This window comes from Streptomyces sp. NPDC050287, from assembly GCF_044459385.1.
In the GTDB taxonomy this organism is placed as follows: Bacteria; Actinomycetota; Actinomycetes; order Streptomycetales; family Streptomycetaceae; genus Streptomyces.
Genome location: NZ_JBITIY010000015.1, coordinates 1 through 57,671, shown reverse-complemented (window position 1 = coordinate 57,671; position 57,671 = coordinate 1). Strand labels below are relative to the sequence as shown.

Annotated in this window: 45 protein-coding genes and 1 rRNA gene (1 of these 46 running past the window's edge); 19 read left to right on the top strand and 27 right to left on the bottom strand. The window is 71.5% G+C overall.

Annotated features, from left to right (window positions below):
- The 4 genes from ACIBK3_RS37985 to ACIBK3_RS37970 all read left to right on the top strand — a co-directional run.
- Positions 1–557, top strand: partial view of a HEAT repeat domain-containing protein gene (locus tag ACIBK3_RS37985; protein WP_399372430.1) — the final stretch only. It extends 862 nt beyond the left edge of the window; the window shows 557 of its 1,419 coding nt (coding positions 863–1,419); the start codon falls outside the window, past its left edge; it ends in the stop codon at positions 555–557.
- A 233-nt stretch (positions 558–790) separates the two neighbouring features.
- Positions 791–1,924 (top strand): glycosyltransferase family 4 protein, encoded by a 1,134-nt coding sequence (locus tag ACIBK3_RS37980; protein ID WP_399372428.1) that lies wholly within the window; start codon positions 791–793, stop codon positions 1,922–1,924.
- On the top strand, positions 1,921–3,099 hold the full coding sequence (locus ACIBK3_RS37975; RefSeq protein WP_399372427.1) for a glycosyltransferase: 1,179 nt from the start codon (positions 1,921–1,923) through the stop codon (positions 3,097–3,099). Before ACIBK3_RS37980 ends, ACIBK3_RS37975 begins: the two co-directional genes overlap by 4 nt.
- Positions 3,096–3,947, top strand: coding sequence for an SGNH/GDSL hydrolase family protein (locus tag ACIBK3_RS37970; protein WP_399372425.1), 852 nt, complete (start codon positions 3,096–3,098; stop codon positions 3,945–3,947). Before ACIBK3_RS37975 ends, ACIBK3_RS37970 begins: the two co-directional genes overlap by 4 nt.
- 4 nt (positions 3,948–3,951) lie before the next feature.
- Here the strand turns inward: ACIBK3_RS37970 and ACIBK3_RS37965 are convergent, their stop codons facing one another.
- Genes ACIBK3_RS37965 through ACIBK3_RS37945 form a run of 5 tightly spaced genes read right to left on the bottom strand, consistent with a single transcriptional unit; the run spans position 3,952 to position 8,341 of the window.
- A complete protein-coding gene (locus ACIBK3_RS37965; protein ID WP_399372423.1) occupies positions 3,952–4,821 on the bottom strand; it encodes a biotin-dependent carboxyltransferase family protein in 870 nt (289 codons plus the stop codon).
- Positions 4,818–5,435, bottom strand: coding sequence for a 5-oxoprolinase subunit PxpB (pxpB, locus tag ACIBK3_RS37960; RefSeq protein WP_399372422.1), 618 nt, complete (start codon positions 5,433–5,435; stop codon positions 4,818–4,820). Before pxpB ends, ACIBK3_RS37965 begins: the two co-directional genes overlap by 4 nt.
- Positions 5,432–6,190, bottom strand: a complete 759-nt coding sequence (locus ACIBK3_RS37955; protein ID WP_399372421.1) for a LamB/YcsF family protein — start codon at positions 6,188–6,190, stop codon at positions 5,432–5,434. The genes pxpB and ACIBK3_RS37955 overlap by 4 nt, the downstream gene beginning before the upstream one ends.
- 16 nt (positions 6,191–6,206) lie before the next feature.
- Positions 6,207–7,043 carry a putative hydro-lyase gene (locus ACIBK3_RS37950; RefSeq protein WP_399372419.1) on the bottom strand — a complete coding sequence of 279 codons (837 nt, stop codon included), beginning with the start codon at positions 7,041–7,043 and terminating at the stop codon, positions 6,207–6,209.
- The gene (locus tag ACIBK3_RS37945; protein WP_399372418.1) at positions 7,040–8,341 is read right to left on the bottom strand and encodes an MFS transporter; all 1,302 of its coding nucleotides are present in this window, start codon (positions 8,339–8,341) and stop codon (positions 7,040–7,042) included. The genes ACIBK3_RS37950 and ACIBK3_RS37945 overlap by 4 nt, the downstream gene beginning before the upstream one ends.
- A gap of 171 nt (positions 8,342–8,512) precedes the next feature.
- On the opposite strand from ACIBK3_RS37945, the gene ACIBK3_RS37940 reads away from it, so the two are divergent.
- From ACIBK3_RS37940 to ACIBK3_RS37925, 4 genes are all read left to right on the top strand, one after another.
- Complete coding sequence (locus tag ACIBK3_RS37940; protein WP_399372416.1) at positions 8,513–9,214, top strand: GntR family transcriptional regulator; 702 nt, start codon at positions 8,513–8,515, stop codon at positions 9,212–9,214.
- A 228-nt stretch (positions 9,215–9,442) separates the two neighbouring features.
- Complete coding sequence (locus tag ACIBK3_RS37935) at positions 9,443–10,972, top strand: hypothetical protein (protein ID WP_399372414.1); 1,530 nt, start codon at positions 9,443–9,445, stop codon at positions 10,970–10,972.
- 127 nt (positions 10,973–11,099) lie between these two features.
- Positions 11,100–11,990 (top strand): hypothetical protein, encoded by an 891-nt coding sequence (locus ACIBK3_RS37930; RefSeq protein ID WP_399372411.1) that lies wholly within the window; start codon positions 11,100–11,102, stop codon positions 11,988–11,990.
- Positions 11,991–12,137: 147 nt separating this feature from the next.
- Complete coding sequence (locus tag ACIBK3_RS37925; protein WP_399372409.1) at positions 12,138–16,766, top strand: hypothetical protein; 4,629 nt, start codon at positions 12,138–12,140, stop codon at positions 16,764–16,766.
- A gap of 3 nt (positions 16,767–16,769) precedes the next feature.
- On the opposite strand, the gene ACIBK3_RS37920 is transcribed toward ACIBK3_RS37925, so the two are convergent.
- From ACIBK3_RS37920 to ACIBK3_RS37880, 9 genes are all read right to left on the bottom strand, one after another.
- On the bottom strand, positions 16,770–18,329 hold the full coding sequence (locus ACIBK3_RS37920) for a GMC family oxidoreductase (protein WP_399372407.1): 1,560 nt from the start codon (positions 18,327–18,329) through the stop codon (positions 16,770–16,772).
- Between the two features lie 16 nt (positions 18,330–18,345).
- Positions 18,346–19,911 carry an APC family permease gene (locus ACIBK3_RS37915; RefSeq protein WP_399372406.1) on the bottom strand — a complete coding sequence of 522 codons (1,566 nt, stop codon included), beginning with the start codon at positions 19,909–19,911 and terminating at the stop codon, positions 18,346–18,348.
- A 133-nt stretch (positions 19,912–20,044) separates the two neighbouring features.
- A complete protein-coding gene (locus tag ACIBK3_RS37910) occupies positions 20,045–21,511 on the bottom strand; it encodes an aldehyde dehydrogenase family protein (RefSeq protein WP_399372405.1) in 1,467 nt (488 codons plus the stop codon).
- Positions 21,492–22,667 (bottom strand): aromatic ring-hydroxylating dioxygenase subunit alpha, encoded by a 1,176-nt coding sequence (locus tag ACIBK3_RS37905; RefSeq protein WP_399372645.1) that lies wholly within the window; start codon positions 22,665–22,667, stop codon positions 21,492–21,494. Before ACIBK3_RS37905 ends, ACIBK3_RS37910 begins: the two co-directional genes overlap by 20 nt.
- A gap of 56 nt (positions 22,668–22,723) precedes the next feature.
- Positions 22,724–23,878 carry an N-methyl-L-tryptophan oxidase gene (gene solA, locus ACIBK3_RS37900; protein WP_399372404.1) on the bottom strand — a complete coding sequence of 385 codons (1,155 nt, stop codon included), beginning with the start codon at positions 23,876–23,878 and terminating at the stop codon, positions 22,724–22,726.
- 32 nt (positions 23,879–23,910) lie between these two features.
- Complete coding sequence (locus tag ACIBK3_RS37895) at positions 23,911–26,457, bottom strand: FAD-dependent oxidoreductase (protein WP_399372403.1); 2,547 nt, start codon at positions 26,455–26,457, stop codon at positions 23,911–23,913.
- A 65-nt stretch (positions 26,458–26,522) separates the two neighbouring features.
- Complete coding sequence (locus tag ACIBK3_RS37890; protein ID WP_399372402.1) at positions 26,523–27,143, bottom strand: MBL fold metallo-hydrolase; 621 nt, start codon at positions 27,141–27,143, stop codon at positions 26,523–26,525.
- Positions 27,140–28,225, bottom strand: a complete 1,086-nt coding sequence (locus ACIBK3_RS37885) for an S-(hydroxymethyl)mycothiol dehydrogenase (protein WP_399372400.1) — start codon at positions 28,223–28,225, stop codon at positions 27,140–27,142. The genes ACIBK3_RS37890 and ACIBK3_RS37885 overlap by 4 nt, the downstream gene beginning before the upstream one ends.
- Positions 28,226–28,450: 225 nt before the next feature.
- Positions 28,451–29,278 (bottom strand): IclR family transcriptional regulator, encoded by an 828-nt coding sequence (locus ACIBK3_RS37880; protein ID WP_399372398.1) that lies wholly within the window; start codon positions 29,276–29,278, stop codon positions 28,451–28,453.
- 317 nt (positions 29,279–29,595) lie between these two features.
- Here ACIBK3_RS37880 and ACIBK3_RS37875 point away from each other — a divergent pair, with 317 nt between their 5' ends.
- Positions 29,596–29,919 (top strand): bifunctional 3-phenylpropionate/cinnamic acid dioxygenase ferredoxin subunit, encoded by a 324-nt coding sequence (locus ACIBK3_RS37875; protein ID WP_399372397.1) that lies wholly within the window; start codon positions 29,596–29,598, stop codon positions 29,917–29,919.
- A 91-nt stretch (positions 29,920–30,010) separates the two neighbouring features.
- The gene (locus ACIBK3_RS37870; protein WP_399372396.1) at positions 30,011–31,195 is read left to right on the top strand and encodes an NAD(P)/FAD-dependent oxidoreductase; all 1,185 of its coding nucleotides are present in this window, start codon (positions 30,011–30,013) and stop codon (positions 31,193–31,195) included.
- 1 nt (position 31,196) lies between these two features.
- On the opposite strand, the gene ACIBK3_RS37865 is transcribed toward ACIBK3_RS37870, so the two are convergent.
- Positions 31,197–31,754 (bottom strand): hypothetical protein, encoded by a 558-nt coding sequence (locus ACIBK3_RS37865; RefSeq protein ID WP_399372395.1) that lies wholly within the window; start codon positions 31,752–31,754, stop codon positions 31,197–31,199.
- Positions 31,755–32,337: 583 nt separating this feature from the next.
- On the opposite strand from ACIBK3_RS37865, the gene ACIBK3_RS37860 reads away from it, so the two are divergent.
- Genes ACIBK3_RS37860 through ACIBK3_RS37850 form a run of 3 tightly spaced genes read left to right on the top strand, consistent with a single transcriptional unit; the run spans position 32,338 to position 36,302 of the window.
- Complete coding sequence (locus ACIBK3_RS37860; protein WP_399372394.1) at positions 32,338–35,451, top strand: nitrate- and nitrite sensing domain-containing protein; 3,114 nt, start codon at positions 32,338–32,340, stop codon at positions 35,449–35,451.
- Positions 35,448–35,885, top strand: a complete 438-nt coding sequence (locus ACIBK3_RS37855) for a roadblock/LC7 domain-containing protein (RefSeq protein ID WP_399372393.1) — start codon at positions 35,448–35,450, stop codon at positions 35,883–35,885. Before ACIBK3_RS37860 ends, ACIBK3_RS37855 begins: the two co-directional genes overlap by 4 nt.
- A gap of 9 nt (positions 35,886–35,894) precedes the next feature.
- Positions 35,895–36,302, top strand: a complete 408-nt coding sequence (locus tag ACIBK3_RS37850) for a DUF742 domain-containing protein (RefSeq protein ID WP_030677747.1) — start codon at positions 35,895–35,897, stop codon at positions 36,300–36,302.
- Here ACIBK3_RS37850 and ACIBK3_RS37845 read toward each other — a convergent pair.
- From ACIBK3_RS37845 to ACIBK3_RS37830, 4 genes are all read right to left on the bottom strand, one after another.
- Complete coding sequence (locus ACIBK3_RS37845) at positions 36,289–36,780, bottom strand: thioesterase family protein (RefSeq protein ID WP_399372392.1); 492 nt, start codon at positions 36,778–36,780, stop codon at positions 36,289–36,291. The genes ACIBK3_RS37850 and ACIBK3_RS37845 overlap by 14 nt on opposite strands.
- Positions 36,777–37,751: a 3-hydroxyacyl-CoA dehydrogenase NAD-binding domain-containing protein gene (locus ACIBK3_RS37840; RefSeq protein WP_399372390.1), complete on the bottom strand. Its 975-nt coding sequence runs from the start codon at positions 37,749–37,751 to the stop codon at positions 36,777–36,779. Before ACIBK3_RS37840 ends, ACIBK3_RS37845 begins: the two co-directional genes overlap by 4 nt.
- Positions 37,752–37,790: 39 nt before the next feature.
- Positions 37,791–38,678, bottom strand: coding sequence for a 3-keto-5-aminohexanoate cleavage protein (locus ACIBK3_RS37835; RefSeq protein ID WP_399372388.1), 888 nt, complete (start codon positions 38,676–38,678; stop codon positions 37,791–37,793).
- A 168-nt stretch (positions 38,679–38,846) separates the two neighbouring features.
- Positions 38,847–39,659: an IclR family transcriptional regulator gene (locus ACIBK3_RS37830; RefSeq protein WP_399372386.1), complete on the bottom strand. Its 813-nt coding sequence runs from the start codon at positions 39,657–39,659 to the stop codon at positions 38,847–38,849.
- Between the two features lie 317 nt (positions 39,660–39,976).
- On the opposite strand from ACIBK3_RS37830, the gene ACIBK3_RS37825 reads away from it, so the two are divergent.
- The gene (locus ACIBK3_RS37825; RefSeq protein ID WP_399372384.1) at positions 39,977–40,582 is read left to right on the top strand and encodes a GTP-binding protein; all 606 of its coding nucleotides are present in this window, start codon (positions 39,977–39,979) and stop codon (positions 40,580–40,582) included.
- Positions 40,583–40,658: 76 nt separating this feature from the next.
- Here the strand turns inward: ACIBK3_RS37825 and glpK are convergent, their stop codons facing one another.
- From glpK to ACIBK3_RS37800, 5 genes are all read right to left on the bottom strand, one after another.
- Positions 40,659–42,179, bottom strand: coding sequence for a glycerol kinase GlpK (glpK, locus tag ACIBK3_RS37820; RefSeq protein ID WP_399372383.1), 1,521 nt, complete (start codon positions 42,177–42,179; stop codon positions 40,659–40,661).
- A gap of 96 nt (positions 42,180–42,275) precedes the next feature.
- Entirely contained in the window at positions 42,276–43,025 is a 750-nt protein-coding gene (locus tag ACIBK3_RS37815; protein ID WP_399372382.1) for an MIP/aquaporin family protein, read from the bottom strand.
- A gap of 656 nt (positions 43,026–43,681) precedes the next feature.
- Positions 43,682–45,310, bottom strand: coding sequence for a GGDEF domain-containing protein (locus tag ACIBK3_RS37810; RefSeq protein WP_399372380.1), 1,629 nt, complete (start codon positions 45,308–45,310; stop codon positions 43,682–43,684).
- Between the two features lie 255 nt (positions 45,311–45,565).
- The gene (locus ACIBK3_RS37805) at positions 45,566–46,756 is read right to left on the bottom strand and encodes a lipid-transfer protein (protein WP_399372378.1); all 1,191 of its coding nucleotides are present in this window, start codon (positions 46,754–46,756) and stop codon (positions 45,566–45,568) included.
- Positions 46,753–47,178, bottom strand: coding sequence for a Zn-ribbon domain-containing OB-fold protein (locus ACIBK3_RS37800; protein WP_399372644.1), 426 nt, complete (start codon positions 47,176–47,178; stop codon positions 46,753–46,755). Before ACIBK3_RS37800 ends, ACIBK3_RS37805 begins: the two co-directional genes overlap by 4 nt.
- Positions 47,179–47,406: 228 nt before the next feature.
- On the opposite strand from ACIBK3_RS37800, the gene ACIBK3_RS37795 reads away from it, so the two are divergent.
- Together ACIBK3_RS37795 and ACIBK3_RS37790 are read left to right on the top strand one after the other, a co-directional pair.
- The gene (locus ACIBK3_RS37795; RefSeq protein WP_399372377.1) at positions 47,407–48,216 is read left to right on the top strand and encodes a M15 family metallopeptidase; all 810 of its coding nucleotides are present in this window, start codon (positions 47,407–47,409) and stop codon (positions 48,214–48,216) included.
- Between the two features lie 47 nt (positions 48,217–48,263).
- Positions 48,264–48,800 (top strand): NUDIX domain-containing protein, encoded by a 537-nt coding sequence (locus ACIBK3_RS37790; RefSeq protein ID WP_399372375.1) that lies wholly within the window; start codon positions 48,264–48,266, stop codon positions 48,798–48,800.
- Positions 48,801–48,802: 2 nt separating this feature from the next.
- Here the strand turns inward: ACIBK3_RS37790 and ACIBK3_RS37785 are convergent, their stop codons facing one another.
- On the bottom strand, positions 48,803–51,169 hold the full coding sequence (locus ACIBK3_RS37785) for a TIM-barrel domain-containing protein (protein WP_399372373.1): 2,367 nt from the start codon (positions 51,167–51,169) through the stop codon (positions 48,803–48,805).
- Between the two features lie 213 nt (positions 51,170–51,382).
- Between ACIBK3_RS37785 and ACIBK3_RS37780 the strand changes: the two genes are divergently transcribed.
- Both ACIBK3_RS37780 and ACIBK3_RS37775 read left to right on the top strand, forming a co-directional pair.
- The gene (locus ACIBK3_RS37780; RefSeq protein ID WP_399372372.1) at positions 51,383–53,350 is read left to right on the top strand and encodes an acetoacetate--CoA ligase; all 1,968 of its coding nucleotides are present in this window, start codon (positions 51,383–51,385) and stop codon (positions 53,348–53,350) included.
- Positions 53,351–53,657: 307 nt separating this feature from the next.
- Positions 53,658–54,551 (top strand): hypothetical protein, encoded by an 894-nt coding sequence (locus ACIBK3_RS37775; protein WP_399372370.1) that lies wholly within the window; start codon positions 53,658–53,660, stop codon positions 54,549–54,551.
- 66 nt (positions 54,552–54,617) lie between these two features.
- Here ACIBK3_RS37775 and ptsP read toward each other — a convergent pair whose 3' ends face one another.
- Both ptsP and ACIBK3_RS37765 read right to left on the bottom strand, forming a co-directional pair.
- Complete coding sequence (ptsP, locus tag ACIBK3_RS37770) at positions 54,618–56,288, bottom strand: phosphoenolpyruvate--protein phosphotransferase (protein ID WP_399372368.1); 1,671 nt, start codon at positions 56,286–56,288, stop codon at positions 54,618–54,620.
- 79 nt (positions 56,289–56,367) lie between these two features.
- Entirely contained in the window at positions 56,368–56,817 is a 450-nt protein-coding gene (locus tag ACIBK3_RS37765; protein ID WP_399372365.1) for a PTS glucose transporter subunit IIA, read from the bottom strand.
- A gap of 564 nt (positions 56,818–57,381) precedes the next feature.
- On the opposite strand from ACIBK3_RS37765, the gene ACIBK3_RS37760 reads away from it, so the two are divergent.
- A 16S ribosomal RNA gene (locus ACIBK3_RS37760) occupies positions 57,382–57,671 on the top strand; the annotation flags it as partial.

Below are 57,671 nucleotides of genomic sequence, written 5' to 3'. Positions count from 1 at the left end.
TGATCACCGGTACCGCGGTCGTCGTGGACGCCGCCGTGGACGCTTTCGAACGCATGCGCAGTGTCGCGGCCGTCGAGCGGGCGCGCGGCTGGGCCCGCCGACCCGATCCCCTGGGCGCCGCGGCCGGCCGGATGCTCTCCTGCCGGGGCGGCGCCCAGGACAGCGAACTCGTCCTCGCGGCCCTCCGGGAGGCCGTACGGGGCGAAGGACCCGACGCGCCGACCCTGTGGACCCTCGTCGACGGCACCGGACGGCTCGGCATCGCCTGCGCCGCCCCTGTGCTGCGCCATGTCTACCGCGAGACCGCCTCGTCCCATCTGCGCGGCCGGGCCGCCCGTGCCCTCGCCGCCACCGACCCCTCCTTCGCCACCGGCTTCGCCGTCGAGTGCCTCTGGGACTGCGAGGAGACCACCCGGGAGATCGCCGCCCGGCACGCCGAGACCGGTGACGCCCGGGTCGTCGAGCGTCTGCGACGGCTCGCCGCGGATCCAGCCGAGGAGGCCGAGGTCCAGACCGCCGTCCGCAGCCGGATCGGACCGGACGCGACCGCCATGTGAACGTCGCCCTTTCGGAGACGTCCGACTGTGATCGCATCTGGCTCAGGTGTGCCCTCCCGTGAACGGTCCGGGTACCGGCGCACCCGCTGGGTGAACGCGGGATGACGCGCGGACCGGTCGGGCATGGACGGGGCCTGACCTGCTCGGGTGTGCCGCGCAACGCTCATGGACCGTTCCTCGTCCGGACAGATCCACGTTGACGCGGCCACGTCCAGCTCGGAGACAACACGGGTATGCGTGTCGTCATCGTGACCGAATCCTTTCCCCCCGATGTGAACGGCGTGGCCCACTGCGCGCTCCAGACCGCCCGGCACCTCGTAGATCGCGGTCACTCTCCGCTCGTCGTCGCGCCGGCCACCGCGGCCGGTTCCGGGCCCGGGGCCGACGCCCTGGCGCCCTGCCCTGTCATCCGTGTCCCCTCCCTCCCGCTCCCGGGCTACCCCCAGGTCCGCGTCGCCCTCCCCAGCCGACGCGTGGCCGCGGCGATCGCCGAGCACCGTGCCGACGTCGTCCACCTGGCCAGCCCCTTCATCCTCGGCGTCCGCGGCATGGCCGCCGCCGCCCGGCTCGGCATCCCCGCCGTCGCCGTCTACCAGACCGACCTCGCCGGATACGCCCGCACCTACGTCCACGCGGGCGAGGCGGCCGCCTGGCGCCGTATCCGCTCCGTCCATGCCGCCGCCGATCTCACCCTCGCCCCGTCCGGGCCGGCCCTGCACGACCTGGAGGCGCACGGAGTGCCCCGGGTGAAGCTGTGGGCGCGCGGCGTCGACACCGCCCGTTTCCACCCCGGACTGCGGGACGCGGAGCTGCGCCGCGAACTCGCCCCGAACGGCGAGCTGATCGTCGGCTACGTCGGCCGGCTCGCCCCCGAGAAGCAGGTCGAGCTGCTGTCCGGTGTCTGCGGCCTGGCCGGTGTCCGGGTCGTGGTGGTGGGTGACGGGCCCAGCCGGCCCTCGCTCACCGAAGCCCTGCCGGGCGCCGTCTTCCTCGGCCGCCGCACCGGCGACGAACTGGCCCGGATCTTCGCCTCCCTGGACGTCTTCGTGCACACCGGCCCCTTCGAGACCTTCTGCCAGACCGTGCAGGAGGCCATGGCGAGCGGCGTGCCCGTCGTCGCCCCCGCCGCCGGCGGTCCGCTGGACCTGGTCGCCCACGGGCGCACCGGCCTGCTGGTCCCGCCGCGCGACGCGGACGCCGTACGTGACGCCGTGGGCACCCTCGCGGCCACTCCCGGCCTGCGCACCGAGTTCGGCGCCACCGCGCGCAGGACCGTCGAGGGACGCACCTGGGCGGCCGTCGGCGACCAGCTGATCGGGCACTACGAGAACGTCCTCGCCGCGCGCAGGACGGTGGTGGCCGCATGAGCGCCCTGCGCATAGTGCGGCTGGCCAACTTCGTCGCGCCGGCGTCCGGCGGTCTGCGCACCGCGCTGCGCGAGCTCGGCAAGGGCTTCAAGGCCGCTGGGCACGAGCCGGTGCTGATCGTGCCCGGCGAGCGCGCGAGCGACCGTGAGACCGAGCAGGGGCGGGTGATCACCCTTCCCGGGCCGCTGCTGCCCGGCACCGGCGGCTACCGCGTCCTCACCGACAAGCGGCGCGTGGCCGGCCTGCTGGAGGACCTGGCCCCCGACCGCCTGGAGGTCTCCGACCGTACGACCCTGCGGTGGACCGGCAAGTGGGCGCGACGCGCCCGGGTTCCCGCCGTGATGGTCTCCCACGAGACCGCCGACGGCGTGCTGCGCACCTGGGGCCTGCCGGAGGGCGCGGCCCGGCGTGCCGCCGACGCGCTCAACGTCCGCACGGCGCACACCTACGCGCGCGTGGTGTGCACCACGGAGTTCGCCGAGCGGGAGTTCGTACGGATCGGGGCACGGAACATCGTCCGGGCGCCCCTCGGCGTCGACCTGGTGCAGCGGCACCCCGCGCTGCGCGACCCGGGGCTGCGCGCCCGGCACGCGCGCGGGGACGAGGTGTTGCTGGTGACGTGCACCCGGCTGTCCGTGGAGAAGCGGCCCGGCACCGCGCTGGACGCCCTGGAGGCGCTGCTACGGCGCGGTCGGCGGGCGGTGCTCGTGGTGGCCGGGGACGGACCGCTGCGACCACGGCTCGAACAGCGGGCGAGGGAACGCGGGTTGCCGGTGACCTTCCTCGGACACGTCTCCGACCGCGGGGTGCTGGGCGCGCTCCAGGCGTCCGCCGACGTGTGCCTGGCGCCGGGGCCCGCCGAGACATTCGGGCTCGCGGCGCTGGAGGCGATGGCCTGCGGCACGCCTGTGGTCGTCAGCGCCTCGTCCGCGCTGCCCGAGGTGATCGGCTCCGCCGGAGCCGTCGCGGTGGACCACGGGGGCGCTTTCGCGGACGCCGTGGAACTGCTGCTCGCCCGGCCCGTCGAGGAGCGCCGGGAGACCGCACGCGCGCGTGCGGAGTGCTTCGGCTGGGACACCGCGGTGGCGGCCTTCCTGCACGCGCACGACGCGGTGACCTCCGTGCGGCCTCCCGCGCCCGGGCGCAGGCCCTTCGTGCCCGGGGGCGTGACATGAGACCGCTGCGTCTCGTGGCGCTCGGAGACTCGCTCACCGAAGGGGTGGGCGATCCCGTCGGGGAGGGGTGGCGCGGCTGGGCCGCGCTGCTCGCCGGCGGGATCGCCGAGGGGGACGTGGAGTTCACCAACCTCGCGGTGAGCGGCGCGCAGACGTGTGACGTGCTGGAACGGCAGTTGCCCGGTGCGCTGGCCCGGCGGCCCGACATCGCCTCCGTCGTCATCGGCGTCAACGACACCCTGCGCTGCACCTTCGACATCCAGGCCGTGGCCGCCCGCCTGGACACCGTCTACGCGGCCTTCACCGAGCAGGGCGCCGTCCTGCTCACGGCCTGTCTGCCCGACCCGGGCGCGATGCTGGGGCTGCCGGGTGCCCTGGCGCGTCCGCTGGCCCGGCGGCAGCGGGCGGTCAACGCCGTCGTCCACGCGCTGTCCGGGCGGTACGGGGCCGTGCATCTGCACGCCTGCGAGGATGAGTGGCTCACCGACCGCGCGATGTGGAGCGCGGACCGGCTGCACCCCGGCGAGCGGGGCCACCGGCAGCTGGCGGCACGCTTCCACGCGCTGCTCGCCGAACGGGGCCTCGCGACGGGAGCGGCGCCCTCTCCCGAGCCCGAGTTCCCCGCCCCCACCCGGTCGGCGAGCCTGTGGTGGCTGGCCACCGCCGGCACCGGCTGGGTGGTCCGGCGCTGCACCGATCTGCTGCCGCAGCTCCTGACGCTCGCCGCCGACGAACTGCGGCACCGCGCGCGCGGGACGAGCGCCCGGCTCGACCTGCGGACCTCCGCGGCGGTGTCCGCGGCGCTCGCCGCGCTCTCGGTGGGGGAGCAGCAGCCGGACGCCGCCTGAGGGCTCAGTGGCGGCGTACGGCCACGAACCGTACCGGCGTGCCGGGCACCGCCTGCGCGGCGGCCGGCAGGTCGGCCGCGCGGACGACCGCGATCACCGGGTACCCCCCGGTGGTCGGGTGGTCGGCGAGGAAGACCAGAGGCCTGCCGTCGGGCGGGACCTGGATGGCGCCCAGCACCATGCCCTCGCTGGGGAGTTCGCCGGTCAGGGCCCGCTCCAGGGCGGGTCCTTCGGTGCGCAGCCCGATGCGGTTGCTCGCGGAGGAAACCCGGTAGGTGCGGGCGGTGAAGGCCCGTACGGCGTCCGGCGTGAACCAGTCGTCGCGCGGGCCCAGGGTCACGCGCAGGACGAGTTCGGCCGGGGGCGCCGGTTGGGGCGCGACGTCCACGCGCGCGTGGAGCCTCCCCGGGGTCCCCAGGGGCAGTACCGCGCCGTCCGTGAGCGGGGGCGGCCCGAGGCCCGACAGCAGGTCCGTGGAGCGGCTGCCGAGCACCGCCTCGACGGCGAGCCCGCCGGACACGCCCACGTAGCTGCGTACTCCCGAGACGGCCGTTCCGACGTCCAGGAGAGCGCCGGCGGACACCCGCACCGGGGCACCCCAGGCGACCGGCCTGCCGTCCAGGGTCACCGGGCAGGGCGCGCCCGCCACGGCCACGGTGACCTCCGAGCGGGGCCGGAGCGTGCAGCCGTTGAGGGTGGTCTCCAGGACGGCGGCCTCGGGGCGGTTGCCGACCAGACGGTTGACGAGCGCCGCCGCCGGTGCGTCCAGCGCGCCGGAGCGGGGCACGCCGAGGTGGGCGTGGCCGGGGCGGCCCCGGTCCTGGACGGTCGTGAGGGCTCCGGCGCGGACGACGGCGAGCGCGCGGTCCGTCATGACCGCCCCACCGGAACGAACCGCACGCGCGTACCCGGGGACAGCAGCGCGGCCGGTACGCGCGCGTGGTCCCACAGCACGGCGTCCGTGGTGGCGATCAGCTGCCAGCCGCCGGGCGACGAGCGGGGGTAGACGCCCGTGTACGGGCCCGCCAGCCCGACCGAACCCGCCGGGACGGCCGTGCGCGGAGTGGCCCGGCGCGGGACGTGGTAGCGGGCCGGCAGGCCGGTGAGATAGCCGAAGCCGGGGGCGAATCCGCAGAAGGCGACGGTGAATTCGGTGGCCGCGTGGATCCGGGCCACCTCCTGCTCGGCGACGCCCCAGTGGGCGGCGACGTCGGCGAGGTCGGGGCCGTCGTAGCGCACCGGGAGTTCGATCGCGTCCCGCGCGCGTGGGGGAGCGGGTGGGACCTCGGCGGCGGACAGCTCGGTGGCGAGGCGGGCCGGGTCGTCGAGGCCGTCGAGGAGGACCGTGCGGGCCGCGGGGACGATCTCGCGGACCGCGAGCGAGCCCTCAGCGCGGCGCCGCACCAGCTCGGCGTGCAGGGCCTGGGCCTCCTCGCCCGAGGTCACCTCCACGAGCAGGGCGTCGTCGCCGACGGGCAGGGTTTTCATACGAAGGCCTCCACGCGGACGCCCGAGGTCTCCAGCCGTTCCCGGACCCGGCGGGCCAGGTCCACCGCGCCGGGTGTGTCCCCGTGCAGGCACAGGGACCGTGCGCGTACCGCGATGCGTGCCCCGGAGCGCGCGGTGACCTCGCCGGAGCGGGCCAGGTCCAGCGACCGTTCCACGACGGCCTCGGGGTCGGACACCACGGCGCCGCTCTGGCCGCGCGGCACGAGCGTGCCCTGGTCCGTGTACGCGCGGTCCGCGAACGCTTCCGTGACGGGCGGCAGGCCCGCCTTGTCGGCCAGGTGCAGCAGGCGCGAGCCGGGCAGGCCGAGCACGGGCAGCGTGGCGTCCGCGAGGAGCACACCGTCCACGACCGCGGCGGCCTGCACCTCGTCGTGCACCACCCGGTTGTAGAGCGCGCCGTGCGGCTTGACGTACGACACGCGGGAGCCCGCCGCGCGTGCGAACACCTCCAGGGCGCCGATCTGGTAGGCCACCTCGGCCGCCAGTTCGGCGGGCGGCACGTCCATCGCGCGCCGCCCGAACCCCGCCAGGTCCCGGTAGGAGACCTGCGCGCCGATCCGTACCCCGCGCTCGGCCGCCAGCGCGCACACGCGCCGCATGGTGGCCGGGTCCCCGGCGTGGAAGCCGCAGGCCACGTTGGCGCTGGTGACGACGGTCAGCAGCTGCTCGTCGTCGGTCAGCCGCCAGCGGCCGAAGCCCTCGCCGAGGTCGGCGTTGAGATCGATCGAGGTCATCCTTGGTCTCTCCTGCTCAGGCCACGCGGTACTGCTCGTCGCGGGCGTCGGTGAGGAACATCTGGCCCGGTGCGTGGGTGATGGCGAACGGCGGGCGGGAGGCCATCACCGCGGCCTGAGGGGTCACTCCGCAGGCCCAGAACACCGGGATGTCGTCCGGTCCGGCGTCCACCGGATCCCCGAAGTCGGGCCGGCCGAGGTCGGCGATGCCGAGCCCCGAGGGCTCGCCGCAGTGCACGGGGCTGCCGTGCACCGCCGGGAGCAGACTGCTCTCCCGGATGGCGGCCGCCAGATGCCGCGGCGGCACCGGACGCATGGACACCACGAGCGGACCGTGCAGCCGCCCCGCCGGACGGCACGCGCGACTGGTCACATACATGGGAACGTTGCGGCCCTGCTCGATATGCCGGATCGGGACGCCCGCCTCGGCCAGCGCCCACTCGAAGGTGAAGCTGCAGCCGATCAGGAACGACACCAGGTCGTCGCGCCAGTGCGCGCGCACGTCCGTCGGCTCGTCCACCAGTTCGCCGTCCTGCCACACGCGGTAGCGCGGCAGGTCGGTGCGCAGATCGGCGCCGTCCGCGAGCACCGTCGACCAGGAGCCGGCGTCCGTGACGTCGAGCACCGGGCACGGCTTGGGGTTGCGCTGGCAGAACAGCAGCATGTCGTACGCCCAGTCGGCGGGCACCGAGATCAGGTTGACCTGGGTGTGGCCGGCCGCCACTCCGGCGGTGGGGCCCGTGAGCCCCGCCCGGAAGCGGGTCCGGGCCTCTTTCGGGCTCCACGCGTGCGCGTGCTCGTCGACGAGGGTGAGCGGGCGGTCGATCACAGGGTGGCCTTCCGTGCGGTTCACGCGAGCTCCTTTCCACGCGTCTCCGGCAGCCCCAGCAGGGCCAGGGCGGCGATGCCGTACCCGATCGCGCCGAAGATCAGCGCACCGCCCACACCCCAACTGTCCGCCAGGAAGCCCACCGTGGTGGGGAAGACGGCACCGACGGCGCGGCCGGCGTTGTACGTGAAACCCTGCCCGGCGCCGCGCACCGCCGTCGGGTACAGCTCGCTCAGGTAGGACCCGAAGCCGCTGAAGATCGCCGACATGCAGAACCCGAGGGGGAATCCGAGCACCAGCAGCAGGGTGTTGGAACCGCTGGGGATGTTCCCGTACGCCACGATGCTGACGGCCGACAGGAGGGCGAAGAGCCAGATGTTGCGGCGCCGGCCGAGCTTGTCGGTGAGGTAGCCGCCGGTCAGGTAGCCGAGGAAGGCACCCGAGATCAGGAACGTCAGGTAGCCACCGGTGTTGACGACCGACAGACCGCGATCGCTCTTGAGGTACGTCGGCACCCAGGTGGCGAGCGTGTAGTAGCCGCCCTGGACGCCGGTGGAGAGCAGACCCGCGAAGATCGTCGTACGCCGCAGGCCGGGCTTGAAGATCGCCTTGAAGGAGCCCTTCCCGGCGTTCTTCTCCCGCACCGCGACCGCCTCGGGCGCGTCCTGCACGCGGCGCCGCATCCAGATGACGAGCAGCGCGGGCAGTGCGCCGGTCCAGAACATGATGCGCCAGGCCAGGCCGTCGTCGAAGAACGAGAACACCGCCGTGTACACGATCGCGGCCATCGCCCAGCCCACGGCCCAGGAGCTCTGGATCGCGCCCAGGGTGCGGCCCCGGTGTTTGGTACTGGCGTACTCGGCGACCAGGATCGCGCCGACCGCCCACTCGCCGCCGAATCCGAGGCCCTGGAGGGCGCGGAAGACCAGCAGCGACTCGAAGTTCGGCGCGAAGCCGCAGGCGACGGTGAAGACCGCGTACATGATCACCGTGATCATCAGCGCCTTGACCCGGCCGACGCGGTCGGCCAGCACGCCCGCGAGGGCGCCGCCGATGCCGGACGCCGCCAGCGTGACGGTCGTGAACAGGCCGGTCTGACCGCTGTCCAGGCCGAAGTACGCGGCCAGCGCGACCATGCTCAGCGGCAGCGTGAAGTAGTCGTACGAGTCCAGGGCATAGCCGCCGAAGGCGCCGGCGAAGGCGCGGCGGCCGCGCGGACCGAGCGCCCGCAGCCAGGCGAAGGCCCCGTCGTCGGCGGGCAGTTCGTGCGCCGCGGTGTGGGTGTCGGTGGTCAGTTCCTGAGGCGGAGGGGTCGTGCTCATGAGCACCTCGCAGAGGGAGGACGGAGGGTGCGTGCAAAGCGAGCGGGCCGTGCGGAAGCCGGTGCGCCGTCGTGAGCGGGACAGCGCCGTTCCCAGCAAGGTAGAGGATCGTTGAACGATTCTTCAATACCCACGTTGTTTCGTCCTTGTATCTGCGGTTGAATTCCCGGCATGGCAGAGCAGATGGCCCCACTGGCCGACGACCGCGCCCTCCTGGGCCGTACCAGCACCGCCGAACGGGTCTCGGACATCCTCAGGAGCCGTATCGCCGAGGGATACTTCCCGCCCGGAACCCGGCTGTCGGAGGACAGCATCGGCGGCGCGCTCGGGGTCTCCCGCAACACGCTGCGCGAGGCGTTCCGGCTGCTCACCCATGAGCGCCTGCTCGTCCACGAGTTGAACCGGGGCGTCTTCGTCCGGGTGCTGACCGTCGAGGACGTCGAGGACATCTACCGCACCCGCGCTCTGGTCGAGTGTGCGGTCGTACGAGGACTCGGTGAGCCGCCGTACGGTCTGGACGGCCTCGCGGAAGCCGTGGCGGAAGGACAGCGGGCGGCGCGGGAAGGCGACTGGAAGACGCTGGGCACGGCCAACATCCACTTCCACCGGGAGCTGGTCGCGCTCGCCGGCAGCGACCGCACCGCCGAGCTGATGCGCAGCGTCTTCGCGGAACTGCGCCTCGCCTTCCACGTGGTGGACGAGCCGCGCCGACTGCACGAGCCGTACCTCGCCCGCAACCAGCAGATCCTTCAGGCGCTCCAGGCAGGGGACAAGCGCGAGGCGGAGAAACTGCTCGCGGTGTACCTGGACGACTCGCTGGAGAGGGTGGTCGAGGTGTACCGGCGGCGGGTGGGCGAGGAGGGCGGATCGTAGGGGCGCGGGCTGTATCGACATGCGGCTCCGCCGCGATCGATGTGTGGCTCCGTCCCCTCTCCCGGTCTCCCGGTCTCCCGGCTTGGCTCGAGCGGGGGACCCCAGCACGGGCGCGACAAATCCCCACCGGACCGCACCCGGAGAACGGCCGGTGGTCGTCCGGCCGGCCGCCGGAGGCGATCCGCGCCGTTTGGGTCGTTGTCAGACCGAGGACCTAGTCTGTGCAGCGTGACTTCGCCTGCATCGACGGACAGTGTTCCGCCCCAGCTCAGCGCGGGGCCGCGCCCCGCACCGGGCCCGGCCGCCGACGAGGGACTGGCGCGGCGGCTGCGCGCGCTCGCCTGCACCGCGCCGCTGCACGACCTCGACGCCCGCAAGGCCAACCTCGCCGGCGAGTACTCGGTGTACGGCATGGCGGAGGTGGCCCTGGCGGCCATCGACCTGGTCACCCTGAACATGGACTTCGACACGGGCGCCGACCACGACCAGATCGTCGCCCGGCTCATCCCCCGCATCGCCGCCCAGGCCCCGCGGCGGCCCGTCGCCGAGCACGAACGCGTGGCCCGCTGGGTCCTGGAGAACCTGATCAACGTCGGCAGCGTCGACCGGGGGTTCCGGGCGGTCTACGGCACCTTCGCGCCGGACGGCACCTATGTCCGCCGCGACTACGACTTCAAGCTGATCGAGGAAGTGCCCGGTCCCGGCGGGTCCGTGTACCTCCGTACGACGGACGAGGCGGTCAACGTCCTCGTCGGCGCCCTCGACACGGATGTCACCAGCGCGCAGATCGCCGCCGAGGTCAAGCTGGAGGTACTGATCAGCCGGGGCCGCCTCGCCGACGCCCAACTTGCCGCCGAACAGGCTCGCTACCGCACGGTCCAGTACTCGGAGACCCTGCGCCGGGCCCTGGACGCGACCCGGCGCAACGTCCGCGCGGTGGACTGGCTCACCACCGTGCCCGACATGATCGCCGAGGCCCTCGACCACGTGGCCGACCGCTACCGCCACGAGAACGCGATCCTCACCAACATCCGCAAGGCGCGTGACGAGTCCGAGGACCCCGAACAGAAGAGGCGCGCCGCCGAGTTGGTGGACATCGTGAAGGACTGCATCCGGCGGCACACCCAGTTGCAGTCGCGACTGCTGGAGGCCGGTCCGCTGTTCCGGGCGGAACAGGACCGGCAGGCCTTCGCCACGCCGATGACGACGTCGGGGATCGATCTGTACGGGCATCTGGTGGCGCCGGTTCTGCCGTTGCCGGTGGAACAGGCGGCCCGGGTCACGGACGCGTTCTTCTCGCACGGGACCGGATTGCGTACGCCGGTGTCGGTGCGGGTGGGTGACCTCGTCGACATACTGCTGACGCCGCCGATGGAGCGCGAGCACCTGGGGGCGGAGATGCCGGAACCGGATCTCATCGCGACGCCGGACGACAGCCGGTTCAGTGAGGAGCAGCTCGGCGCGGCGATGGAGTTGCTCGATCTGCCGGCGGATGCGCCGCGGCGGCTTTCGGGGCTGCTGGCGGAGGCCCGGCGGACCGGCGATCCCGATCTTGCCTACCTTGTCGCGTTGTTGGCCGTGCATGCCGCCAGTCCGCCGGTCGGCACGGCTTATCGGCAGGGGGAGGAAAAGCTGTTGTTCGCGGTGGATGACGGGACGGAGCTTGATGATCCCGAGTTCGGTGGAGCCGATCTGATAGTGGGGATGGCGTTGTTGGATTCGGCCGGAATGGCGGCGGACAGGACGGAGGCGGCTTGATGTCGTATGCCGACCGCGGGCCGGTTGTGGCCGGTCGCGCCCACGCGGCAGAGCCGCACAGGGCACAGCCCCGCGCCCCTGAGGGTGTTGCCCGCACTGTCGTTTTCAACGTTGAGGAGTTCTGGCCGTGACCGAGTACGTCGACCGGAGTGAGCCGGAAGCCGGGCCTGCGCCGGCGACCGCCGCCGTCACCCCCGCCGACGCCGCCGACGCGGCGCGGCTCGTCGCTTTCGGCCTGCAGCCCAAGGTGCAGCCCGCGCGGGACCAGGAGTACACGGACCTGCTGCGGCGCTACCGCGAGGATCCGCCCTTCGCGCGGCTCGCCGACGCCGTGGCCGCCGGGCTGGGGCTGGTCGTGCTGGAGGTGTCCCCGCGCGCGGGAATGGCGGTGACGGCCGCCGAGGACTCGGTGTTCGCGGTGCGGATGGGGGACTACGCGCGCCGGACGTCCGCCGACGGAGGGGACCGGTTCCTGCACGGGCTGGCGCATCTCGCGGTCGCCGCCATGGCGTTTCCGCGGCCGGAGGACCTGGCCGACGACGGGTACATCGGGCGGGTCTCGGTCAACGGCGTCGACGCGTTCGTACGGCAGGCGTGCCGGCGTCTGGAGGAGCGCGCCGAGGTGCGGGGCGAGAACACCGACCCGGCGACCGACGCGCCAGGACTGGAGGCCGCGTGGCGGATCTGGGCGAGACGAAGCGCGGCCGGTGCGACCAAGGACGCGCGCCGGCTCGCCGGTTCGACGACCGGCATCGTCGGCAAGGCCGTCGCGTTCCTGACCGACTCCGGGTTCCTGCAGCGGACCGGGGACGACAACGGCGGCACGTACCGCACCACGGCCCGCTACCAGCTCCAGGTGCGGGACATGGCGGGCAGTGCCGCGATGGCCGAGCTTCTCGAGCTGGGTGTCGTGCCGGTGACCGACGGGACGCCGACACTGCTGCCGCCCGAGGACACCGACGACCTGGAGCTGGTGGCCGATGCCGGGTTGCCGTTCCACGCGCCTTCCCGGTCCTGAGCCGTGCATCAGTCCTGGGCCTGCATCAGTCCTGGGCCTGCACCGGTCCTGGGCCTGCACCGGTCCTGGGTCCTCCACCAGTCCTAGGTCCTGCACCGGTCCTGAGTCCTGAACTTCCCTTCTGACGAAGCCTTACGAGAGTCCGCCATGTACGAGCTGTCCCGGGTCCGCCTCTACTCCATCGGGCCCGCCGGTGCGCGCTATGCCGACACCGTGCTTGACCTGCGGGGCGTGGGCGAGCCCGTGCCCGACCCCGCGCCCACCCAGGCGGAGTTCTTCGAGGACGAACCGGTCGGCCCGCCGCGCCGGCCGGCGCCCGCCGGAGTGCTCTTCCTGGAGAACGGCGGCGGCAAGTCCGTCCTGCTGAAGCTGATCTTCTCGGTGATGCTGCCCGGCCACCGCAACACCCTCGGCGGCGCGAGCTCCGGTGTGCTGCGGAAGTTCCTGCTCGCGGACGACTGCGGGCACGTGGCGCTGGAGTGGCAGCACGTGCTGACCGGTGAGTGCGTGGTGGTCGGCAAGGTGAGCGAGTGGCGGGGGCGTCAGGTCTCCAACGACCCGCGGAAGTTCGCCGAGGCCTGGTACTCGTTCCGCCCCGGGCCCGGCCTGAGCCTCGACAGCCTGCCCGTCGCCGAGTCCACCGCCGTACGCCAGTCCGCCGAGGGGCAGTCGGGGGCGCAGGGGCGGCGGCGGACCATGAAGGGCTTCCGGGACGCCATCACCGAGGCCGACAAGGCGTATCCGCATCTCGAGGTGCACTGGGAGGACATCCACGACCGGTGGATCGAGCACCTCGGCGACCTCGGTCTCGACCCCGAACTCTTCCGCTACCAGCGGGAGATGAACGCCGACGAGGGCGAGGCCGCCGGCCTGTTCGCGGTCAAGAAGGACTCCGACTTCACCGACCTGCTGCTGCGCGCCGTCACCGACACCCGCGACACCGACGGCCTCGCCGACCTGGTCAGCGGCTTCGGCAACAAGCTGGGGCGGCGGTCCGAGCTGATCGCCGAACGGGACTTCACCGCCGGGTCCGTCGACCTGCTCGGCCGGATCGTCGAGGCCGCCGAGGCCCGCTCCCGCGCGCGCGACATCCACACCGGCGCCGAGCGCCGTACCCGTACCCTGGCGCGGCGGCTGTCCGCGCGCGGCGCCCAGGAGCGGGTGCGCGCCGCCGACCTCGCCCAGCGGGTCACCGCCGCCGCGTACGCCGTCACGCAGGCCGAGGCGGCCCGCGAGCGCAGTGCGCTGATCGCCGCCGAACTGGCCTACCGGCACGCCTCCTTGGCGCTCGCCGCCGCGGAGAAGACGGCCGCCGCGCAGAAGCGCGAACTCGCCGACGCGCGCACCCTGCACTCCGCATGGCAGGCCGCCGAGCAGGTGCTGCGGCACCGTGCCGCCGCAGACCGGGTCGCCCGCGTGGCCGCCGCGATCCAGGAGGCCGAGCGGGACGCGGCCCCCGCCCTGGCCGCCCGCGCCAAGGCCGCCGTCGACCTCGTACGGGCGCTGCACGCGGCGGCTCAGAGCGCCGAGACCCTCGCCAACGAGGAGGAGGAGCGGTCCGCCGCGCTCCAGGAGGTCAGCGAGTCCGCGCACCGGGACTCCACCTCCGCCGCCACCGAGGCGCAGCGCGCCCGCAGCGAGATCGGGCACCTGCGGCAGCGCCTGTCCGAGGTCGAGCAGGAGACCGCCGAGGCGGTGCGCGCGGGCTGGCTCGACGACAGCGCGCCCGACGCCGACCCGGCCCGCGCGGCCCTCGCCGCCAGCGACGCCGAGAAGACGGCCGTCGCCGCCTGGGACACCGCCCGTGAGGCCTCGCGCCGGGCCACCGAACACGCACGTGAGGCGGCCGCCGCCGAGTCCCGCGCCGAGCTGACGGCGGCCCGTGCTGAGGACGCGGCCACGGCGGCGGAACGGTCCTACGAGGCCGAGCGCCGCCTCGCCGAGGCGCTGGCCCGGGAGGAGCGGCTCGCCGAGCTGCTCAGCCTGACCGGCCGCGACGCGCGCGCCTCCTTGGTGCCGCAGCCCCGCCAGGGCGCCGACGAGAGCGACGACCGGGCCGGACTCACTCCCGAGGACCTGGACCGGTTCGCCGACGAGCTGCGCGAACTCCTCGACGACGCCGTCTCCTCGGCCGAGCGGCAGCTCTTCGAGCTGCGGACGGCCGCCGCCGACGACTCCCGGATCCTCGGCGCCCTCGGTGACGGCGGACTGCTGCCGCCCGGCCCGGACGTCCTGGCCACCGTGGAGTTCCTCGGCGAGCAGGGCATCCCCGCACTGCCCGGCTGGCGCTACCTCGCCCAGGCCGTGGACCCCGTCGACCACGCGCGCGTACTGGCCGCCCGGCCGGAACTGGTCGACGGCGTGATCATCACCGACCCGGCCACGCACGCCCGGGCCCGCGAGGCGCTGCACGACGCGGCGCTGCTGCCCAGGTCCGCGGTCGCCGTCGGAACGGCCGCCGCCCTCCTCGCCCCCACTCCCGCGCCCGACGCGGACAGCGACGGCCGTACCGACGTCTTCCTCGTGCCGCCCAACCCCGCCATGCACGACGAGCACGCCGCCGACGAGGAGCGGCAGGCGCTGCGCGCGCGGGCGACCGAGCGGGACGAGGAGATCCGTTCCCTGGCCGCACGGCTCGGCAAGGACCGCGAGCTGGCGGCGCGGCTCGCCTCCTGGCGTACGGGCTGCCCGGCCGGCCGGCTCGTCGAGCTGGCCCGATCGGCCCACGACACGCGGGTGTTCGCCGAGGAGTCCGAGGCGGAACTGGCCGAGGCACGGGCGGTACGGGCCGAGGCCGACGAAGCCGCAGCCGAAGCCGGTCAGGTCCGTGACGAGCGGCAGGAGGCCGCCCAGAAGGCCCGGCGCGCCGCCGACGCCCTCGCCGGGCTCGCGTTCCGGCTGCGCGAGCGGGCCGGCTGGCAGGCCAAGCTGCGCGAACTCGCCGACGAGGCGACCGAGTCGGAGGCCCGCGCCCAGACCTGCCTGGAGCGTGCCCGCGCCGCCGACGAGGACCGGCGCGCCGCCCAGCGCGCCGCCGACGACGCCCGCCGCACGGCCCGTGCGCTGCGCGCCGAGCGGTCCGAGATCGCCGGCGCCCCCGACGACGTACCGGAGAACGACGCGGACGCCTCGAAGGCGTCCCTGCCCGCCCTCCGCGAGGCCTACCGGGCCGCCTCCCAGCTGTACGAGAAGGTCGGCGTCGGCGCCGACCTGCGGGCCGAGCAGGCGCGGGCGGAGAGCGACGAGAGTGCCGCGCGGGCCGAGCTGGACCGGCTGAGCAACAAGGTCCGCACGCGCGCGGAGCAGCTGCTCCAGTCACCCGACGGCTCCGACGGACCCTCCCGGCAGGCCGCCGTCGCCCGCGCCGAGGAGCTGGTGCAGCTCCTGGAGACCCGGATGTCCAGCGCGAGCGAGCAGCTCGGGCGGTTGCGGGGCGAGGCCGAGCGGCACGCGCCCGAGGACGGCGAGGCCCACACCGAGCTGCCCGAGGAGCAGCAGCCGCGCGACGCGGAGCACGCCCAGACGCTGTTGCGCACGGCGACCGCCGAACTGGCCTCACGTACCGAGGCGTTGAGCCAGGCCCGGGAGGCGCACGCCGAACTGCTGGACGCGCACCGCGCCGCCGAGGACGCCGCCGGCGGCTTCGACGAGATCGCCGCCATGCTCCGCGACCTGCTGCGCGAGCACGTCACGGAGGAGGAGCAGGACGGGAACGAGCCGTATCCGGGCAGCCTGGAGGAGGCCCGGCAGTCCGCGGCCGAGGCCCGCCGGTCGCTGCGCGGCTGCGCCGCCGACCTGTCCGCCGCCGAGGCCGCCGTGCGCGAGGCGAGCGACGTCCTCGTCCGGCACGCCAACTCCACCCGCTACGAGCAGGTCCGCACCCCCGCCCGGCAGCAGATCCGCGAGCTGCCGGCCTCCGCGCTGCCCGAGCACGCCCAGAAGTGGGCCGACGCCTTCGCGCCCCGCCTCAGGGTCCTCACCGACGAGTTGGCACAGCTGGAGCGCAATCGCGACTCGATCGTGGACCGGCTCAGAGGGCTCGTGGAATCGGCGCTCGCCACGCTCCGGTCGGCTCAGCGGCTGTCCCGGCTGCCGGAGGGGCTCGGCGAGTGGTCCGGGCAGGAGTTCCTGCGCATCCGCTTCGAGGAGCCCGACCAGGCCACGCTCACCGAACGGCTCGGCGAGGTCATCGACGAGGCGACCCGGGCGGCCGTCAGGAAGAACTCCGACCTGCGACGCGACGGCATGTCCCTGCTGCTGCGCGGGGTCGGCGCGGCCCTGCAGCCCAAGGGCGTCGCCGTCGAGATCCTCAAGCCGGACGCCGTGCTGCGCGCCGAGCGCGTGCCTGTCGGGCAGATGGGCGACGTGTTCTCCGGCGGGCAGCTGCTCACCGCCGCCATCGCCCTGTACTGCACGATGGCCGCGCTGCGGTCGAACGACCGGGGACGCGACAAGCACCGGCACGCCGGCACGCTGTTCCTCGACAACCCGATCGGACGCGCCAACGCGACCTACCTGCTGGAACTCCAGCGAGCGGTGTCGGACGCGCTCGGTGTCCAGCTCCTGTACACCACCGGCCTGTTCGACACGACCGCGCTCGCCGAGTTCCCGCTGGTCATCCGGATGCGCAACGACGCCGACCTGCGGGCCGGGCTGAAGTACATCAGCGTGGAGGAACACCTCCGGCCGGGGCTGCCTCAGCAGGCCCCGGCCGGAGAAGGTGAAGCGGTGCACAGCGAGATCACGGCGACACGGATGTTCAAACGGCCGGCGTGACCGTCACGCGTCCTCCTTCAGCAGGTCCGCGCACTTCTCGCCGATCATCATCGTCGTGATGCAAGGGTTGACGGTGACCAGGTCCGGCATGACCGACCCGTCGGCGACCCTGAGCCCCTCGACCCCCTTGACCCGCAGCCGCGCGTCCAGCGGGGCCGACGGGTCGTCGTCCGCGCCCATCTTCACGGTGCAGGACGGGTGGTAGACGGTGTTGTGGGTCTTGTGGATGTAGTCGAGCAGTTCGTCGTCGGTGCGCACGTCCGGGCCGGGGGCCAGCTCCGCTCCCGCCCAGCCGCTCAGCGCGGGCTGCGAGGCGATGCGCCGGGCGAGCTTGAGGCCGTACGTCATGACCCGCACGTCGTGCTCGTGCGTGAAGTAGCGCGGGTCGACCTTGGGCTTGTCCCGGTAGTCGCGGGTACGCAGCCGGACCGTCCCCCGTGACCGCGCCCGCGTCACGTTGGGCGTGAGGCAGAACGCGTTCTCGGACGTGGGGTAGCCCCAGCGCGCGGTGTTCATGTCGAACGGCACCGAGCCGTAGTGGAACATCAGGTCGGGCCGGTCCAGGCCCTCCTCGGTGTCGTAGAAGATGCCCGCCTCCCACCACTGGCTGGACGTGGTGGTCATGGGCTGCTCGGCGTCCCACATGATGACGCCCTCGGGGTGGTCCTGGAGGTTCTCGCCCACGCCCGCCGAGTCGACCACCACCTCCACGCCGACCTCGCGCAGATGGCCGGCCGGGCCGATGCCGGACACCATCAGCAGCTTCGGCGAGTCGATGGCCCCACAGGAGACGATCACCTCACGCCGGGCCCGTACCGTCCGCGTGTGGATGAGGTCCGGGTCCAGATACTCGGCGCCCACACAGCGCCGCCCGTCCAGGACGAGCTTCTTGGCCCGCACCCCCGTCCGTACCTCCAGGTTGGGCCGCTTGCCCAGGACCGGGTGGAGGTAGGCCACCGAGGACGACTGACGGATGTTGTTCTCGTCGGAGTTGATCTGGAACCAGTTGGCGCCCCGAACCACCGTAGAGCCCGTGTTGAACGGCGTCGTCGGGATCCCGGCCTGCGCGCACGCCTCCAGCAGGGCAGTGCCGCACGGGTCGTCGCTCTTCAGCGTGCGCAGCTTCACCGGGCCGGTGCGCCCGTGGTGGTCGCCCGGAGCGTCGTTGTTCTCCAGCCGCCGGTACAGCGGGAAGAGGTCGGCGGCGCTCCAGCCGGTACAGCCCTTGGCCGCCCAGTCGTCGAGGTCCTCGGCCGGCGCCCAGAAGGCGATACAGGAGTTGTGCGACGAACAGCCGCCCAGCACCCTCGCCCGGGCGTGCCGCATGAAGCTGTTGCCGCTCGCCTGCGGCTCGATGGGGTAGTCCCAGTCGTAGCCGGACTCCAACAGGCCCATCCAGCGTTCGAGTTTGAGGATGTCGTCGTCGCCGACGTCGCTCGGTCCCGCCTCCAGGACGCACACGGTGACCGAGGGGTCCTCGGTCAGGCGCGCCGCCACCACGTTGCCCGCGGTGCCGCCGCCCACCACCACATAGTCGAACTCGTCGAACTCATCGGTGCTCATGAGTGGTTGACCTCCTTCAGTCGGCGGCGGGGGTGGCGAGGGGAGTGGTGGCGGCCGCGGGCTGCAGCTGGTGCTCGGCGAGGACGCCGGTGCGGTGCCGCTGGACGAACCAGTAGTAGGCGAAGCCGCCCCCCATGATGACCGCGACGAACAGCACCGCGCCCCAGCGCAGGTACCAGTGGAACGGAGCGGTCGCGTTGTAGACCTCGGCCCGCGGCCAGATCAGGTTGATCGTCATGGCCGCGCCCCACACCACGGCGACGATGTTGACGAGCAGCCCCCAGCGGCCCAGCGAGAACTTGCCGTCGCCCGCGGGCTGCCACTTTCCGCGCAGTCGGGCCACCAGCATCGGCGCGGTGACGCCGAGGTAGGCGAGGTAGATCATGATGATGCCGATGCTGGTGACGACGGTGAAGATCTGCGGCTGGCGGATGTTGACGACGAGGATCGCCACCGCCAGGATTCCGATGATCACCGCGGGGAGCACCGGAGTCTGGAAGCGAGGGCTGACCTTGGCCAGCCGGGAGGACGCGGGCAGGTTGTTGTCACGGGCCATCGCGAACGTGAGGCGGATCGCGGCGGTGTGGACGGCCAGCGCGCACACGGTGACCGCGATCGCCACGCACCACAGCATCGCCTTGCCGGCCGTCGACCCGAGGACGTCGAGCACGATGTACTGCAGACCGTCCGTGGACAGCTTGTCGCCCTTGAGGTCGGAGACGCTCATCAGCGCGAGCAGCAGGACCAGACCGCCCAGGACGAACGAGGCGACGATGGCGCGGATGATGGCGCGTGGCGCGTTGCGGGACGGGTCGAGGGACTCCTCGCCCAGCGAGGCGGCCGTGTCGAATCCGTACATGACGTACGCGGACGCCAGCGACGCCACCAGGAACGCGCCCATGTAGCCCGCCTGGTGCCCGGCCCCGGTGCCCGCCGTGTCGGTCACCACCTGCGGCCCTCGCGTGATGTGGACGGCGAACAGCACGATGAGGACGACGGTGGCGATCAGCTCGATGAGCACGCCCGCACTGTTGATGGTGGCCATCAGCTTGACACCGAAGGCGTTCACCAGGGTCGTGAAGAGGATCAACACGGTGGCGAGGACGACGGCGTTGGTCGCCACGTCGTATTTTCCGGTGCCGTCCCCCACGAACTGGAACGACGACGAGATCTGCGGAAGCGTCAGCTGATAGGCCAGCGCGACGGCCGAGATGGACACGATGGACGCGATCAGCATCATCCACCCGGCGAGCCAGCCCAGGTGCGGGTTGCCTATCTTCTTCGACCAGTTGTAGACGGAGCCCGCGACGGGATAGCGGGCGGCCAGTTCCGCGAAGCACAGGGCGACCATGAACTGGCCGATGAAGACCATCGGCCACGACCACCAGTAGGCGGGGCCGCCGCTGCCGTAGCCGAAGTAGAACAGCTGGAAGGTGCCGGTGAGGATCGAGATGTAGCTGATTCCGGCGGCGAAGGTGTGGAAGTTGCCGAGGGTGCGCTTGAGTTCGGGTCTGTATCCGAATTCGGCGAGTTCGCTGTCGTCGTGACTCTGTGGGCCTGTCGGTTGCTCGGTGGTCGTCATGAGCGGACTCCTGGTGGGCCGGATGAGGAGAGGCGAGCGGCTCGGTGCGGGCGCCGGGATCGATGAGGGGGGTGTACGTGGGGGTGGTGTGCGGGCGGTTGGGCGCGGGTGTTCCCCGTGGACTCGGGCGGGCTCAGGCGAACCAACCTTGCGGCGTCGGGGCCGTGTTGCGCCAGATGTGCTTCGTCTCCCGGTACTCGGCGAGACCCGACGGGCCGAGTTCGCGCCCGAAACCGGACTGCTTGAAGCCGCCCCACTCCGCCTGCGGGACATAGGGGTGGTAGTCGTTGATCCACACCGTGCCGAGCCGCAGCCGGCCCGCGACCCGGGCCGCCTTGCCCTCGTCGCTCGTCCAGACCGCCCCGGCGAGGCCGTAGATCGTGTCGTTGGCCAGGCGCACCACCTCGTCCTCGCCGGTGAAGCGCTCGACGGTGAGCACCGGCCCGAAGGACTCCTCCTGGACCACCGACATCCCCGCAGAGCACTCGTCCAGCACGGTGGGCGGGTAGTAGAAGCCGCCGTCGAGGCCCGGCCCGGAGGGACGCTCGCCCCCGCAGCGCAGCACCGCGCCCTCCTGAAGCCCCTTGGCGACGTACGCCTCGACCTTCCCGCGGTGTGCCGCCGAGATCAACGGCCCGGCTTGCGCGCGCTCGTCGAACGGTCCCCCGAGCCGGATCTGTCCCGCCCGGCGTACGACCTCGTCCACGAACCGGTCGTGCAGGGGGTCCTCCACCAACAGCCGCGCGCCCGCCGAGCAGACCTGCCCGGAGTGCAGGAACACGGCGGTCAGCGCCATGTCGACGGCGGTCTCGAAGTCTGCGTCGGCGAAGACGATGTTCGGGTTCTTGCCGCCGAGTTCGAGCGCGACCTTCTTCACCGTCCCGGCCGCCGCGGCCATCAGGCCACGGCCGGTGTGCAGTCCGCCCGTGAAGGAGACGAGGTCCACGTCCGGGTGGTCGGCCAGCGGGGCGCCCGCCTCCGGACCGGCGCCGAGGACCAGGTTGCCGACGCCCGGCGGGAGCCCGGCCTCCGTCAGCAGGCGCATGAGGTGGATCGCGGTGTGCGGAGTCAGCTCGCTCGGCTTGAGCACGAAGGTGTTGCCCGCGGCGAGTGCCGGGGCGACCTTCCACGCCGTCTGCAGGAGCGGATAGTTCCAGGGTGTGATCAACGCGCAGACGCCGACCGGCTCGTACACCACCCGGCTGTCCACCCCCTCCGTCCCCGTGTCGACGACCCGGCCGGTCTCGCTCGCCACCAGCCGCCCGAAGTAGCGGAAGCAGTTCGCGATGTCGTCGATGTCGTACTCGCTCTCGACGAGCCGCTTCCCCGTGTCCAGGGATTCCGCGCGGGCCAGCGCGTCCTTGTCACGGACGAGGAGGTCGGCGACCCGCACCAGCAGATCGCCGCGCTCGTTCGGCGAACTGCGGGGCCAGGGGCCCTCGTCGAAGGCCCGGCGGGCGGCGGCGATCGCCTCCACGGTGTCCTTGCCGCCCGCCTCGTCCACGACCCCCACCAGGGAGCCGTCGGCGGGACAGCGGATCTCGCGGGTACGCTCGTCGACCGCGCTGCGCCACGCACCGTCAATGAACAGGTCCGGCATGGCCGCCTCCCAGTTTCTCCACGAGCCACTCGTGGAAGATCCCGATGTGGTGCTCGTTGGGGACCAGCACACCACCCTTCCGGTACGCCCGCGACGCCATCGCCGGCTGGGTCCGTTCACAGGCCTCGAAATCCTGCTCGTTGACCCGGTGGAACAGCTCCACCGACTTCGACACGTCCGCCCCGGACTCCACCACCTCCGGCGCGTACAGCCAGTCGCACTCGACGACCGTGCGGTCCTCGGCCATCGGGAACATGCGGTGCAGGATCACATGGTCCGGTACGAGGTTGATGAACACCGTCGGCTTCACGGTGATGGCGTAGTAGCGGCGGTCCTGGTCCTCGGAGACCGCGGGCAGCCGGGCGAAACCCTCGCTGCCGTCGACGGTGAACCCCTTGATGTCCTCGCCGAACTCGGCGCCGTGGCCCACGTAGTACTGGGCCGCGTAGCCGTCGGCGAACTCCGGCAGCACGTCGGTGAGTTCGGGGTGGATCGTCGCGCAGTGGTAGCACTCCATGAAGTTCTCGACGATCAGCTTCCAGTTCGCCTTCACGTCGTAGACGATCCGCTTGCCGAGGGCGAGGTGCTCGGTGCCGTAGTGCTCGATCGCGGCCCGGTCGCCGAGCCGTTCGACGGCGGCGTGCAGGACGGTGTCCTCGAAGGACGGGGGCTCGTCGGCGAGGCACACCCAGGCGTAGCCCAGCCATTCCCGCAGGGACACCTTGATCAACCCGTACGCGACCCGGTCGACATCGGGCATCTTGATCAGGTTGGGCGCGGCGATCAACTTGCCGTCGAGATCGTACGTCCACGCGTGGTACGGGCACTGGAGGTTGCGCCGGATCTCACCGGACTCCTCCATGCACAGCCGGGCCCCGCGATGCCGGCAGACGTTGAGGTAGGCGCGCAGCTCGCCCTTGCGGGTACGGGTGATGAGGACGTTCTCCCGGCCGACCTGGACGGTGCGGAAGGCCCCGGGTGTGGCCAGGTCGGCGCTGCGGACGGCGCAGAACCACATCGACTCGAACAGGTGCTCCTGTTCCTGGCGGAAGATCTCCGGGTCGGTGTAGTAGTTCCCGGGGAGGGTGGCGATCAGGCTGGGGGAGATCCGGTGGGCCGCGGAGACGGAGGTCTCGGCGGCGGAGGTGCCGGACAGGGACGTCTCGGAGACCGGGCTCTCGGGCGCGGGGGTCGTCGTCACGGGCGTGCTCCTCAGGCGGGCGCGGCGGCGAGGCGGGCGGGGTCGAACAGGCCGATGGGGTGCTCGGTGCTGCCGGTCAGGGCCAGGTCGGCGAGGATCTCACCGACCACGGGCACGAACTTGAAGCCGTGCCCGGAGAACCCGCAGGCCACGGTGACCGACTCCGGGTGCGCCAGATGGCGGGCGATGACGAAGTGCTCGTCAGGGGTGGTGGAGTACATGCAGGTCGCGGCCTTGAGGAAGGTGCCGGGCAGGTCCGGGATGCAGCCGGCCATATGGTCGGCCATCGCCTTGATCTCGTCCTCGTGGACCGTCCGGTCGATGGTCTCCGGTGTGGTCACCGTGCCCTTGCGGAAGAAGGCGACCTTGGCGCCGAGGTCGGGGCCGTCGATGGAGGGGAAGCCGTAGACCTGGACGCCGGCCGTGTCCTCCCAGATGTAGATGGGGTGGTTCTCGGGCAGGAAGGGCTCGACTCCCTGCCTCGGCTGGAACCAGTACATGACCTGCCGTTCGATGGTGAACGGCACCCCGATGTCGGTGAGCAGCTGCGGCGCCCACGCGCCCGGGCAGATCACCAGTTGGGACGCGGTGTAGGTGTCCTCGGCCGTATGAACGCGCACGCCGTCCCGGTACGGCTCCCAGCGCGTCATCGCTTCCTCGAAGTGCAGGTCGGCGCCCTGCCGGGTGGCGAGCTGGAGGTGCGCGGCGACGGTGTTCTCGGGGCGGAGCAGACCGGCCTTGGTCTCGTACAGGGCCACCTCGTCGTCCTTGGGCGTCAGCGTCGGGAAGCGGCGGCGGATCTCCTTGGCGTCCAGCATCTCGTGCGGCAGGTCCCACTGCTGGGCGGAGAGCAGCGAGCCGGAGACGGTCCGGGAGTCGGGGCGGCCCACCATGACTCCGCCGGGGAGGATCGCTATCTCCCGGCCGGTCGCCCGCTCCAACTCCTCGTACAGCTCGTAGGCGCGCAGCAGCAGCGGGACGTACGCCGGGTCCTCGAAGTACGACTGCCGGGTGATCCGTGAACCGCCGTGAGAGGAGCCGCGGTTGTGCACCGGGCCGAACTTCTCCAGGCCCAGCACCCGGGCACCGCGTGCGGACAGGTGGTGGGCGGCGGCGCTGCCCATGCCGCCGAGACCGATGACGATCACGTCGTAGGTGGGGGACACAGAGGGCCTCCTGTGGGTGTCCTTGGGGTGTCTCAACGGCGGATGCGGGTCATCTTCGGATCGAACAGCGGCTCTTCGGCGACCGTCGCGGGGACCTTCTCGCCGAAGTACTCGATGTGCACGCCGGCGCCGGCGGTGAGTGCGGCCGGCAGCCAGGCGTAGGCGATGCAGCGGCCGAGCGTGTAGCCGTACGAGGCGCTGGTCACGTAGCCGGCGGGGACGCCGTCGACATACACGGGCTCCTTGCCGAGGACCACGGCGGCGGGGTCGTCGAGCAGGAGGGGTGTGAGTTTGCGGGTGAGGGGAGCGTCGGTGAGTGCCTCGCGCCCCACGAACTCCTTGTCCAAGCGGACCGCGAAGCCGACGCCCGCCTCGTACGGGTTGTGCTCGTCGGTCATGTCGGTGCCCCAGGCCCGGTAACCCTTCTCCAGGCGCAGGGAGTTGAAGGCCGAGCGGCCGGCCGCGATCACACCGAGGCCCTGCCCTGCCTCCCAGAGCGTGTCCCACAGACGCAGGCCCAGGTCGGCGGAGGTGTAAAGCTCCCAGCCGAGCTCACCGACGTACGACAGGCGCATGGCGGTGACCGGGACGTGCCCGATGAACGTCTCCTTCGCGCGGAAGTAGCCGAACGCCTCGTGGGAGAAGTCGTCGCGGGTCAGCGGCTGGACGAGGTCGCGGGCGAGCGGGCCCCAGACGCCGACGCAGCAGGTGCCGGAGGTGATGTCCCTGATCTGGACATCGTCCGGGGCGTACCGGGCCAGCCGGTCGAGGTCGGCGGGGGAGTTGGCGCCGACCTGGAAGCGGTCGGGGCCGAGGCGGGCGACGGTGAGGTCGGAGCGGATGCCGCCGCTCTCGTCGAGGAGGAGGGTGTAGGTGACCGCGCCGGGCTTCTTGCGGAGGTTGTTGGTGGTCATGCGGTCAAGGAAGTCGAGGGCTCCCGGGCCGGTGACTTCCAGGCGCCGCAGCGGGGTCATGTCGTAGAGGGCGACCTTTTCGCGGGTGGCCTTGGCTTCGGCGGCGGCGACGGGTGACCAGTAGCGGGCCGACCAGGCGTCGCGTTCGGGGAGGTGGAGCCCGTCCACGAGGGGGGCGTTGGCCTCGTACCAGTGCGGGCGCTCCCAGCCGCCGCCCTCCAGGAAGTACGCGCCGAGTTGCTGCTGGCGGGCGTGGAAGGGGCTGACGCGCAGGGGACGCGGCTGCTCCATCGGCTGGAGCGGGTGGAGGACGTCGTACACCTCGGCGAACTGCTGTGAGCCGCGTTCCCGGATGTACATCGGTGAACGCTGCGCCTCCTCGAAACGCGTGAGGTCGCATTCGTGCACGTCGAGGGAGGGCCGTCCGTCGACCATCCACTCGGCGACGGCCTTCGCCACACCGGCGGAGTGGGTGACCCACACGGCCTCGGCCAGCCAGAAGCCGCGCAGCTGCCGCGACTCGCCGAGGACCGGCATGCCGTCCGGGGTGAAGGAGAAGACGCCGTTGAAGCCCTCCTCGACCTCGGCGTTCCGCAGGGCCGGGATCAGCCAGCGGCAGTCGTCCCAGCTCGGCGCCCAGTCCTCCTCGGTGAACGGGAAGGAGGAGGGCATGTCCAGGTTCCGCGCGCGGGCCTCGTCGTAGGGCAGCACCGCGAACGCGTCTACGGGCAGGGGCCGGTGGGCGTAGGAGCCGATGCCGATGCGGTCGGTGTGCTCGCGGAAGTAGAGGTCGCGGTCCTGGAAGCGGAGGATCGGGCGCGTGGCCTCCGCCCGGTGGTCCTGGAGCTCGGGCAGCTGCTTCGTCCGCGCGTACTGGTGGGCGAGCGGTTGCAGCGGTACGTCGATCCCCGCCATGCGGCCGATGACCGGGCCCCAGAACCCGGCCGCGGAGACGACGTGGTCGGTGGGGAAGGTGCCTCGGTCGGTCACCACGGCTGTCGTCCGGCCGCTGTGCTGCTCGATCCCCGTGACCGTGTGGCGTTCCAGGAAGCGGGCGCCCCTCGCGGTGGCCCGGTCCATCTGGGCGCGCGCCGCGAGCAGGGCACGGGCCAGGCCGTCGTCGGGGGTGTGGAAGCCGCCGAGGACCACCGACTCGTCGATGAGCGGCCAGAGTTCCTTGCAGCGGGCGGTGCTGACGACCTCGCCGCGGATGCCCCAGGCGGCGGCGTAGCCGGCCCGGCGGTGCAGTTCGGCCAGACGTTCCGGGGTGGTCGCGAGTTCCAGGCCGCCGACCTGGTTGAAGCAGGAGACGCCGTCGACTTCGAGGGAGCAGAACTTGTCGACGGTGTACTTGGCGAACTCGGCGAGGGTTCTGGACGGGCTGGTCTGGAAGACGAGGCCGGGCGCGTGCGAGGTGGAGCCGCCGGGGGCGGGCAGCGGTCCCTGTTCGAGGACGGTGACGTCGCTCCAGCCTCGAGCCGTCAGTTCGTCGGCCAGGGAGCAGCCGACGATGCCGGCGCCGATGATCACCACGCGGGGGAAGCGAGGGTCGTGCGCGGGCGCGCCGTGGGGACGGCTTTCGGGCGAGACGGGGTCGGACGCGCCGGTTCCAGGTGTGCTGGATGCGGACGTACCGGACGTGCCGGTTTCGGGCGTGCTGGACATGCCCCTCCTTGCCGGGGACGCAGGTGAACGCGCTGGGGGGACGCTCAGGGAGCCGGGACGGTCGTTCAGGGAGCGGGGACGTTCGGCCGCTCGGCGGCGATCGTCGTGTCCTGGCCGTGCCCGGTGTGGACGACCGTGTCGCCGGGCAGGGTGAGCAGCCGGTTGCGGATCGACGCCACGATGGCCGGGCGGTCCGAGTAGGAGCGTCCGGTGGCGCCGGGGCCGCCGTGGAAGAGGGTGTCGCCAGTGAACACGGCGTTCAGGAACGGGGCGTACAGCGAGCAACTGCCCCAGGTGTGGCCGGGGGTGTGCAGGACCTGGAGTTCGATGCCGGCGACGGTGAGGACGCGACCGTCGCTGAGCTCGCCGTCCGGCTTGCGGCCGGGGTGCGTGTGGGACCACAGCTCGAAGTCGTCGGGGTGGAGGAGTACGGGCGCGCCGGTCAGCACGGAGAGTTCGGCGGCCGCGTCGATGTGGTCGTCGTGGGCGTGGGTGCAGACGATCGCGGTGACGTACCGGCCGGCGACGGCCTCGTGGACCCTGCGGGCGTCGTGTGCGGCGTCGACGATCAGCACCTCGTCGTCGTCACCGACCAGCCAGACGTTGTTGTCGACGTCGAAGGTCTCGCCGTCGAGGCTGAAGGTGCCGGCGGTGACCACTCGCTCCGCCCGCGCCGCGCCGTTCACAGCACCACCACCGAGCGCAGCACCTCGCCCCGGTGCATCTTGGCGAAGGCCTCCTCGACCTGGTCGAGCGCGATGGTCTCGCTGACGAAGGCGTTCAGGTCCAGCAGTCCGTACAGGTACTGGTCGATCAGGAACGGGAAGTCGCGGCTCGGCAGGCAGTCGCCGTACCAGGACGACTTGATGGCGCCGCCGCGCGAGAACACGTCGATCAGCGGGAGTTCGACCTTCATCTCGGGGGAGGGCACACCGACCTGGACCAGCAGGCCCGCATGGTCGCGCATGTAGAAGGCCTGCTTGAAGGTCTCCGGGCGGCCCACCGCGTCGATCGCGATGTCCACGCCGAAGCCGTCGGTGAGTGCGCGGACCGCCTCGACGGGGTCCGTGCCCCGGGAGTTGACGGTGTGCGTGGCACCGAACCTCTCCGCCTGGTCGAGCTTCTTGTCGTCGATGTCGACGGCGATGACCTTCATGGCGCCGTTCAGGCAGGCGCCCGCGATGGCAGCGTTGCCGACTCCGCCGCAGCCGATGACGGCGACCGAGTCGCCGCGGCCGACCTGGCCGGTGTTCACCGCGGCGCCGTAGCCGGCCATCACGCCGCAGCCGATCAGGCCCGCGGCCTCGGGACGGGCGGCCGGGTCGATCTTCACCGCTTGACCCGCCGCGACCAGCGTCTTCTCGGCGAAGGCTCCGATGCCGAGGGCGTTGCTGAGCGGCGTGCCGTCCAGCAGGGTCATCGGCTGGGTGGCGTTGCGGGAGTCGAAGCAGTACCAGGGGCGGCCCCGGCGACAGGAACGGCAGGAACCGCACGGCGCGCGCCATGCCAGCACCACGTAGTCGCCGGGTGCCAGGTCGGTGACCCCCTCGCCGACCGCTTCGATCGTGCCGGCCGCCTCATGGCCCAGCAGAAACGGGAAGTCGTCGTTGATCGCACCCTCGCGGTAGTGCAGGTCCGTGTGGCAGACCCCGCAGGCCTGCACGGCCACGAGCACCTCTCCGGGACCCGGATCGGGGACGACGATCGTCTGCACCTCGACGGGTGCGCCCTTCTTCACAGCGACTACGGCACGGACCTCGTGGGGCACGACCAGGCTCCTCTGCTGTTGCGCAATGCACGATGGGTTGCGCTATGGGGAACATAGTGGGAACGCCGACGAGTGGCCGTCAAGAGGTGCGAGTTAACCCTTGGCAAAAGGAACCTGTGGGGCGAAACCTGCCGGACACACGACGGCGCGGGACCAGGGGATCCCGGTCCCGCGCCGCGGTCGGTGTGGTGTGCTCCTTCGTGCGCGCGTCTGCGCCCGGGTCGGTCAGAAGCCGTATCCCATACGGCGGGACAGTTCGGCTCCGGCCGCCACCGTGCGCTTGGCGATCTCCGGCAGACGGTCGCTGTTCAGCCGGTACACCGGCCCCGACACGCTGATCGCGGCGATCACCTTGCCGTCGTGCGCGCGGATGGGGGCGGCCGCCGCGGCCAGGCCCAGCTCCAGTTCCTCGATGGTGAGGGCGTAGCCCTGTTCCACCACGGCCTCCAGCTCGCCCCGCAGGACCGACGTGCCGGTGATGGTCCGCTCCGTGAAGCGCGGCAGGGGGCGCGCGAGCAGGCCCTCGCGCAGGGTGGGCGGCATGTGTGCCAGCAGCACCTTGCCGCTGGAGGTGGCGTGCAGCGGGGTGCGCCGGCCCAGCCAGTTCTGCGCGGTCACGGACGCGGTGCCGCGGGCCTGCATGATGTTGACCGCCGCGTCGTCGTCCAGGACCGCGATGTTGACCGTCTCGCCCAGCTCGTCCGCGACCTCCCGGCACACCGGGACGCCCTCCTGGGAGATGTCCAGCCGTACTGCCGCCGCCCCCGCCAGGCGCAGTACACCGGCCCCCAGGTAGTACTTGCCGCGGTCCTTGGCCTGGGCCACCAGGCCGCGGTTCTCCAGGACGCCGAGGAGTCGGAACGCGGTCGACTTGTGCACGTCCAGTTCGTCGGCGATCTCGGTGACGCCCGCCTCGCCGTGCCGGGCGAGGATCTCCAGGACGCTCACGGCGCGGTCCACCGACTGGACGGCGCTGCCCGCCCCTCTGCCGTTCTTCTCCGGGTTCGCGGCCTTCTCCTCGCTACCGTCGGACTGCTTCTGCGTGCGGGTCATGGCTCAACTCTCACCACCTGTGGGCCCGGTTCGGGCCGCATCTGCGGGAAACCCTTGACGCGACGGTCGTCCCGCCCGGATTCTGTTGCGCACAGCGCTTGCTCGTGCGCCATGTGAAACATCATGTTACCGAAGCGTCCGGCACCCGGAAGGGGCCGGACCGTCCGGACCGCCGCCGGTCCGACAGCTTCGACCTCGACGTGCTGGACCAGTGACGCCCCAACACGCCGTGAATTCCGGACCGACCCGGTCCGTACTCCTGTTCCGCCTGGACCACACAGGTCCGGACCGAGTGTCCCGGACCGAGAGGGGGGCCCGTGATTCCCGTCTGCCGCCTCGAAGACCTCCCCGAGGGCGAGTCCGTCCGTATCGAGACGACACCGCCCATCGCAGTGTTCCGCACCGACCACGGCGAGCTGTACGCCATCGACGACACCTGCACCCACCAGGACGCCTCACTCTCGGAGGGCTGGCTGGAGGGCTGCCTGGTCGAATGCCCGCTGCACGCCGCTTCATTCGATCTCCGTACGGGCCTGCCGACCTGCCTCCCGGCCCGGCGGCCCGTGCGCACCCACCGCGTCACGGTCGACGACGGTGTCGTCCACGTCCACCTCACCGCGCACGAGGGGACCGCTGCATGAAGGCCGTGAACCAGTGGCGTACGGCCTCGCGGGGCATCTCCTTCCTCACGGCGGCCCCGCGCACCCCGCTGACCGACAGGAGTCGTACCGCATGAGGACCGTGACCGTCGTCGGCGCCAGCCTCTCCGGTCTGTACGCGGCCCGGGAACTGCGTGCCCAGGGCTTCGACGGACGACTGGTGATCGTCGGCGACGAACCCCACCGCCCCTATGACCGGCCTCCCCTCTCCAAGGACTTCCTCACCGGCCGCGCAGGCGAGGACCACCTCCTCCTCGCCGACGACGAGGAGACCGCCGAACTCGGCGCCGAGTGGCTGCTCGGCACCCGCGCCCGCGGCCTGGACGCTCGCGGCCGCACCGTCCTGCTCGACGACGGCCGCACCGTGTCCACCGACGGCGTCGTCATCGCCACCGGCGCCTCGGCCCGGCGCCTGCCGGGCGACGGCCTGGCCGGCGTCCACACCCTGCGCACCCTCGACGACGCCCGCGCCCTGCGTGCCGGACTCGCCGACGGCCCGCGTCAGGTCGTCGTCATCGGCGGCGGCTTCATCGGTGCCGAAACCGCCTCCTCCTGCGCCGCACTCGGTCACGCCGTCACGGTCGTCGAGGCCGCCCCGCTCCCGCTCGTACCGCAGCTGGGTGCCGAGATGGCCGCCGTGTGCGCCGCACTGCACCGGCGCGGCGGGGTGGACCTGGTCACGGGTACCGGCGTGGCCGGGCTGCGCGGCACCGTACGCGTCACCGGCGTCGAACTCTCCGACGGCCGCACCCTGTCGGCCGACATCGTGATCGTCGGCATCGGGGCCGGCCCCAACACCGGATGGCTGGCGGGCTCGACGCTCGCCCTGCACGACGGGGTGCTCTGCGACGACGGCTGTGTGACGGCGCTGCCGCAGGTGGTCGCCGTCGGCGATGTTGCCCGCGTCGGCGGCACCCGGGCCGAGCACTGGACCTCCGCGACCGAACAGCCCCGCGTCGCCGTGGCCAACCTGCTCGCCGGGCGCACGGTCGAGACGGCACGGTCGCTGCCCTACTTCTGGTCGGACCAGTACGGCGCGCGCATCCAGTTCGCCGGCCGCCGCCGGGACGGGGACACCGTCCGCCTCGTCGAGGGCGAACTCGTCGACGGCGCCCCGGCCGACGGCGGCTTCCTCGCCCTGTACGAACGGGACGGCCGGACGACCGCGGTGCTCTGCGTTGACCGACCACGGCCGTTCACGCGCGTACGTCGTGAACTGGCCCGCGGGGAGAGCCGGGTGCAGCCCGCCGCGCTCTGAGTCAGGAGTGCGCCACCTGACCGGCGCTCTCCCGCCGGCGTATCCGCTGCTGGGTCCGCTCGGTGGCCCGCGCCTGCCTGCGGGCCTTGCGCCGCTCGCGTCGCAGGGCGCGCGCGGTACTGCTCGGCGTGGACACCACGCCGTTGCGCTGGTTCCACACCTGGCGCGTCACCCAGACGTCGAGCGCGCCCCAGGTGGCCGCCACCGTGCTCGCCACACTGCTCAGCACCATCGGGAACGCCAGCCAGGAACCCGCCATGGTGCACAGGAAGGCGACCATGGCCTGAATCAGCGTCACTGCGATGATCATCACCGCCCGCACCGCCGAGGTCCGCACCGGATCGGGCAACCGGCGTCGACGCGCCGGCTCCTCGACCCACAACGGCCGGTAGTACGGCTGCTCTTCGGTCACGTCGCGTCCTTCGGCCGCGGCGGAAGCTCCCCGCCGCTCCCTGGCCGCGCCGCGGCCCTCGGCGGTGACGCCGGCCGCCTCGCGTGCCACTGTCGCGACGTCAGCCGCGGCGGACGCCCGGTTCTCACGGATCTCACGCGCCGTCATAGCGCCCGGCGTGGCCGTCGTCACCCCGTGTTCGCGTGTCGTCGTGTGTCCGTCTGTCGGAATGTCGCGATCCGGCGCATCGAGGGCCCGTCGCGCCGTCAGTTGTGCCGCCACGTCAGCCTCCTCGCCGTCCGACGGCGCCTCGTGCCGCTCCGCCGTGCCCATCAACATGTCACTCCCCACCGCCGGATAACCGCCTGCCCGCGTCCGAAGACCCGGCTCCCCAGTGGCTGCCCGGCTTGCGCTGTTTTACGCCGCCCCGGTTGCGGGATGCGGCTCCTGTGGCCGATTCCGCCTCCAACTCCCGTGGAGAAGGACGAACAACACCCGTCCAAGATTCCCAAGGAGCGTAAAAATCAAGCCAACTGGCCGGCCGGCCCGGCCAGTCCGTTCCTGCGGCGGCGAAGGAAGGGCAGGAGACAATCTCCCACAATGAGCGGACAACTCCGTATGTCTTGCCGCCGGTGCGGAAGTTCGGCTTCCGGACCGGTCTTCGAGTTACGTGCGCGTCGGTAGTAGGCTCGCGCCGTTTGTTGACGCACATGTGTACCCCCTGTCGGAGGGGGTCGAGCTGGGGGAGGCCATGCGCTTTCGCGGGAAGTCGATCCGCCGGAAGATCGTGGCGCTGCTTCTCGTGCCGCTGGTGTCCCTGATCGCGATCTGGGGCTTCGCCACGGTACTCACGGGCCGGGAAGTGGCCCAGCTGTTCCAGGTCTCGTCCCTGGTGGAGAAGATCGGGTACCCCACCGAGGACACTGTTCGCGTTCTGCAACAGGAACGCCGCCAGACTCTCGTCTACCTGGCCGATCCCCGGGCGTCGGACGCGCTGTCCGCGCTGCGCACCACTCGTGACGCCACCGACGACGCCGTCACCAAGCTCCGAGCGAACGCGGGCGATGCCGACGTCCGTGACGGCATGGACCCGGACGACGACGAACGCGTCACCGCCGTCCTGGACGCCTTCGACGGCATCGACTCGCTCCGGCGCAGCGTCGAGGAGGGCACCGTGACCCGGTCCCAGGCCCTCGACCTGTACAACCGCCTCGTCGACCCCTGTTACACCCTCCTGGCGTCCCTCGACGGCGTCGACAGCGTCGAACTGGACAAGCAGGCCCGCGCCCTGGTGAACATCACCCGCGCCCGCGAGCTGCTCTCCCGCGAGGACGCCCTCCTCGGTTCCGCCCTGGTGGTCGGCAAGGTCTCCCGCGAGGAGGCCCGAGACGTCTCCGACCTCGCCGCCCAGCGCACCCTGCTGTACGACATCAGCCTGCCGGTGCTGCCCTCGACGGAGCGGGAGCGCTACGAGAGCTTCTGGAAGAACGCCACCACCGCCCCCCTGCGGTCGGCCGAACAGGCCGTCATCACGTCCGACACCGGCACCCCCGGTTCCGTCACCGCCAAGAGCTGGGACGCGGCCGCCGGCACCGTGCTCGACGAACTCGCCACCCTCAACGACCAGGTGAACGACCGCTATCAGGACCGGGTCCGCCCGAACGCGATGGGCGTCATCATCAAGGCGTCCGTCGCCGGAGGCCTCGGCCTGATCGCCCTGATCGCCTCGCTCGTCCTGTCCGTGCGGGTCGGCCGCGCCCTCGTCCGCGACCTGCGTCAACTGCGCCTGGAGGCCCACGAGGCGTCCGGCGTACGGCTGCCCAGCGTCATGCGCCGACTCTCGGCGGGCGAACAGGTGGACGTGGAGACCGAGGTCCCGCGCCTGGAGTACGACAAGAACGAGATCGGGGACGTCGGCCAGGCCCTCAACACCCTGCAACGCGCCGCCGTCGAAGCGGCCGTCAAGCAGGCCGAGTTGCGGGCCGGGGTCTCCGAGGTCTTCGTGAACCTCGCCCGCCGCAGCCAGGTCCTGCTCCACAAGCAGCTCACCCTGCTCGACACCATGGAGCGCAGGACCGAGGACACCGACGAACTCGCCGACCTGTTCCGCCTCGACCACCTCACCACCCGTATGCGCCGGCACGCCGAGGGCCTGGTGATCCTCTCCGGCGCCGCCCCTTCCCGGCAGTGGCGCAAGCCGGTGCAGCTGATGGACGTGGTCCGCGCCGCCGTCGCCGAGGTCGAGGACTACGAGCGCATCGAGGTCCGCCGACTGCCCCGGGTCGCGGTCACCGGCCCCGCCGTCGCCGACCTCACCCACCTCGTCGCCGAACTCCTGGAGAACGCCACGGTGTTCTCCCCGCCGCACACGGCCGTCCAGGTCATCGGCGAGCGCGTCGCCAACGGATTCACCCTGGAGATCCACGACCGCGGCCTCGGCATGGCCGCCGACGCGCTCCTGGACGCCAATCTGCGACTCGCGGAGACCACCGAGTTCGAACTCTCCGACACCGACCGGCTGGGGCTGTTCGTGGTCAGCCGGCTCGCCCAGCGACAGCACGTCCGGGTCTCCCTGCAGCCGTCGCCGTACGGCGGCACCACTGCCGTCGTCTTCATCCCGGACACGCTGCTGACGGACGACGTCCCGGACACCAACGGCATCGGCTTCCGCCTCGACCGGCCCCTGCCGTCCAGGGAGGCCGACCGGGAGGAGCCCCGCCGCGCCTCGCTCTCCCCGGCGCGGACGCAGCTGCCCGGGCCGGCTCCCGCGCTGCTGGACGGTCCGGTCGAACTGGAGGCGCCCGTCGACCTGGACGCCCTCGACGACTTCCCGGGCGCCCTCGACGACGAGGACAGCGAACGCGGCGGACTGTTCCGTCCGCGCCGCTCCCTCGCCCTCACGGAGGACACCGCGGTGGGCGGCCACGCCAAGGAACACCAGGACACCGACGACGTCCGCGGGACCCCACCCACAGAGGCGGCCGCGGCCGGCCCGGACGACGACCTGAACGCCCCGGTCCCGCTGCCCGGCCGCCGGACCCCCAAGCTGGTCAGCTCGCACGGCCGTCCGGTCACCGAGCAGCGTCCGCGCCGCGGGGAACGCGGGGAAGGCGGGGAAGCGGCAGACGAGGCGGCCTCGACCGGCCCGAGCAGGGCCCGCCCCCAGGCGGCGCCCCCGCTGCCCGCCCGCCGCCGCGGCGCGGGACCGCAGCCCCGGGCGACCGGTGCCACCGACCGCCTCGACGAGCAGCGCACTCAGGCCGCGACGTCCTCGACACCATGGGCCGCCACGAGCCACGAGTTCGGCGAGACGCCCAGGGCGCCGGGGACACCCGAGGCGCCAGCGCTTCCCCGGCGCACCCGCCGTACCGAGATCGCGTCGAGCGGTCCGAGCAACCTGAGCTCCCCGAACGAGCTCTCCCGTGACCAGCGTGACCAGCGTGACCAGCGTGACCAGCGTGACCAGCCCGGCCGGCGCGGTCCTGCCGACCCCGGCGGCCGAGCGGCAGCCCGGCAGCCGGGCGCGGGCTCCGGCGGGCAAGGACGCGGCTCGGACCCGGCGGGCCTCGGCCGTGGCTCGGGCCCCGCGCGGCCGGAGCCCGCCCCCGCGCCGCGGGACACCGGCTCCGGTACGGCGCCCCTGCCCCGCCGGGTACGCCAGGCCAACCTGGCTCCCCAGCTGAAGAAGGGACCCGCGCCGCGGACCGACGACCGGACCGGCCTCGACGAACGGGACGCCGACGAGGTACGCAGCAGGATGGCCTCGCTCCAGCGCGGCTGGCGGCGAGGCCGCGAGGAGAACGCCGCGGGCGACGACGCCCACAGCGGCACAGCACCACGAACGACAAAGGGGGACGGTCGATGACCGCACCGAAGGCGACCGGCCACACCGCTGGCGACAAGTCCGGCGAGCTCAACTGGCTCCTGGACGATCTGGTGGAGCGCGTCGCGAGCATCCGCAAGGCCCTCGTGCTGTCCGGCGACGGCCTGCCGATCGGGGTCTCCGCGGACCTGACCCGGGAGGACAGCGAGCATCTGGCCGCCGTCGCCTCCGGATTCCACAGCCTCGCCAAGGGCGTGGGCCGCCACTTCGAGGCGGGCAACGTCCGGCAGACGATCGTGGAGCTGGACGATGCCTTCTTGTTCGTCACCGCCGCCGGCGACGGCAGCTGCCTGGCGGTGCTCTCGGACGCCGACTCGGACGTGGGCCTGGTCGCGTACGAGATGACGCTCCTGGTCAAGCGAGTCGGTGTGCATCTGGGTGCCGCTCCGCGCACCGATCTGCCTCAGGGCGGGTAGTGAGATGACATGAGCACAGACGGTCAGGGAAACGGTCAGGGAAGAAGTCACTGGTTCGACGACGAGGCCGGACCGGTCGTCCGTCCGTACGCCATGACGCGTGGCCGCACCACCAGTGCGGCCCAGCACCGCCTCGACGTCATCGCGGTGGTCGTCACGGAAGCCCAGGCGGACGACCCGGAAGGGGACCACTCGCTGTCCCCGGAGCACGTGGACATCGTCGACCTGTGCCGTGAAGCCCCGCAGTCGGTCGCCGAACTGTCCGCCGAACTCGACCTGCCCATCGGAGTGGTACGGGTCCTGATCGGCGACCTCGTGGACGCGGAGTTCGTTCATGTGAACCGGCCCGTGCCCCCGGCGGAACTGCCGGACGAGAGCATCCTGCGCGACGTGATCAACGGCCTCAGGGCGCTGTGACGGACCGCCCCGCCCACGCGGGAGGCGGTTCCGTCAGCGCCGTGAGGCGCTCACGGACGGCATCGGGGAACGCGGTCGCCCGACCGGCCCGCTGGTCCACGTGGAGAGCCAGCAGCTCCGTGGTGGCGACCGGGTCGGCGTCCGCTCCCGGCTCGGCCTGAGGCTCGCCGGTGACGACGTACATCTCGTGTGCGAAGCACGCCTTCTTCCCGGCCGCTCCCAGCACGCGCGTGCGTACGGCGAGCCGGGCGCCCTCCGGCACGTCCCGCAGATAGCGGATGTGGGACTCGACCGTGTACATCGAGCAGCCGGTGCGCGCACGGTACGCCGAGTCCATCCCCGTACGCTCCATCAGGGCATCCGTCGCGAAGCCGAAGACGAGGACGTAGAACGCCTCGCTCATGTGACCGTTGTAGTCGATCCACTCGGGACGCACGGTCTCGCGGAACAGCGGCAACGGCGGGCCGGGCGGGCTCACTCGGCGCCGGACCCGGGCAGCCGGCCGGTGGCGCGCAGCACGGCGATGACACCCCGGTCGCGTTCGGCGACCAGATCGGCGATCGTACGGCCGTCGGCGGCGTCGTCGCAGCCGGTCACCACGGCGTCGTAGAGCGCCTTGTCCAGTTCGGGCGCCTCCAGTCGGGTCCAGGGCGACTTCAGGGACGGCCCGAAGTGGTCGAGCATATGGGCCATGCCGCCCTCGCCACCCGCGAGCGCGAAGGTGAGCATCGGGCCCATGATCGCCCAGCGCAGGCCGGGGCCCTCGGTGATGGACCGGTCGATGTCCGGGACCGTCGCCTCACCGCTGGCGACCATGTGCAGGGCCTCCCGCCACAGGGCCTCCTGGAGGCGGTTGGCGATGAAGCCGGGGACCTCGCGGTCCATGGTGATCACGGACTTGCCGGCCACTTCGTAGAACCGGGCGGCCCAGCGCACGGCCTCCGGGTCCGTCCGGTCCCCGCCGACCACCTCCACGAGGGGGACGAGATACGGCGGGTTGAAGGGATGGCCGACGACCAGCCGCCCGGGGGAGGCCGCATCGGTCTGCATGTCGGTCATCGGGTAGCCGGAGGTCGAGGAGGCGATGACGACGCCCGACGGTGTGGCCGCGTCGAGCCTCGCCAGCAGTTCGCGCTTGAGGCCGAGCTTCTCCGGGGCGCTCTCCTGCACGAACTGGGCCTGGGCCACGGCCTCTTCGAGCGTCCCGGTGACCGTGAGACGGTCGGCCGAGGCGCCGGGGGCGAGCCCGAGCTGTCCGAGCGCCGGCCATGCGGCGTCGACGAGGCGACGCAGGCGTGCTTCGGCGTCGGGGGCCGGGTCCCAGGCGGTGACCTCGTAGCCGCGGCCCAGGAAGTGGGCGACCCAGCCGCCGCCGATCACTCCGGCGCCCACACAGGCCACACGGCGTACGTCTTCCGGCGCGGTGGCCGGGACGGAAGTCTCCGTCATCGGGGGCTCCTTGGGGGAGGGGGAAGGATGGTCCACGGCTCAACCCCGGGGTTTGAGGCCGAGCTTGAGGCGCGCCTCATCGGCCGTCGCGACCCGCGCACCCAGGGCCTCGACGATCGTCACGGCCCGCTCCACCAGCTGGCCGTTGGTCGCCTTGACGCCCTTGCCCAGATAGAGGTTGTCCTCCAGCCCGACCCGCACATGGCCGCCGAGCAGGATCGACTGCGCCACCCACGGCATCTGCATCCGGCCCAGCGCGAAGCTGGCCCACTGGGCGCCTTCCGGCAGCATGTTCACCATCGACTGCAGCACTCCGGGGTCCGCGGGGGCGCCCCACGGGACGCCCATGCACAACTGGAAGACGGTCGGGTCGTCCAGCAGCCCCTCGGCGAGCAGTTGCTTGGCGAACCACAGATGTCCGGTGTCGAAGATCTCCAACTCAGGCCGCACACCCAGCTCCTGGATGCGCCGGGCGCCCGTGCGCAGCATGTCGGGCGTGGAGACGTAGAGGTTCGAGCCGTCGCCGAAGTTGAGCGAACCGCAGTCCAGGGTGCAGATGTCCGGCAGCAGGTCCTCGACGTGCGGCAAGCGCTCCAGACCGCCGACCAGGTCGGTGCCCGGCAACTGCCTGAGCGGCTGCTCCGGGTCGAGGACCAGGTCACCTCCCATGCCGGCGGTGAGGTTGATGACGACGTCGGTCCCGGTCTCCTTGATGCGCTCGACGACTTCGCGGTACAGCCGGGGGTCGCGGGAGGGCGCTCCGGTCTCGGGGTCGCGTACATGGATGTGCACCGCGGCGGCACCGGCCTCGGCGGCCTGCACCGCGGAGGCGGCGATCTGTTCGGGAGTGACGGGGACATGCGGGCTCTTGCCCACGGTGTCCCCGGCGCCGGTGAGGGCGCAGGTGATGATGACGTCCTGGTTCATGGTCGTGGGGGCCTCTCCGAGCGGAGGTGGGGACGAGGTGCCTTTGACGGTAGCGGCGCGGCGGTGTCAATCTCAAGGCCCGGTTTCACTATGCGAGCGAGCGTTGCATAAAGTGAACGCGCGGGAGGCGTACGCCGCCCCGGCAGGGGGAGGAAGCCGTGCGGTACGTCAGAGCCTCTGCGCCGCCTGCGCGATCTCCTCGGCCGCCGCGCGCACCAGTGGCCCCAGTGCCGTGAACCGTGACTCCGGCACCCGGTCCTGCGGCCCCCAGATACTGACCACCGCGAACGGCCGACCGCGGCCGCCGAGCACCGGTGCGGAGACGCCGTAGAGGTTGCGTTCCATCTCGCCCACGCACACGCTGTAGCCGCGTTCCCGCGTCTGCTCCAGGTCCGCCCGCAGTCGTGCCCAGTCCGTGATCGTGGTGTCCGTGTACGCCTCCAGCGGCCCGCTCAGGAGCGACTTCGCCTCCTCCTCGGGCAGCCACGCCAGCAGCGCCTTGCCGGTGGATGTGGCGTGCATCGGCACGTGCCGGCCCAGCCACTGGGCGGCCAGCACCACGGGCGGGGTCACCTCGTCGACGTAGGTCAGCCCGAGCTGCTGCACCACCGCGAGATTGGCGGTCTCGCCCGTCTGCTCACTGACCCTGCGCAGGGTGCCGTGGGCCCGGCGGATCAGCCCGTCGAAGCCGGCCGCCGACGCCATCCGGGCGACCGTGAAGCCGATGGTGTAGCGGTTGGTGACGGGGCTGCGCTCCACCAGGCCGTACTGCTCCAGTGTCGACAGCAGCCGCCAGGCTGTGGCGCGGTTGAGTCCGCACCGCGCGGCCAGGCCGGCGGCCGTCTCGCCGTCCGGCGCGCTGTCGGCTGTGGCCTGGAGCAAGGTGATCGCCCGCTCCAGCGACTGGACCTTGCCCGACGCCCCGCCCTGCTCGGCGCCGGGGGGTTCGTTGGTGTCGGCGGTGGACTGGGCCTTCGGCATGCGCGTCTCTTCCTCGAGGGCACGGATTTCCCTGCCGCTTGCTGTACGGCCCCATCATTTTCTCATCATCCGCGCAGCCGACGCACCATATGAACTCGCCGTGGAGCATCCGGAGCGTTTCAGTCTCGATGCTGATGAGCCCCAGGTCCGGACCGGGCGCCGCATCAGCCCTCCCGATATGATCCGACCCACGAACTCCTGTCGGACGACCCGGCCCGGTACTCCGACGCGGGGGTCGCTCACTCGTCATCGAAGCCCTGGCGGCGGAGGCTGCGGTCCACCGTCCCCCCACCCCCATCAAGCAGGAGAAGAGATCGATGATCTTCGGGCGTTCTGAGCGTGGCAAGGCCCCGGTCGAGCCCGTCACGTTCAAGATCCTGGTGGCCGGAGGCTTCGGTGTGGGCAAGACCACCCTCGTCGGCGCGGTCAGCGAGATCAGGCCGTTGCGCACCGAGGAGCGCCTCACCGAGGCCGGGCGCCCGGTCGACGACCTCAGCGGCGTGCCGGGCAAGCACACCACCACCGTGGCCATGGACTTCGGCCGCATCACCCTGCGCGAGGACCTCGTGCTTTACCTGTTCGGCACACCCGGGCAGGAGCGCTTCTGGTTCATGTGGGACGAGTTGTCCGAGGGCGCGCTCGGTGCCGTCGTGCTCGCCGACACCCGCCGCCTGGAGGACTGCTTCGCCGCCGTCGACTATTTCGAACGGCGTTCCATACCGTTCGTCGTCGGCGTCAACTGCTTCGAGGGAGCCGCCCGTTACCCCGAGGACGACGTACGTCAGGCACTGGACCTCGACGACGACGTACCGCTGATGCTCTGCGACGCCCGCGACCGGGAGTCCGTCAAGGAGGTCCTCATCGGGGTCGTGCGGCACGCGATCGCCTACACGGCGGCGCACCGCCAGACCGTCACGACGTGACCCGGGTGCGGCCCGTACCCCCGTCGACCGGGGTACGGGTCCTACCGTCCCGATCCCGATCCCGATCCCGATCCGCCTAGTTCTCGCCGTCCTCCAGCCAGCCGAAGCTCTTCTCCACGGCCTTGCGCCAGTTGTGGAACTCGCGGTCCCGCACCGACGCCTCCATGGACGGTGTCCACTCCACGTCCTTCTGCCAGTGCGCCTTGAGTTCGTCGAGGTCGTTCCAGACACCGGTGGCGAGCCCGGCAGCGTAGGCGGCGCCCAGGCAGGTCGTCTCGGAGACCTTCGGCCGGATCACCGGTACGTCCAGCACGTCCGCCTGATGCTGCATGAGCAGATTGTTCTTGGTCATGCCGCCGTCGACCTTCAGGGTGGTGATCCGCACTCCGGAGTCCTGGAACATGGCGTCCACGACCTCCCGCGTCTGCCAGCTGGTGGCCTCCAGCACCGCGCGCGCGAGGTGCGCTTTCGTGACGTACCGGGTGAGGCCGGTGACGACACCGCGCGCGTCCGAGCGCCAGTACGGCGCGAACAGGCCGGAGAACGCGGGCACGATGTACGCGCCGCCGTTGTCCTCCACGCTCGCCGCCAGTGGCTCGATCTCGTCGGCGGTACGGATGATGCCGAGCTGATCGCGGAACCACTGGACGAGCGCGCCCGTGATGGCGATCGAGCCCTCCAGACAGTAGACCGGCGCCTCACCGCCGATCTTGTAGCCCATCGTCGTCAGCAGCCCACTCTTCGACGGCACCGGCCGGTTGCCGGTGTTGAGCAGCAGGAAACTGCCCGTGCCGTACGTGTTCTTCGCCGTGCCCACGTCGTAGCAGGCCTGCCCGAACACCGCTGCCTGCTGGTCGCCCAGCGCGGAGGCGACCGGTACGCCGGAGAGCTGGCCGACCGCCGTGCCGTACACCTCGGCCGACGACCGGATCTCCGGCAGCACGGCCTCGGGCACGTTCATCGCGGCGAGGATGGACCGGTCCCACTGGAGGGTCTCCAGGCTCATCAGCATGGTCCGCCCGGCGTTGGTCACGTCGGTGACGTGCCGCCCGCCGTCCGTGCCGCCGGTGAGGTTCCAGATCAGCCAGGAGTCGATGGTGCCGAAGGCGATCTCGCCGCGCTCGGCGCGGGCCCTGAGACCGGGCACGTTGTCCAGCAGCCAGGCCGCCTTGGGCCCGGAGAAGTAGCTGGCGAGCGGCAGCCCGGTCTGCTCGCGGAAACGGTCCTGCCCGTCGGTGCCGCCCAACTGGTGGCACAGCTGCGCGGTGCGCGTGTCCTGCCACACGATCGCGTTGTGCACGGGCTTGCCCGTGGCGCGGTCCCACAGGACCGTCGTCTCGCGCTGGTTGGTGATCCCGAGCGCGCTGAGCTGGTCGGCGCGCAGTCCAGCCTTGGCGATCGCCCCGGCGACCACCGCCTGGACCTTGGACCAGATCTCGGTGGCGTCGTGCTCCACCCAGCCGGGCTTGGGGAAGATCTGGCGGTGCTCGCGCTGGTCGACGGCGACGATCGCGCCGTTGTGGTCGAAGACGATGCAGCGGCTTGAGGTGGTGCCCTGGTCGATTGCGGCGACGTACTTCTCGGCGTTGTCCGTCATGGCTACCCCTTGGGCTGGGTTCAGAAAGCTGCTCGAAAGGCTCGCGAGGCTCCTCGGAAGGTTGCTCGAAGCCGGGAGGAGCTGTTGGGAAGCTGATCAGAAGGCCGCGTTGTAGATGAGGCCCGCGAGTGCTCCGCCGATCAGCGGGCCGACGACCGGGATCCACGCGTATCCCCAGTCGGAGGTGCCCTTGTTCGGAATCGGTAGGAAGGTGTGGACGATGCGAGGACCGAGGTCCCGCGCCGGGTTGATGGCGTAACCCGTGGGGCCGCCGAGGGAGAGACCGATGCCGACGACCAGCAACGAGACGATCAGCACCAGCGTGCCGGACTCGCCGAGCCCTTTGGTCAGCCCGAAGGCGAGGATCGGCAGGACGAGCGCGACGGTCGCGATGATCTCCGTGATCAGGTTGGCGACCGGGCTCCGGATCTCCGGGATGGTGGAGAAGATACCGAGCGTCGGCAGCGGCTCCTCCGCCGTGCCCTCCGTTGTGCCCGTCTCCCGTACGTTGGCCTGGAACTGGGCGAAGTACGTGAGGTAGCACAGGACGGCACCGAGCATGGCACCGACCATCTGGCCCAGCAGATACACCCAGACCTTGCCCCACTCGCCGGTGTCGACGGCGATGCCGAGTGTCACGGCAGGGTTGAGCTGCCCGCCGGAGAGGGGAGCGGCGGTGTACGCGCCGGCCAGCACCCCGAATCCCCAGCCGAACGCGATCACGATCCACCCCGAGGCCCGCGCCTTGGAGTATCTGAGGGTGACGGCGGCGCATACGCCGGCACCGAAGAGGATCAGGATCGCGGTTCCGATGACCTCGCCGACGAAAATGTCTCCGTTGCTCATGGCGGCTCCTAGGCCCTGGCCCGGGACGGTCGGCCCCGGTCCTCCGTGCGGGGTGCGGTTCCCTTGGCGAAGCGCCGAGGGCAGGGAGGCCGCGCCCCGCTCGGCGTCCGCGACGAGCGTGCCGTCGCAGCCGCATCGCCCATGGGGGGAGGGGACTCGGCTCAGGTGGGCCCGCGCGGCGCAGTGCCTGAATACGCCGAGAATGTACGGCGATGTCGACTGACACCGGAAGTGTTCACCGGCGCCCACGGAGCGTCAAGGTCGCCGACGGCAACGGTTGAGAGCCATGCGGCGAGCGAGCAGGAGCCTCACCTTGCCACGGTGCCCGTCCGACGCGCCGGACGCATGGTCTGTTGGTCTGGGTCGGAGGACGGGCCACCGCCCCGGCCGCCTGACTCGGCATGGCCGTCGGCCACCCCGGCCGCGACTCGGTGGCCGCGTGCTCGCCGGTCTTCGACACCGTGCCCGGCGGGCTCACAGCCACCGAGCGACACGGCCCCGTGACCGCCCCGGCCGCCTCACTCCCCACAGCCCCCTGGCCGCGGCTGTCCCCGCAGGCTGTCCCCGCCCACCTGCCGCTCGTGCCGCGTCTCACCGGGCAGGTGGCCTCTGTCCCGGCTACCTCGTCGCTCGTGTGGTGGTGGCTTCTGTCCCGGCTACCTCGCCGCTCGTGCCGTGGTGGCCCCCGACCCCCGACGGATCTCGTGCCCGGGCAAGCCCGCGTGTCCCAGCACCCAACTGGCTCCGGCCAGCGCCTTGGCGGCCTGCTTCAGCGGTGCCAGACAGGCCGCCGCCTCCCGGTGATCGGTCACGCTGCCCGGGACACACACCACCGTGGCCAGGGACAACGTGACGGGCCGACTGCCCGCCGACCAGGGAACGTTCAGCACCGAGACCGCCAGCGGCTCCAGTTCCTCCGGGTCCGCGAGCACCAGGAAGTCGTCCCCGCCGATATGGCCGACGCGCGTGCTGCCGGCCACCGCGTGCTGCAGGGCCCGCCCCACCGACCGGATCAGCTCGTCGCCCGCCGCGAACCCGGCCCCGTCGTTGACCTGCTTGAAGTGGTCGACGTCCAGCCAACTCAGCGCGAACGTGCGCCCCTCCGCGATCCGCCGGTCCACCTCACCGGTGATCGCGTCCGAACCGGGCAGCCTGGTCAGCGGGTTGAGCCCGGCCGCCTCCTCGACCCGGTTCTCGGCCAGCGCCCGTATGAGATCGGCCAGCCGTACGACGCCCACGCACCGGCCGTACCGGTCGACGACGGCCACGTCGTCGGAGGTCCGGTCCCGCTCGCCCACGGCCACCACGTCCAGGACCTCCCAGGCGGTGGCGTCGACGCCCACCGTCCGCGGCGGGTCGCCGAGTTTGGCGGCGGGCCGGTCGGCGTACAGGGCATGCCCGTAGCGCCCCGACATGGACAGCAGGAAGCGCGAACGGTGCACCGAGCGCACGGGCACCCCGTCGCGGTCCACGAGCAGCGCCCCGGACACCTCGGGCGACCCGGTCAGCAGCGCCCGTACCTGACCCGCCGAGGCGGTGGCGGGCAGCAGCGCGGCGGGACGTACGAACTCCCGTACCGTCGGCCCCGGCCGGGACGCCCCCGCAGCGGCGGGGGAGCGGGGCGGAACGTATACGTCCGCCGCGGGCAGCCGGGACGGCGGCGCGAACAGTTCGCCTTGAGCCAACTGCGCACCGGCCGACAACGCGGTCGCACACTGCAGTTCGGTCTCCACGCCTTCGACCGACAGCAACGCGCCCAGCTCGTCACACAGGGTCCGCATCGCCCGCACGGCGGCCGGCCGTGCCAGCAGCGACGCGTCCAGTTTCACCAGGTCGGGCGCGAGATCGATGAGCAGCCGCAGGGGTACGTCCCCGTCGCCGATCCCGTCCGCACTGACCCGGAACCCCTGATCCCGCAGCCCGCCGACTGCCTCCAGCAGCGCCGGCTGCGGCACGTGGGTGTAGGGCGGGCCGATGTCGACGGTCACCTCCCAGGGCAGCCGTCCCGCGGCCCGCACGGCATCGTGCAGGGGGGTGAGCCCGCCGAGGTCGGCGAGGGTGCCCGCGAACACGTTGACGTGCAGCGGCAGCAGCGTCTCCCGGCGCATCGCCGTGCGGAGCGCCAACACCGCGAGCCGGCCGTCGAGTTCGGGGTCACGCCGGGCCTCGGCCAGGATGTCCCCGCTCTCCGGGCGGGCGAGTATCTCCAGCCCCGCGACCCCGCCGGTCATCAGGTTGACCACTGGTTGGAAGGCGAAGCGGAGAGTGTCCGTCCAGGAGCGCACGGCAGCATGATGACGCTGCCGGCGGACGCCCAGTCCCAGTTCATGAGACGTTCACGCAGGATTCCCGGCCGGTCACACACCGTGCGAGAAAGCCCTGCCCGCGTACGAGTCCCGCGTACGAGTCCCGAGACCCGCGTACGAGCCCCGCGTACGGAACCCGTACGGGTTCCGTTTGCGAGCGGAGCGTTCACCGGTCGCGAGCCCATGCCTGCCTGCCGCCGCCCGAACCCGGCGGACCCGGCCCTCCTCTCGTCCTCACCGCACCGCGACCACCGCCGAACCATGCCCGAACAGCCCCTGGTTCGCCGTCATCCCCACCCGCGCACCATCGACCTGCCGGTCGCCCGCCGCTCCCCTCAACTGCCAGGTCAGTTCGCAGACCTGGGCGATCGCCTGGGCGGGAACCGCCTCTCCGAAGGAGGCGAGTCCCCCGCTGGTGTTGACGGGTATGCGCCCGCCCAGGGTCGTCGCACCCTCTCGCAGCAGCTTCGCGCCGTCGCCCGCCGCGCACAGCCCGAGGTCCTCGTACCACTGCAACTCCAGGGCGGTGGACAGGTCGTACACCTCGGCGAGGGAGAGATCCTCCGGCCCGATCCCGGCCTCCTCGTAAGCCGCTCGTGCGATCGACGCCCGGAAGGTCTCTCCGGCGGGCTCGACCGCCACCGCGGAGTCCGTCGCCATGTCCGGCAGATCGAGGACGGTGTTGGGATAACGCGGTGTCACCGTGGACACGGCCCGGACGCGCACCGGCCGCGCCACCCCCTGCCGGCGTGCGAACTCCATGCTGGAGAGGACCACGGCCGCCCCTCCGTCCGAGGTCGCGCAGATGTCGAGCAGTCGCAGCGGATCGGCGACCACGGCGGAGACGGCGACCTCCTCGACGGTGACCCGCTTGCGGTAACGCGCATACGGATTCAGCGCGCCCAAGGCGGCGTTCTTCACCTTGACCTGCGCGAAGTCCTCCGTGGTGTCCCCGTGCACGGCCATCCGCCGGCGTGCGTACAGCCCGAAGTAGGTCGGATTCGTCGCCCCCAGGATCCGGAAGCGCAGCCAGTCCGGATCCTCGGGCCGGTCGCCGCCCGCCGGCCGGAAGAACCCTTTGGGGGCGGCGTCGGCTCCCACCACGAGCACCATGTCCGCGAGCCCCGAAAGAATCTGCCCGCGCGCGGTGTCGATGGCCTGTGCCCCCGACGCGCACGCCGCGTACACACTCGTGACCCGGGCACCCTGCCAGCCCAGTGCCTTCGCGAACGTCGCCCCGGCCACGTATCCCGGATAGCCGCCACGCACGGTGTCCGCGCCGACGATCGAACCGACCTCCCGCCAGTCCAGCCCGGCGTCCGCGAGCGCCGCGCGGGCCGCCACCACGCCGTACTCCACGAAGCCACGCCCCCACTTGCCCCATGGGTGCATGCCCACGCCGAGCACCGCCACCTCTCCCGTCATGCCGTCACCCCCGTCGGACGCCACTGCCAGGTCGTCCAGGTCGTCTCCGCGTCCTCATGGAGCACGCCGGACACGACCTCCACCTCCATGCCCACCGCCAGCTCGGCGACCGTGACACCGGGAACCGCCTGTCCCAGTACCACCATCCGCTCTGCCTCCAGCTCCACAGCGATCAACGCGTACGGCTCCCACGGAAGTTCCGGATCGGTCACATAGGGTGACGGAGGTCGGTAGCGTCCGTCCGTGTACGACCAGACGCGCCCGCGCCGCGAGAGGGGCACCTCCTCCAGCTCGCCGCCGGCGCATCCGGGATTGCGACAGTGGTTGTCCTCGCGGGGGAAGAAGACCGAGGCGCAGGACCGGCAGCGGGTGCCGAGGAGCCGGAAGCAGTCCCCGTCGCCGGTGAACCAACCGGCGACCACGGGAGTCGGTGTACGAGACAAGGTCCCTCCCCACACGAAAGATCACCAAGAAATCTGACGGGACGTCAGAAGTGTGCCACGGGCGAGGCCCCATGGGCAGGCCCGTCGCCGGGCCGCCACACTTGAGGGGACTTCGAGAGGACTCCGAGGGAACCGTGAGAGGACTCCGAGGGAAACTGCATCCGATCGCTTCCACCGCGGAACACGCGCCTGATAAATGCAGGAGACATGACACGACTCTCCAGCGCGGTACGCGGTCTCGTCACCGCGTTCGCCACCCTGCTGGCCATGACCGCCGCCACCGCCCCCGCCCGGGCGACCACCGATCCGCAGGCACCGCCGGACTTCGTGGCCCTGAGGACCGTGGACGCGACGATCATCCAGGAGATGCGCTACTTCACGCCGCACAACTTCGTCGGCGAACGCATCGACGGTTACCGGCAGCCCCTGTGCATCCTCACCCGGCCCGCCGCCGAAGCGCTCCATGAGGCGCAGCAGAAGCTCCTGCCGGAGGGCTACAGCCTCAAGGTCTACGACTGCTACCGGCCGCAGCGGGCCGTCGACCATTTCGTCCGCTGGGCCGAGGACCTGGAGGACCAAGCCATGAAGGGTGAGTTCTATCCGGACGTCGACAAGACCCGTCTGTTCGAGGACGGTTACATCGCCGAGAAATCCGGCCACAGCCGCGGCTCCACCATGGACCTCACCCTCGTCAAGCTCCCCGCGAGGCCGACCAGGCCGTACGTCCCCGGAGAACCCCTGGTGCCCTGTTACGCCCCCAAGGGTGAGCGCTTCCCGGACAACTCCATCGACATGGGCACCGGATTCGACTGCTTCGACACCCTTTCCCACACCCTCGACCCGCGCATCCAGGGCGAGCAGCGAGCCAACCGTCTGCTCCTGAAGAGCACTCTGGAGGGCCTCGGCTTCGTCAACCTCGCCGAGGAGTGGTGGCACTACACCTACAAGCCCGAGCTCTATCCCGACACGTATTTCGACTTCCCCGTGTCCGCGGAATCCCTGGCCGGCGGCAACTGAGACGCCCCCGGAAGACGCCCCTCCGTTGATCGGATACAGTCCGCCGCGTGTCCGAAACTCAAGCCTCCACCCCCAACTCCAGACCCGGTTCCCACTGTTCGAGCTGTGGAGCTCTCTACGGAGAGGGCGTCTCCGGCTGGCCCCGCACCTGCCCGGCCTGCCACACCGTGGCCTACCGCAACCCCCTCCCGGTCGCCGTGGCCCTCCAGCCCGTGTACGACACGCAGGGCACCGCGCTCGTGGTCATCACCCGGACCATCGCCCCCGCGCGCGGAGGCGTCGCCTTGCCCGGCGGATACATCAACGACCGGGAGGACTGGCGACAGGCACTGGTCCGTGAACTCAAGGAAGAGACCGGTATCGACGCCGCGAGCCGCGACGTACGGCTCGCCGACGCGCTGAGCTCGCCCGACGGACACCTCCTGCTGTTCGGGACCCTGCCGGAGCGCCCCGCCGACGGCCTCCCGCCTTTCGCGGCCACGGACGAGACCGAGGGCCGGCAGCTGCTGCGCAGGCCGGAGGAGCTCGCCTTCCCGCTGCACACCCTGGCCGTGCGGGCATGGTTCGAGGGCCGGTACCTCTGAGCTCAGCCCGTCCCGAGCCCTCGTATCCGGACTGGGTGAGGCGGCTTGCTCAGGCCGTCCTCACCCTCCCGCTCGACCACCACCTGCCGGCCTTCCCAGCGGGCGACGTAGCGCTCGGTCTCCGGCTCGTCCCAGCCGTCGCCCGCGTCCCGCACGACCAGGCCGCCACCGGTCCGTCCCCGGGCCGGTGCCCAGACCTCCAACTCCAGCCCGCCGTCCGCCCCGCGCACCGGAAGGACGGCGCCCGCGCGCGCGAACACCGGAACACGCGCAAGAGGAGCGTCCACGAGCACCTGCCCAGGTCCCTCGTGAGCTTGCTCCGTCGCCGTGTCGTACCAGCGCCCACGCGGCAGCCGCACCGCCCGCCGGTCCGTCCCCGGCGCCAGCACCGGCGCCACCAGCAGGCAGTCGCCCAGCAGGAACGCGTCCTCACAGTCGCGCAGCGCACGGTCCTCGGGCACCGACCACCACAGCGGCCGCACGTAGGGCGCACCCGTACGCCGGGCCAGATGGGCCAGAGTCACGAAGTACGGCAGCAGCCGCCGGCGTTCGACGAGCGCCACGCGCGCGTGCTCCAGCACCTCGGCACCGAATTCCCAAGGCTCCCTGCGCCCCGCCCGCAGACTCGCGTGCGTGCAGAACAGCGGCAGATACGCGCCCAGTTGGAACCAGCGCAGATACAGCTCGGGTGACGGAGTCCCGTCGAAGCCGCCCACGTCCGGCCCCGAATACGGCACCCCGCACAGCCCGAGGCCCATGACCAGTGACAGGGACGCCCGTAGCCCCGGCCACCCCGTGGCGACATCTCCTGACCAGGCCCCGCCGTAGCGCTGCAGCCCCACCCACCCGGAGCGCGAGAACACGAAAGGCCGCCCCTCCGGAGCCAGGTCGCACAGCCCCTCGTATCCGGCCCGGGCCATGCACAGGGCATACACGTTGTGCGCCTCGCGATGGTCGCCGCCCCGCCCCTCCAGGGAGTGCCGGGCCGACCTGGGCAGCGTCGACTCCCCGAAGGCGGTGAACGAGGTCGGTTCGTTCATGTCGTGCCAGAAACCCGCGAACCCCTGAGCGAGCCGTTCCTCGTAGAGGCGGCCCCACCACTGCCGCACGCGCGCGTGCGTGAAGTCCGGGTAGACCGATTCCCCGGGCCAGACGACCCCGCGCACAAGCCGGCCCGCCGCATCCCTCACGAACGCGTTCTCGGCGGTCCCACTGTCGAACACGTCGTTGCCGGGTTCCGCCTTGACCGCCGGATCGACGATTGACACCAGCCGGATCCCGTCCCGCCGCAGATCCTCGGCGAGCTGCGGCAGCTTCGGGAAGCGCTCCTGATCGACGGTGAACACCTGGTGGGCGTCGTAGTGGTCGATGTCGAGGTGGACCGCGTCGAGCGGCAGATCGCGCTCCCGGTAGCCCGAGACGATCCGCCGCACCTCCTGCTCGCTGCCGAAGCCCCACCGCGCGTGATGGTGACCGAGTGCCCAGGCGGGCGGCAGCGCGGGCGCCCCCGTGAGGGAGGCCCAGACGAGCAGTACGCGCGCGGGGGTGCCCACCATCACCCAGCAGCGCAGCGGACCGCCGTCCATCCGCAACTCCGAGGTGCCCCTGCGGTCGTGCCCCGACCCGGCACCCTCCGCGCCCTCCCGCAGGACCACCGTGCCGTCCCAAGAGGTGTCGTGGAACACCAGATGGGTCGCCGCGTCGGCCACCACCACCTGGACCGGCATCGTGAGATACAGGGGATCGTCGCCGGGAGCGAAGGAACGCCCCGGGTCGGTGTTCCACAGCCGGTACGTCCCGTCCCGCAGCCGTGGCCCTGAAGCCCGCCCGCCGAGCCCGAAGAACCGCGCGTCCGCGGCCACCTCCGAGCGCTGCATCCAACGCGCCGGACCGCCCCCGGCAGGCTCCCACCACCGCGGCGGCAGGTCCCGGCGCAGCCGCACACCGCCGGGCGTGAGCACGTCGATGGCGCCGTGCCGCGAGACGGCGACCGTCACGCGCTCGGCCACCACCCGCCAGCCGCCGTCCTTGTCCGGCTCCAGCACCGCCCGCGGATCGGGCTCGGGGCAGCGGCCCGCGAGGGCGTACGACGGCTCCGGAGCCACCCCGTCCCAGCCCCAGAACACCGCCCCGTTCACCGCCACGGTGATCCGCAGCTCGGAGCGGCTGAACCGGACCACACCGCCCCCGGGCCCGGGCTCCACGGCCTGCACCGGCCCGGGAACCCGCGCCCTTTCGGCCCCCCGCGGCGGCAGCCCGTCGGCATCGGCACGCCTCCTGCGCCACGCGGCCCGTACGGTACGCAACCCCTGGGCCGCCCCCGCAGAACCGACCGCCTTCACCGAACGCACCAGGTCACGACCGTCCATGCTGCTCAGCCTGTCATCGACAGGCCCCGATATGGGTGTCGTTCAACTTCCGTTCACCCGTGCTGGGACCACATCTTCACGACACGGACTATGTGGGGCACACCCTGGTGTAGGAATCGATCAGATGGCATCGTCCGTGTCAGCCGCGTCACGCGCACACCCCAGCCCGTGCGCGGACGACGCACAAGACGCGCAGAGTCCGGGAGCCGCCCCATGTCGACCGTGAACCCCCAGCCGCTCTGGCAGCCTGCTCCGGAACGCGTCGCCCGGGCACAGATCACCAGGTTCCAGGCCTGGGCGGCCGAACACCACGGAGCCCCCGCAGAGGGCGGCTATCCCGCACTGCACCGCTGGTCCGTCGACGAGCTGGAAACGTTCTGGAAGGCCGTCACGGAGTGGTTCGACGTACGGTTCACGACCCCCTACGCGCGCGTGCTCGCCGACCCGGGGATGCCCGGCGCCCAGTGGTTCCCCGGAGCGACTCTGAACTACGCCGAGCACGCCCTGCGCGCCGGTGCCACCCGCGCGGACGAGCCGGCCCTCCTCCATGTCGACGAGACCCATGACCCTCGACCCGTGACCTGGTCCGAGCTGCGCCGCCAGGTCGGCTCCCTGGCCGCCGAGCTGCGCACGCTCGGCGTGCGCCCCGGAGACCGCGTCAGCGGCTATCTCCCGAACATTCCCCAGGCCGTGGTCGCCCTGCTCGCCACGGCCGCCGTGGGCGGCGTCTGGACGTCCTGCGCCCCCGACTTCGGCGCCCGAAGCGTCCTGGACCGCTTCCAGCAGGTGGAACCGGTCGTCCTGTTCACCGTCGACGGCTACCGCTACGGCGGCAAGGAGCACGACCGCCGCGACATCGTCGCCGAACTCCGCCGCGAACTGCCCACCCTGCGCGCGGTCGTCCACATCCCCGTCCTCGGCACCGAGGCACCCGAAGGCGCCCTGGAGTGGTCGGCCCTCACGAGCACCGACACCGAGCCCGTTTTCGTGCCGGTGCCCTTCGACCACCCCCTGTGGGTGCTCTACTCCTCGGGCACCACCGGCCTCCCCAAGGCAATCGTCCAGTCCCAGGGCGGCATCCTCGTCGAGCACCTCAAGCAGCTCGGCCTGCACTGCGACCTCGGTCCCGAGGACCGCTTCTTCTGGTACACGTCCACCGGCTGGATGATGTGGAACTTCCTCGCCTCCGGCCTCCTCACAGGCACCACGATCGTGCTCTACGACGGCAGCCCCGGCTACCCGGACACCGGCGCCCAGTGGCGGATCGCCGAACGCACGGGAGCCACCTTCTACGGCACCTCGGCCGCCTACGTCATGGCCTGCCGCAAGACCGGTCTGCGCCCCGGCCGCGAGTACGACCTCTCCAAGCTGCAGTGCGTCGCCACCACCGGATCCCCCCTGCCTCCCGACGGATTCCGCTGGCTCCACGACGAGGTCCGCGACGACCTGTGGATCGCGTCCGTCAGCGGCGGCACGGACGTGTGCTCCTGCTTCGCAGGAGCCGTACCGACCCTCCCGGTACACATCGGCGAACTCCAGGCACCCTGCCTGGGCACCGACCTGCAGTCCTGGGACCCGAGCGGCAACCCCCTCATCGACGAAGTCGGCGAACTCGTGGTCACCAACCCCATGCCGTCCATGCCGATCCACTTCTGGAACGACCCCGACGGCAGCCGCTACCACGACAGCTACTTCGACACGTATCCCGGAGTGTGGCGCCACGGCGACTGGATCACCGTCACCTCACGCGGCTCGGTCGTCATCCACGGCCGTTCCGACTCGACGCTCAACCGCCAGGGCGTGCGCATGGGCTCGGCCGACATCTACGAAGCGGTCGAGCGTCTCCCGGAGATCAAGGAATCCCTCGTCATCGGCATCGAACAACCCGACGGCGGCTACTGGATGCCGCTGTTCGTGCACCTCGCCCCCGGAGCCGTCCTCGACGAGGCGCTCCTGAAGCGCATCAGGCAGACCATCCGCGAACAGCTCTCCCCCCGGCACGTACCCGACGAGGTCATCGAGGTGCCCGGCATCCCGCACACTCTCACCGGAAAGCGCATCGAGGTCCCCGTCAAGCGCCTCCTCCAGGGCACCCCCATGGAGCGGGCGGTCAACCCGGGCTCCATCGACAACCTCGACCTGCTGCACTTCTACGAGGACCTGGCCCGCAAGCGAGCCTGACAGCCCTCCGGACCGGTCGACCGCCACAGGCGGCCCCGGACTGACACCAGCGCGAACCAGGCTGAGCTCATCCCCGAGCCGCCACAGCGACAGCGGAGCGGCGCCCCGGCCCCGACGAGTGAGGGAGCAGTGCATCCGACAACTCGGCCCCGCCCTGCTCACTCACCACGAACAGCTACGCCCTGCCCCTCGCTCCCGTCCTCGCCCCGGCACACGCCGGCTCGGTCGAGGCGGCCTCCGGGGACCCCATTGTCAGTGCTGTCGATTACTGTGAGTGAGCATTGATCGACTGTACGCAGGGGGAAAAATGGCGCACACAGACCACCAGACCATGCGACGCGTTCTGCGCCGCGAAATCGCCGGCACCATCGGCCTGCTCACCGACGAGCACGACTTCCGCGCCATGCGGCGCTACCGCACCTTCACCTTCGACGACCACGCGACCTATCTCAAACAGGTCGAGGACCTCCTCAAGACCCGTGCCGCCCAGGGCAGCCACACCACCGTCGCCCTCTTCGACCCGCAGGAGTACGCCGAATTCTGCGCGGAAGCAGGCCTGGACCCCGACATCCCATCGAGCCGTACCCGCTTCACAGCGGAACTCGCCGGCACCGGCCCGACCATCCCCTACGACGGCCGGCCGCTGACCGAACTCGTACCGGCCCTGGTGGACGAAGCCGTACGACAAGCCACCTGGGAGTACGCGGGCACACTCCTGGCCCGCCTCGGCTCCTGCGCCTCCTGCGGCGAGGACATCGGACGCGGGGCCTTCGTCCGCGCCTCACGTCTGCTCGTCCGCATCCTCGACACCGCCCACCCGGGCAACCGCCACCTCGTCTGCAGCGTCACCGGAACCCCGGAGGCCCTCGTCTCCGTGCTCCACGCCGACGAGGACCCCGACGGCACCACACAACTCGACGAGGCCGAAGCCCTGGAATTCACCACCGTCCTGGCTCTCGGCCTCGCCACCCACAGCCCCGGTGGACTCGTCATGCGGACCAGCGCCCCGGGTACCCGGGACCGCGTCTACGGCTGGCGTCTGCGCGGCGAAGGCCTCGAACCCCTCACCGCCGGTGAGGTCTTCGACGCCTACTGCACCGACATCGACTCCGGCGACCTCATCTCCCCGGAATCGGACGTCGACTACTGCGCCCCACCCGACCTCGGGGACACGGGACAGGCGACGGGACACCACCACTGAACGCCTGAGGGGCGCCCCACTTACGGGGGCGCCCCTCAGGGACAGCCGACGGCGGCTTCGGACCGGCTACTCGCCGGACAGCACCGCCTGAGCAGCCTGGCGTGCCTCCTCGGCACTGTCCGTGGCCCGCGCGGCCGACGCGGCCCGCTCACACTGCGCCAGCGTGTACTTCGCCAGCGTCGCCCGGACATAGGGAATCGAAGCCGCTCCCATGGAAAGCGAGGTGACCCCCAGGCCGGTCAGCACACACGCGAGCAGCGGGTCGGAGGCGGCCTCACCGCAGACACCACAGCTCTTGCCCTCGGCCTTCGCCGCCTCGGCGGACAACGCGACCAGGTCGAGCAGCGCGGGCTGCCACGGATCCTGCAACCGGGACACTGCCCCGACCTGGCGGTCCGCGGCGAACGTGTACTGCGCGAGGTCGTTGGTCCCCAGCGAAAGGAACTCGACCTCCTGCAGGATCGAGCGCGCCCGCAATGCGGCCGACGGTATCTCGACCATCGCACCGAACTTCGCCCGCAGCCCCGCCTCACGGCACGCGTCGGCGAACGCCTTGGCGTCAGAGCGGTCCGCGACCATCGGAGCCATGACCTCCAGATAGACCGGCAGCCCCTCGGAAGCCTTCGCCAGGGCCGTCAGCTGGGTGCGCAGCACCTCCGGATGGTCGAGCAGCGTCCGCAGCCCACGCACGCCCAGCGCCGGGTTCGGCTCGTCGCCCGGCGAGAGGAAGTCCAGCGGTTTGTCCGCACCGGCGTCCAGCACCCGCACGACGACACGCCCCTCGGGGAATGCCTCGAGGACCTGCCGGTAGGCCTCGACCTGCTTCTCCTCCGACGGAGCGTTCTTGCTGTCGTCGAGGAACAGGAATTCGGTACGGAACAGACCGACACCCTCCGCCCCGGCCTCGACCGCCGCAGGCACATCGGCCGGACCGCCGACATTGGCCAGCAGCGGCACCTTGTGGCCGTCGGACGTGGCACCGGGCCCCGTGGAGGCGGACAGCGCCGCCTTGCGCTCGGCGGCCTCGGCCGACATCCGCGCCTTCTTCTCCTCGCTTGGGTTCACGAAGATCTCACCAGTGCTGCCGTCCACGGCGATCACCGTGCCCTCGGCCAGTTCCCCGGCCCCGGGCAGCGCCACCACGGCCGGCACTCCGAGCGCCCGCGCCAGAATCGCGCTGTGGCTGGTCGGCCCGCCCTCCTCGGTGACGAAACCGAGCACCAGAGCGGGGTCCAGCAGCGCCGTATCGGCAGGCGCGAGGTCGCGCGCAATAAGGACGTACGGCTCGTCGCTGTCCGGCACACCTGGCATCGGCACCCCGAGCAACCGGGCGACGATACGATTCCGCACGTCATCGAGGTCGGCCACGCGCCCGGCGAGGTACTCACCGGCACCGGCCAGCAGGGCGCGGTAGGCGGCGAAGGCGTCGTACACCGCCCGCTCGGCCGTGCTCCCCACCGCGATACGGCGTTCCACGTCCGCCATCAGCTCGGGGTCCTGGGCCATCATGGCCTGTGCCTCGAGGACCGCCTGGGCTTCGCCTCCCGCCAGATTGCCGCGCGCCATCAGGTCGGCCGCCACAGCTTCCACGGCCTTGCGGGCGCGCCCCTGTTCACGCTCCGCGTCTTCCGCCGGGATCTGCCTGGCAGGCGGTTCCAGCACCGCCGTTCCCATGTGCCGAACCTCGCCGATCGCCACCCCGTGGCTCACACCGACGCCTCGCAGCGTTGTCTCCATCTCACCCGTCTCCGATAGTGCGGCGGGTTCCGCCGCCGTGGTGGTTGTCCCTGCTTGCCGTCCTGCGGACGGCACGGTGTCACTTCCAGACGAAGAGACTGTCGCCCGCCTTCACATCGCCGTCCTCACGGAGCTCGGTGAGCGCCTCGGCCGTCGCTTCGAGCGCAACGATCGGGCAGACGGGAGACTTGCCGGCGGCCTCGACCGCGGCCGGGTTCCAGCGCACAACACTCTGACCGCGCGTTACGGTGTCGCCCTTGTTCACGAGCAGTTCGAAGCCCTCGCCGTTGAGCTGCACCGTGTCGATGCCGAGGTGGGTGAGCACACCATGTCCCTGCTCGTCGACCACGACGAAGGCGTGTGGGTGCAGCGAAACGATGACGCCGTCCACAGGCGACACAGCCTCGGAGGACTCCCGAACGGGGTCGATGGCTGTGCCCGGGCCGACCATGGCCCCGGAGAAGACCGGATCAGGCACTGCGGCCAGTCCGATGGCGCGTCCGGCAAGAGGGGACTGCACGGTGGTCATGGGAAGCCTCCCAGGGGTGGAGATCCGAATGCACCGTCTCTGCCTGTCCCGGACGGCGCACTGTTCAGCAGCGTATGTCACACGTAGTACCGGTTCCGCGCGACCGCGCGGTGGTGGTCTAGACCATACCTGCAAGTGATTTGCACCCGCCTCGCGGCCCGGTGTAAAGTCGTACTCCTGCTCGGGGATGAGCGGCGCAACCTTGTGTCCTCGTCCGGCAGAACCCAACTTGTCAGATCCTATCTTGGGTCACTTTCTGCATGCCTGCAGGACGGTGGTCAGGGAGTCGGAAAAACACTGATAGAGTTTGGAACACCGAAGGGAAGCGCCCGGAGGAAAGCCGCGAGAGAGTCTCTCGGGTGAGTACAAAGGAAGCGTCCGTTCCTTGAGAACTCAACAGCGTGCCAAAAGTCAACGCCAGATATGTTGATACCCCGTCTCCGGCCGGTTTCCGGTTGGGGCGAGGTTCCTTTGAAGAAAACACAGCGAGGACGCTGTGAACGGCCGGGCTTATTCCGCCTGGCTGTTCCGCTCTCGTGGTGTCATCCCGATTACGGGAGAACATTCACGGAGAGTTTGATCCTGGCTCAGGACGAACGCTGGCGGCGTGCTTAACACATGCAAGTCGAACGATGAACCACTTCGGTGGGGATTAGTGGCGAACGGGTGAGTAACACGTGGGCAATCTGCCCTTCACTCTGGGACAAGCCCTGGAAACGGGGTCTAATACCGGATAATACTTCCACTCTCCTGAGTGGAGGTTGAAAGCTCCGGCGGTGAAGGATGAGCCCGCGGCCTATCAGCTTGTTGGTGAGGTAATGGCTCACCAAGGCGACGACGGGTAGCCGGCCTGA

Excerpts from the sequence above, each read along its gene's own strand:
- ACIBK3_RS37805 (WP_399372378.1), bottom strand. The coding sequence starts at position 46,756 with ATGACGGGAGAGGTGGCGGTGCTCGGCGTGGGCATGCACCCATGGGGC.
- ACIBK3_RS37955 (WP_399372421.1), bottom strand. The coding sequence starts at position 6,190 with ATGACCTCGATCGATCTCAACGCCGACCTCGGCGAGGGCTTCGGCCGC.
- ACIBK3_RS37830 (WP_399372386.1), bottom strand. The coding sequence starts at position 39,659 with ATGCCGAAGGCCCAGTCCACCGCCGACACCAACGAACCCCCCGGCGCC.
- ACIBK3_RS37915 (WP_399372406.1), bottom strand. The coding sequence starts at position 19,911 with ATGACGACCACCGAGCAACCGACAGGCCCACAGAGTCACGACGACAGC.
- pxpB (WP_399372422.1), bottom strand. The coding sequence starts at position 5,435 with ATGAAAACCCTGCCCGTCGGCGACGACGCCCTGCTCGTGGAGGTGACC.
- ACIBK3_RS37945 (WP_399372418.1), bottom strand. The coding sequence starts at position 8,341 with ATGAGCACGACCCCTCCGCCTCAGGAACTGACCACCGACACCCACACC.
- glpK (WP_399372383.1), bottom strand. The coding sequence starts at position 42,179 with ATGACGGACAACGCCGAGAAGTACGTCGCCGCAATCGACCAGGGCACC.
- ACIBK3_RS37975 (WP_399372427.1), top strand. The coding sequence starts at position 1,921 with ATGAGCGCCCTGCGCATAGTGCGGCTGGCCAACTTCGTCGCGCCGGCG.
- ACIBK3_RS37785 (WP_399372373.1), bottom strand. The coding sequence starts at position 51,169 with ATGGACGGTCGTGACCTGGTGCGTTCGGTGAAGGCGGTCGGTTCTGCG.
- ACIBK3_RS37795 (WP_399372377.1), top strand. The coding sequence starts at position 47,407 with ATGACACGACTCTCCAGCGCGGTACGCGGTCTCGTCACCGCGTTCGCC.
- ACIBK3_RS37835 (WP_399372388.1), bottom strand. The coding sequence starts at position 38,678 with ATGAACCAGGACGTCATCATCACCTGCGCCCTCACCGGCGCCGGGGAC.
- ACIBK3_RS37815 (WP_399372382.1), bottom strand. The coding sequence starts at position 43,025 with ATGAGCAACGGAGACATTTTCGTCGGCGAGGTCATCGGAACCGCGATC.
- ACIBK3_RS37970 (WP_399372425.1), top strand. The coding sequence starts at position 3,096 with ATGAGACCGCTGCGTCTCGTGGCGCTCGGAGACTCGCTCACCGAAGGG.
- ACIBK3_RS37840 (WP_399372390.1), bottom strand. The coding sequence starts at position 37,751 with ATGACGGAGACTTCCGTCCCGGCCACCGCGCCGGAAGACGTACGCCGT.
- ACIBK3_RS37910 (WP_399372405.1), bottom strand. The coding sequence starts at position 21,511 with ATGCCGGACCTGTTCATTGACGGTGCGTGGCGCAGCGCGGTCGACGAG.
- ACIBK3_RS37860 (WP_399372394.1), top strand. The coding sequence starts at position 32,338 with ATGCGCTTTCGCGGGAAGTCGATCCGCCGGAAGATCGTGGCGCTGCTT.
- ACIBK3_RS37865 (WP_399372395.1), bottom strand. The coding sequence starts at position 31,754 with ATGACGGCGCGTGAGATCCGTGAGAACCGGGCGTCCGCCGCGGCTGAC.
- ACIBK3_RS37940 (WP_399372416.1), top strand. The coding sequence starts at position 8,513 with ATGGCAGAGCAGATGGCCCCACTGGCCGACGACCGCGCCCTCCTGGGC.
- ACIBK3_RS37825 (WP_399372384.1), top strand. The coding sequence starts at position 39,977 with ATGATCTTCGGGCGTTCTGAGCGTGGCAAGGCCCCGGTCGAGCCCGTC.
- ACIBK3_RS37965 (WP_399372423.1), bottom strand. The coding sequence starts at position 4,821 with ATGACGGACCGCGCGCTCGCCGTCGTCCGCGCCGGAGCCCTCACGACC.
- ACIBK3_RS37870 (WP_399372396.1), top strand. The coding sequence starts at position 30,011 with ATGAGGACCGTGACCGTCGTCGGCGCCAGCCTCTCCGGTCTGTACGCG.
- ACIBK3_RS37855 (WP_399372393.1), top strand. The coding sequence starts at position 35,448 with ATGACCGCACCGAAGGCGACCGGCCACACCGCTGGCGACAAGTCCGGC.
- ACIBK3_RS37880 (WP_399372398.1), bottom strand. The coding sequence starts at position 29,278 with ATGACCCGCACGCAGAAGCAGTCCGACGGTAGCGAGGAGAAGGCCGCG.
- ACIBK3_RS37780 (WP_399372372.1), top strand. The coding sequence starts at position 51,383 with ATGTCGACCGTGAACCCCCAGCCGCTCTGGCAGCCTGCTCCGGAACGC.
- ACIBK3_RS37980 (WP_399372428.1), top strand. The coding sequence starts at position 791 with ATGCGTGTCGTCATCGTGACCGAATCCTTTCCCCCCGATGTGAACGGC.
- ptsP (WP_399372368.1), bottom strand. The coding sequence starts at position 56,288 with ATGGAGACAACGCTGCGAGGCGTCGGTGTGAGCCACGGGGTGGCGATC.
- ACIBK3_RS37925 (WP_399372409.1), top strand. The coding sequence starts at position 12,138 with ATGTACGAGCTGTCCCGGGTCCGCCTCTACTCCATCGGGCCCGCCGGT.
- ACIBK3_RS37765 (WP_399372365.1), bottom strand. The coding sequence starts at position 56,817 with ATGACCACCGTGCAGTCCCCTCTTGCCGGACGCGCCATCGGACTGGCC.
- ACIBK3_RS37775 (WP_399372370.1), top strand. The coding sequence starts at position 53,658 with ATGGCGCACACAGACCACCAGACCATGCGACGCGTTCTGCGCCGCGAA.
- ACIBK3_RS37920 (WP_399372407.1), bottom strand. The coding sequence starts at position 18,329 with ATGAGCACCGATGAGTTCGACGAGTTCGACTATGTGGTGGTGGGCGGC.
- ACIBK3_RS37895 (WP_399372403.1), bottom strand. The coding sequence starts at position 26,457 with ATGTCCAGCACGCCCGAAACCGGCACGTCCGGTACGTCCGCATCCAGC.
- ACIBK3_RS37850 (WP_030677747.1), top strand. The coding sequence starts at position 35,895 with ATGAGCACAGACGGTCAGGGAAACGGTCAGGGAAGAAGTCACTGGTTC.